Consider the following 56,528-nt stretch of genomic DNA (forward strand, 5'->3'; position numbering starts at 1 on the left):
TGGCGCATCAGCGCGGCTTCGATCCGGCTGCGCTCGGGCGGGAAGGCATCCAGCGCGCCCTGGGCCAGGCGGCGTACCTGGCCGAGGGCGTGGAAGGTGATCACGTAGGGAATGCCGAGCGCGAGCTTGAGCTGCTGGGCGACCATGCCGGACATGAAGAAGTTGGCGTGGACGATGTCGTAGGGCAGCGCCTGGCGCCGCGTGAAGCGGGTCACGAAGCGGGCGAAATGGGACATCCAGGGCAGCAGCTGCTCCTTCGGCACGTAGCGCGGCGGGCCGGCCGGCACGTGCACCACGCGCACGCCCTCGCACAGCGGCACGAGCTGCCTTTGCCCGGGCGCGTCGCGCCGCGTGAAGATGTCGATGCGGGCGCCGGCCAGGGCCAGTTCGCGCGCCAGGTTGGCGACATAGACATTCTGGCCGCCGCAATCGATGCTGCCCGGCGGCGCCAGCGGCGAGGCGTGCTCGCTGATGAAGGCCAGCCTGGCGGGCGGCGCGGTGGATGGGGTACGCGCGGGCTGTTCGTTCAGCCTCATGGTATTCGTCGTCACGCAGTGCTCCCGCGGGCGGCTGTGCCGGTGACATGGCGGAAGGCGGCGTCCCAGTCGGCGCTGAAGCGCTCGATCGAAAAGCGCTCCTGGGCGCGGCGCCGTGCGGCCTGGCCCAGGTCGCGCGCCAGCGAGGGGCTGCGCAGCAGGTCGCGCATGCAGTCGAACAGGCGCTCGACGCGGGTATCGATGAAGCCGTTGGCGCCGTCGTCGATGACGGTCGCCATCTCGGCCGTGGCGAGCGCGACCACGGGCATGCCGACCATCATCGCTTCGATGACGGCCAGGCCCAGGCTGGAATAGCGAATCGGGCTGAAGAGAAAACGGTAGCGCGCCGCGAAGGCCGGTAATTGCGCGTGCTGCACTTCGCCGAGTCCGCCCAGCTCTTCGGCTGCCATGCCGACCAGGTCGAGCGGCAGCTGGCTGCGCGCCTGCAGGAACAGGTCGGGTCCCATGCGCCGACCGCGGCGGGCGAGATGGTTGCTGACGACCAGCCCGCGCTCGAGGGCGCCGAGGTAGCGCACGGACTCGGGCACCAGCACGCCGTGCTCGATCACGCGGGTGGGCGTGCGCCGGTTGTCCCACATCAGCTCGTTGAAGGGCGTGACGTGCACCAGCAGCACGCCGGGATCGTCGACGGGGTGCGGGGTGTCGGTGGGGTGGGCGCGCGGCGGATCGTGTTCGAGGTAGATGCGCGGCAGCGCGCGCTGGGCCGCCGTCAGGAAGACGAACTGGTCTTCTTCCCACTGGTGGTCGTCCTGGAACAGGATGCAGTCGAACTCCTGCGCGTGCGCCGCCTCGACCGGCAGGTCATGCACGTTGTCGCCCCAGGGGAAGTGGCCGGCGCGTCCGCCATAGCCGGGTGGTCTCCCGGGTTTCGACAGCACGTAGAAATCGTGCGGCACCTGCGACAGGTAGTACAGGTAGCTGCCGTGCGTATGCCAGGTCAGGATCTTGAGTCGGCGCATGGGGACCTCAGGTGAAACGGACGCGGTAGCGGATGGCCCCGGCCAGGCGCCAGAACACGGCCAATGGCGGAATCAGGGCCGAGGTGAGGACGACGTCGGCGACGTGCGAAAAGCTGCGGGCGGTGCCGCGCAGGCGCCGCAAACACAGGCGCGCCGTGAGTCCCAGCCACAGGACTCCGGCAAGGAGCGCGACGGTGTCCGCCGCAGCCAGCAGGGCGCCGAGCGTGACGAGCAGGGCCGCCACCGAGAGGTAGTGGTCCAAGGGCGGCGCGGCCGCGATGCGTTCGCGGTACAGCTGCGGATGCTTCTTGTAGAGCAGGGCGTCGAAGGCGGCAGCGCGCGTGCGCAGCAGGCTGGCGCCCCAGGGGGCCGGACGCACCGGCTGCACCACCAGGGCCTCGGGCACACGGACGATGCGCGCGCCCGATGCCAGCAGGCGGAAGTGGAAGTCGGCATCACAGTGGCGGGCCTGCTCGAAGCGTTCGTCGAAGCCGTCGAGCGACTCCAGCAGCTTCCTGCGGCAGAAGCAGTTGGCGACGCAAAAGGCGTCGCTCGCGGCCTGGCGCGCGGCGCGCTGGGCTTCGGTCGGGCGTGCCGGCAGGGGCGCGTCGAGCCGCCCGCACAGGACGTCGACCTCGTCGCCGAAGGCGGCCAGCCCATGCGCCAGCCAGGCGGGCGAGGGCACGGTGTCCTCGTCGGTAAAGGCGATCAGTGGCGCCTGGGCGCTGCGCCAGCCGAGGTTGCGGGCGGCGGCCGGGCCATGCTCGTTGCTGTTCGGAAGGTAGACCAGGCGCGGGCCGCGCTCGAGGGTGCGGGCACGCCAGCCGGCGACCAGGTGCAGGGTATTGTGGCTGGGCTCGTCGTCGACGACGATGATCTCGAAGGAGGAACCGGGCAGGCTCTGGCGGGTAAGGGCGTCCAGGCAACGGTCGAGCAAGTCCATCCGCCCGCAGGTCGGCACCACGACCGAGACGGCGATCGCGCTGCTGGCTGTTCTTGGCGTGATTGCTGACATGCTCTCTCCCGTTTTGTTTAATGCGGCGTTTCCTTGTCCATCCGCTGTTGCAGCAGCCACAGCCGCGCGTACATGCCCCGGCGCCGCAGCAGCTCGGCGTGGCTGCCCTGCTCGACGATGCGGCCCCGGTCCATGACGACGATCAGGTGGGCATTGACGACCGTGGAAAGGCGGTGCGCGATGATGAGAGTGGTTCGATTGCGCGACAAACGGTCGAGTTCCTGCGTGATCGCGTGTTCTGAATCTGAATCAAGTGCCGATGTCGCTTCGTCGAAGATCAGGATCGGCGGATCCTTGAGGATGGCGCGGGCGATCGCGATACGCTGCTTTTCGCCGCCGGAAATGTTCACGCCGCGCTCGCCGACCGGGGTCTCGTACTTCAGCGGCAGCGCGGCGATCAGGTCGTGCAGCTGGGCGGCGCGGCAGGCGGCGACGACCTCGCCGTGGGTGCTGCCGAGCCGGCCATAGGCGATGTTGCTGCCGAGGGTGTCGTTGAACAGCGCCGTGTCCTGCGGCACGACGCCGATTGCCTGGCGCACGCTGGCGGCCGCTACCCGTGCGATGTCCTGGCCGTCGACGAGGATGCGTCCGCTGGCCGGGTCGTAGTAGCGCAGCAGCAAGCGCGCCAGGGTCGACTTGCCCGAGCCGCTGCGCCCGACCACGGCCACCGTGGTACCGGCGGCGATGCGCAGGTTGAGGTCGACGAGCACCGGCCGCCCCGGTTCGTAGTGGAAGTGGACGTGCTCGAACACGATGTCGCCGGCGCCGACACGCAACGCCGGCGCATCCGGCAGGTCGGCGATCTCGGGCTGTTCGCGCAGCAGCGCGAACAGGCGTTCGGCATTGACCCAGGCGTCGCGTGCCTCGCGATAGACGAAGCCGAGTGCGTTCAGCGGCAGGCAGACCTGCAGGGCGTAGGCGTTGATCAGCACCAGGTCGCCCACGCTCATGCGGCGCGCCAACACGGCCTGGCCCGCCAGCACCATGATGGCCGCCACGCCGAGCGCGATGAGGGCGCTCTGGCCAACGTGCAGGGTGAACAGGGCGCGCTGGTTGGCTACGCCGGCCGCGCGCCAGTCGCCCATGATGCCGGCAAAGCGCTGGCCCTCGAAGGCTTCGTTGGTGAAGTACTTGACGGTGTCGTAGTTGATCAGGCTGTCGGCCAGCTGGCCCTTGGCGCGCGAGTCGAGCTTGTTGACGCGCCGCTGGTAGATGACGCGGCGCGCCGTGAAGACCAGGGTGAAGCCGGCATACACGAGGAAGGTGAGGAGAATGATGCCGGCGAAGCCGGCCTCGTAGCGGCTGAGCATGATGGCCAGCACCAGGCCGATCTCGACCAGGGTGGGGACAATGGTGAACAGGCCGATCCCGAGCAGGAAGGCGATGCCGCTGGTGCCGCGGTCGATATCGGGCAGCAGGCTGCCGAGCTTGCGCCGGGCATGAAAGCGCGGACCCAGCGCATGCAGGTGGGCGAAGGTTTTTTGTGCATAGGCCGAGACCGCCGCCAGCGTGACGCGCACGAACAGCAGGTCGCGCCATTCGTTGAACAGGGTCGAGGAAAACCGTAGAACGGCATAGCCGACCAGTAAGTAGAGCGGCAGCTGCACAGGCAGCGTGCTGCCCGAAAAGGCGTCGATGATGCGCTTGAGCAGCAGGGGGGCGGCCACGGTGGCGAGCTTGGCGACCAGCAGCAGGATGACGGCCGCGACGACGCGTGCGCGATGGCGCGCGAGCACTTCCCACAACTCGGCCCCGATGCGGGTCTCGCTGGTCCTTTGGCTGCTCGTCGCGCTGGCGGCTTCCATGCTCCCGTCCTCGAATGCATTGGGAGTTGGACCAGCGCGCCGCACTTCCGGTTACATGCGATTGCTGTGATGGGTCAAATACAGTTCAGGTATTTCGGGGAACCCTTTACCTCCTCCGTTCTCCGGATCAGGCCGGAAAAATCCTCACAATATTGCTCAGTATGTGTAGGAATGATCCGATGGCCGAGTTCAGTTAAGTGACGAGGACAAGCCGGCGGCAGGACAAAAAAATGCCCGCTCGAGGCGGGCGTGGCCAGACCCGGCCGGCGCTCGCGCACCGCCGGGGCTGATTCAAGGTATCAAGCGTGACGGTTCAACCGCGCGAAAAACCGGTGTCGTCGTCCATCTTGCGGTCGCCCGCCAGTTTGTTCGCACCGGCCGGGCTCTTCGGATAGCCGCCGGCGGCATCGTTCGATTCGTGCACGCGGTCCGGGTCCTGCTGCATGCTGCCGCCCGGACGCCAGCCCGGATTCTCGCTGCGCGGGCCGGAATTGCCCGGGCTGCGCGGCAGGCCACCGGTGGTGTCGTTCGACTGGTGCGACTGGGAAGTGTCCTCGCGCGCTTCGTTACCCTGCGCGCCGGTCTGCGAGCCGGCGCGGTCGGTGCTTTGCTGCGCGCCCTGATTGTTGGCCTGCTGCGATGCGCCGCGGCTGCCTTCGCCGCCGCCGTACTGGCCGGATTCGCCCGATCGGCCGCCCTGGCTCGACTGCACGCCCTGGCTCGATTGCATTGACGCGCCCACGCCATGGTGGTGGCCGAGCGAACCGCCCTGCAGCTCGGGCTGGCGCGGATCCTGCGGATTCATGCGGCTGGCCGCCTGGGTGTTGCCGGCATGCGTGCCTTCATGGTGCAGCAGGGAGGTGCCTGAATCACGTGCGCGGCGTCCCACCGGCAGTTCCAGCTCGCCCCATGCGGAAGAGTGCTGTTCCATCTGGCGCTGGTGGCTGTCGGTCAGGCCCTGCTGCGGACCGCTGCCGCCGCTCTGCTGGGTCTGCATCGAGCCGCCTGGCAAGTCCCAGCGGCTGCTGTCCTCGGCAAACTGGCCGGGACCCATGCCGCTCTGCTGCGTGCCCATCTGGTCGACGCCCTGGCGGCCCTGCTGCTGCGAGGCGCCTTGCGGATAGGTGTGGTCGAGCGGAGCGTCGGGCGCCGTCTTGCCCTTGGCGTTCTTGTTCCACTTTTCGTTGCCGCCGTTGTTCGTCTGGTTGTTCATTTCGCTGCGTTGGTTCGCATCCATGGCGTTTCCTTTCAAAAACGGTTTTGCGGGCGGACGCCGTCGATCAAGACCCGCCGACGCCGCTTCATCCTGCCATCATGCGCGCCCCTTTGTCGTTCCAGTATAGGAAGATGCATCGGTAGTGTGTAGGACAAAAACTGATGGGAAAAGTGATCAAAAGAACCCTATTTCGTAAGGGCATTTTCTGTCGCCTGTAGTCCTACAAAGTCATCTGAAAATGTCCTATACCCTCATCTAATTCGCATGCCTACTATGAATTCGACCTTCGCTCATCGGCGTGTGACCGATGGGTGGGGCAGCCTGCCGCAGGACGCGGCGGTTTATTATGTGAACAGGGAGAACACATCATGGCTTCGAGCAACCAAGGTAACAAACAGGGCGGTAACCAATCCAACAGCCAGAGCGCCGGCGGCGGCACCCGCAACCGCGGCTTCGCCTCGATGGATCCGCAGCGCCAGCGCGAAATCGCCAGCCAGGGCGGCAAGGCTGCTCACCAGAAGGGTACCGCGCACGAATTCACGTCCGAAGAAGCACGCCGCGCCGGCAGCATGAGCCACGGCAACCGCCAGTCGGCCAGCGCCGGCTCGGGCAGCAGCTCGCGCAGCTCCTCGAAGAGCGGCGGCCGCAGCTCGAAAGAGTAACATTCCATCGCGCCGTGCCGGCCGCCAGCGGCCGCCAGCATGGAGCGGAGGACGAATCCATACGGGGAGCGCAAAGCTCCCCGTTTTCTTTCCGGAGCTACACTAAAGCCGGACGGGATGGGGTAGAATCGCTGCGCCTTTTTCAACTATCCTGAGGAATCCCGTCGTGAAAGAAGCGGTCATTCGTGAAGTCAAGAGCATGTCCATGTCGTGCGATCGCGTGGGCAATTCGCTGCTTGCCAAGTTCTCCACGCAAGGCGCGAGCGATCTCTGCCTGCACATTCCGGCGTCCATCGTCTTCTGGCTGCTCAAGCACATGCCGGTCAACCAGGATCCGCGCCTGCAGCCGCCACCGGCCGGACCCCAGATCACCCAGCAGGACTGGGACAATCCAGCCAACCCGCGCGCGCTGTCGCTGAACTGCCGCGAACTGCCGGGCAAGCTGCGCATGGCCTTCAATCTCGACCGCGAACCGCATCTGGTCCTCGTGCTCGACCGCAGCAACGTCGAGCTGCTGCGCCAGATCATGGCCGCCTATAGCGCCGACCTGATCGACCTCGACGCCTGAGCAGCGAGGGCGAGGAGGGGGTGGCTACCGTTTGGCAACCACCCTGCCGTTTGGCAGCCACCCTGCCGTGCAAACGAACGGCCGCGCAAGCAAATCCGGTATCATCTTCCACAGTTCCGACCAGGCCAACAAAGGATCAGCCATGCCTATCAAAATCAGCCAGCATTTCGATTCGGGCGCCATCGAGGTGGTGCAAGCGGACAGCGCAAAACAGATCGACCTGAACCTGCGTAGCGACAACAACGCGGACATCCACCAGTGGTTCCACTTCCGCCTGCAAGGCGCGCGCGGCCAGGCCTGCACGATCCGTTTCCTGAATGCCGGCCAGGCCACCTATCCGAAGGGCTTCGAGGATTACCAGGTGTGCGCGAGCTACGACACCGAGAACTGGTTCCGCGTGCCGACCAGCTTCGACGGCAAGGTGATGACGGTGAATCACACGCCGGAACTGGACAGCATCTATTACGCCTATTTCGAGCCTTACACCTGGGAGCGCCACCTGCGCCTGCTGGGCGAAGTGGCCGAGAACCCGATCGCGCGCGTGCATGACATCGGCACCACGGTCGATGGTCGCGACATGAACATGGTGGTGATCGGCAATCCTGCCGCAGAAAAGAAGATCTGGGTCATCGCGCGCCAGCACCCGGGCGAAACCATGGCCGAATGGTATGTCGAAGGCATGATGGATGCGTTGCTCGACGACGCCAATCCGATCGCGCGCAAGCTGCTGCAGCGCGCCGTGTTCTACATCGTGCCGAACATGAATCCGGACGGCTCGGTGCGCGGCAACCTGCGCACCAACGCGGCCGGCGCCAACCTGAACCGCGAGTGGATGACGCCGACGCTGGAGCGCAGCCCGGAAGTTCTGTGCGTGAAGAACAAGATCCACGAGACCGGCGTCGACATGTTCTTCGACATCCATGGCGACGAAGCCCTGCCGTACAACTTCGTGGCCGGCAACGAGATGCTGGCCGATTTCACGCCCGAGCGCGAAGCGCGCCAGAAAGCCTTCGTGGCGCAGTACATGGCCGCCAGCCCGGACTTCCAGAACGTCTACGGCTATGCCGCCAGCAAGTACAACGAGGAACTCCTGACCCTGGCGTCGAAATACGTCGGCCACACTTTCAAGTGCCTGTCGCTGACGCTGGAAATGCCGTTCAAGGACAACGCCAACCTGCCCAACAGCTACACCGGCTGGAACGGCGCGCGTAGTGCCGCCCTGGGTGCGGCGATCCTGCAGCCGATCCTGCAATCGCTGGACTGACCCTGTAGGCGTCGCGCATGGGCCTTGAGATCGAACGGAAGTTCCTGGTAGCCGGCGACGGCTGGCGCGCACTGGGCGAAGCAGTCCTGCTGCGCCAGGGTTACCTGAGCAGCGACCCGGCGCGCGTGGTGCGCGTGCGCATCGAAGGCGAGCGGGCCTTCCTGACGATCAAGGGCAAGAGCCAGGGTGCCACCCGCGGCGAATGGGAATACCCGATTCCCGTGCCTGAGGCGGCCGAGCTGCTGGACGGCTTGTGCCAGGCGCCGCTGATCGAAAAGATCCGCCGCCGCATCGCGCTGAAAGGCCACACCTGGGAAGTCGACGAGTTCCTGGGCGCGAATGCCGGGCTGGTCGTGGCCGAGATCGAGCTGGGCAGCGAGGACGAAGCCTTCGACAAGCCGGACTGGATCGGCCAGGAGGTCACGCACGACGCCCGCTATTTCAATTCGAACCTGATCCGCCATCCGTATTCCTCCTGGAAGGACCCGGCATGACCTTCATCACGCGGCGCACCGCGCTCGCGCTCGGCCTGGGCGCGCTGCTGGCCGGCACCGGCGTGCAGGCCGCCCAGCCGTCAAACTCCCCAGCTTCGATCTATTTCCCGCCTGCCGGCGAGTGGGCACGCAAGGCGCCCGCCGAGCTCGGCATGGACGCAGCACGCCTGGCCGCCGCCGTCCAGTACGCGCAAGGCCATGAAACCGAACGCGCCCTCGATTTCTCCGACCAGGAAGCGACCTTCGGCAGCCGCCTCGGCTCGCTGCCGACACGCCGCGCCCGCACCAACGGCCTCGTCATCTACAAGGGTTATGTCGTGGCCGAGTTCGGCGACACGGCCTTTGTCGACCCGACCTATTCGGTGGCGAAGAGCATGTTGTCGACGGTGGCCGGCGTGGCCGTGCGCGACGGCCGCATCGCCAGGCTCGACGAGCCAGTGGTAAAACGCGTCAGCGACGGCGGCTATGCCTCGGACCGCAATGCGCTCGTCACCTGGAAGCACCACCTGCAGCAGGAAAGCGAGTGGGAAGGCAGCCTGTGGGGCAAGAATGCGGATTTCGTCGGCAAGGAGCAGTTCGGTGCCGGCGAACGCAAGCCGCGCACGCTCGAGGCGCCGGGCAGCCATTACGAATACAACGACGTGCGCATCAACCGTTTTGCGCTCTCATTACTGCGTGTGTTCGGGAAACCGGTGCCCGAGGTGTTCCAGGAACAGGTGATGGACGTCATCGGCGCCTCGAACACCTGGAAGTGGGTGCCCTACACGAACAGCTATGTCGAGCTGAACGGCAAGCAGGTGGCGTCGGTCAGCGGCGGCACGCGCTGGGGCGGCGGCATGTGGATCAATTCCTGGGACATGGCGCGCTTCGGCTACCTGTGGCTGCGCGGCGGCGCCTGGAACGGACGCCAGATACTTCCCCCAAGCTACGTCAGGGACGCATTGACGCCGAGCGCCCACGGTCCGGACTACGGCTACCTGTGGTGGCTCAACACCAGGGGCAAGAACCTGCCGGGCTTGCCGGCCACGGCCTTTGCCGCCCTGGGCGCGGGCAGCAACACGATCCTGGTCTCGCCGGAGCACGATCTGGTGATCGTCTGGCGCTGGCACGGCGGTAATGTGGCCGAGTTCGGCAAGCGGGTGATCGCGGCGATCCGTTGACGGCTTACGTTAAATGGGCTCAAGCGTCGTACCGCGTGGGCTCGGGAGCCCGGTGAACCCGTGGGCCAGGCCATTGGCCTGGCCCACCCCTACATTAAGAAAAAATCTGCATAAAAACTGGCGCTGATTCAGCGCCATTTTTCATGAATCTACCGCAGACCGCTCAGTGGAAATGCTCGGTCCCCGCAGGCGTATCTTCCGGCATCTCCGCATGCACCAGTTCTCCGGTCGGATCGGCGAACAGGGGCGCGCCGCAGTCGTCGCAGTACTCGGCGACATACAGCTCGTTGATGCGCTTGATGTGGGTAATGCCCGCTTCGTTCAGGTGCGCGATGATCTCGTTGATCGGGGTCAGCGGCGCCGGCAACAGGCCGCCCGCGCCCGGGCCTTCCATCGGCGTGCCTTCCTCGTCTTCCTGGCCATACAGCGGCCAGACGATGCCGTACACGACTTCGGCGCTCTGGCGCAGGGTGAAGCCGACGCGGTATTCGTCGATCTGGCCGTCGGCCGCTTCCTCGCCGAAGCCGGCGATCACGGCGCGCAGGTCCGACGCTTCCAGGTCCAGGGTATTGGTCAGGTAGTGCACGGCGGCGCGGATCGAGATCGGGCGGATCGCCTTGTCGGCTTCGCGGCAGGCCACGTAATACGCTTCCGGCAGCAGCAGCTCGACGCCGCAGCCCGGCAGCATGCGCGCGACGTTGGCGGTCGCCTGTTCGTGCCAGGCCGCCAGGGCGTTCGCGCGTTCCTTGTCGAAGTCGAGCTGGTGCTGGGTTTCCTGCCAGCGGAACAGCGGCGCATTCGCCGGGGCGACCAGCGCCACCAGCAGGTAGCGGGTGTCGGCCAGGAAGGGCGCAGTTTCCGGCGCGCGCGCGGCCGGCTTGACGCCCGCGTCCTTGTGCGCGGCCTGGGCCAGCTTGTGCGTCAGCGCATAGGTTTCGGCATGGGTGCGCGGCAGCTGGTCGATCGCATACAGGGTCGGCGCCATCGCCATCTGCACGCCTTCGGCCAGCAGGTGGGCCGAGAAATGGGCCGACAGGGTGGTCAGCAATTCCGCCGGGATCGTGCCCGAGCCAATGGAGAAGCGCGTCCAGGCCAGGATGGGCGCCGCCACCAGCAGCGCCTGCCATGCCACGTCCTTGCCGTCCTGCTGCTCGACCATCGTCGACGATTCGCTGACGGCCTCGACGCCGTCCATCAGCACGTCGTAAGCGGCGAGGTCGTCCTTGAACAGGGCGTTGAGCGCGGCGTCGATGCTTTCCTGGTGGTTGGTCCTGAGCAGTTTCTGCAGCTGCACATCCAGTTGGCGTTCCCAGGTGCGTTCTTCCACGCGGCTGGCGGACTGCACGATGGCCTGGGCAATGCTGGAGAGACGCTGGCTTTCTGCGGAAAGTTTGTTGGATGAATCTTTGGAGGGACGACGCATAGCGCTGAAAGAGTCTCTTGTAAAAGGTGAGGTTCGAGGGGTCATGATAAACCCTTATCCCCGGTATTGTAGTTGATTCGGTCACATGCCATGAACACAACGGGGAGGGCGGGGCTCGGCGGCAGATGTTGTACGAAGTGCACATCCGCCTTGCCGCAGCACAGCGCGCTCCCGGTCCAGCCCATCAATACTTGCCAAATGCACCAATAGAAATCATAATGCGAATCGTTCTCATTTCTTCTCCCGTTCGCAGGCGATGCCGGCAGCCGGGCAGGCAACAACCCGACGATGACCATGACCAAGACGAGTCCAGCAGCAACGAGCGCTTCCCCCTTCATCCGCAGCCGCAAGCATGCGGCGCCAGGCCTGACCGGTTCTGCACTCGCCGTGCTGGCCACGCTGGCCGCGCCCCTGGCGCAGGCCGACGGCGGCAACAAGGACGTCGACCCGACGATCCCGAAGGTCGAAGTCACCGGCGCCGCGCGCCGCGACGTCCAGGCGCCGGTCGCCTCGAGCTCGGACAAGTTCACGGCGCCCCTGCTGGACACCCCGAAATCGGTCAGCGTCATCCCCCAGGAAATCATCTCGCAAACGGCGGCGGTGTCGCTGACCGACGCACTGCGCAGCGTGCCGGGCATCACCGTCGGCGCGGGCGAGGGCGGCAATCCGGTCGGCGACAACGTCTTTATCCGCGGCTACAACGCCCAGACCGACACCTATGTCGACGGCATACGCGATTCCGGCTCGCAGTCGCGCGAGATCTTCAACCTGGAACAGGTTGAAGTCGTGAAGGGGCCGAACTCGGCCTACGGCGGACGCTCCTCGGCCGGCGGCGGCATCAATCTGGTGAGCAAGTCGGCCCAGCAGGATAATTTCAATAACGCCTCGGTCGGCATCGGCACGGATAAATACCGCCGCGTCACCGGCGACCTCAACCGCACGCTGGGCAACAATGCCGCTTTCCGCCTGAACGTGATGGCGCACGAAGCGGACGTGGCCGGCCGTGACGTCGTCGGCGGCGACCGCTGGGGCATCGCGCCGACGGTCACCTTCGGCCTGAATGGTCCGACGAAAGCCATCCTCAGCTACTACCACATGCAATCGAGCGAGATTCCGGACACCGGCATCCCGTTCAACAACCCGTTCACGACCGGCGCCAACGTCGCGAAGAACGGCGACGGCACCCCGATCGACGTGCCGCGCGAGACCTTCTACGGCCTGGCCAACCGCGACTTCCGCGACACCAAAACCGACATCGGCACCATCGACCTGCGCCACGAATTCGGCGGCGGCCTGGTGCTGCGCAACGTCACCCGCTACGGCAAGTCGAAGAACGACTTCGTCTGGACCCAGCCCGACGATTCGAAGGGCAACGTGGTCTTGTACGGCACCGTCTGGCGCCGTGCCAACACCCGCGTGACCGACACGGAAACGATGGCCAACACCACCGCGCTGACCGGCAAGCTGAGCACCGGCGCGATCAAGCACAGCTTCAATGCCGGCGTCGAATTCAGCCGCGAGACGACCGAACGCGCTGCCTACCTGTTCACCCCAGGCACCAACAATCTGTTGACCGGCAACACGACCTGCGCCACCTCGGGCGCGGCCACCGGCTACAACTGCGCACCGCTGGTCAATCCGAATCCCTACGATCCTTGGGTCTATACCCGCAGCGTTTCGCCGGCATTGACCAAGGTGAAGACCAACACCCGCGCCGTGTATGCCTTCGACACCATCGAATTCAATCCGCAGTGGATGCTGAACATCGGCGCGCGCTGGGACGAGTTCAAGACCGCGCTTGATACCGCCGCCGGCCCGACGAGCGCCGCCACCCGTGCGCGCGTCGACACCAGCTTCGATACCTACCAGGCCGGCCTGGTGTACAAGCCAAGCGCCAACGGCAGCATCTACGTCTCGTATGCGACCTCGGCCACGCCGCCAGGCAACGACGGCGGCGACGGTCTGGACGGCCTGACGGTCGCAGTGCAGAACCTGCAGCCGCAGGAAAGCAAGAACTGGGAACTCGGCACCAAGTGGGAAGTGCTGAACAGCCGCCTGTCGCTGAACGCCGCCGTGTTCCAGAGCAAGATGAACAATGCCCGCGTCACCTCGCCGGACGGGACCAGCCAGAACGTCGGCCGCAAGGAACTGAAGGGCCTGGAGCTGGGCTTCTCGGGCAAGCTGACCAATGCCTGGCAAGTGTTCGGCGGCTACACCTGGCTTGACGGCATTGTCGCCGACAACGGCTACCTGAACGTCGGCACCACGGCCGCGCCGCGCTACGAGCCGTCTCCGTACAACGGCAATATCTTCCCGACCACGCCGAAGCACAGCGCCTCGCTCTGGACCTCGTATGCCTTCAACAAGGACTTCAGCGCCGGCATCGGCATGAACTACGTGGACAAGGTCTACGCCAACATCAACAACACGAAGTACGCGCCGAGCTACACCCGCTTCGATGCGATGGCCAGCTACAACCTGAACAAGAACATCGCGCTCCAGCTGAACATCCAGAACCTGGGCGACAAGCTCTACTTCGACCGCGTGTCCTCGCCGCACTATGCGGGCGTGGGTGCCGGCCGCTCGGCGAGCCTGACGGCGAACCTGAAGTTCTAAAAGACAGAACATGTTTTGCGCGGCCCTCCTTGCTTGAAGCGGGGAGGGTCGCGCTATTTTCGGAAAAGGAAATCAGCCCATGATGCTCCATATCCCAGGTGTACTCAGCCAGGAACAGGTCGCGCAGATGCGTAAGCGCCTGCAGGAAACCGACTGGATCGACGGCCGCGCCAGCGTCGGCCCGCAGGGCGCGCAGGTGAAACGCAACCGCCAGCTGGCAGAAGGCTCACCGCTCGCCGTCGAGCTCGGCCAGACGGTCAGCGCCGCGCTGATGGCTAATGCGCTGTTCTTCTCGTCGGTCCTGCCGCTGCGCATCCTGGCGCCTTACTTCAACAGCTACGGCGGCGGCGAGCACTACGGCCTGCACGTCGACGGCGCCATCCGCGCCCAGCGTCCCGGCCTGCCGGCGATCCGGGCCGACGTCTCGACCACCGTGTTCCTCAGTGAGCCGGACGAGTACGAGGGCGGGGAACTGGTCGTGGTCGACGCCTACGGCACCCATGAGGTCAAACTGCCAGCGGGCGACGCCATCGTCTATCCTGCGGGCAGCGTGCACCAGGTCTTGCCGGTCACGCAGGGCGAGCGCATCGCCTCCTTCCTCTGGACCCAGAGCATGGTGCGCGAGGACAGCAAGCGCGCGCTGCTGTTCGAGCTGGACACCAACATCCAGAAGCTGCGCGCCGCGCACGGCGAATCGGATGCCACGGTCGGGCTGACCGGGCATTATCACAACCTGCTCAGGATGTGGGCGGAGGTTTAACGCCGCTGCATCATCGCCCGCGCGTAGATGAAGCGCACGCCGTAATAGATCGCCGCGCCGGCTGCTGCGAAGACGGCTGCCGCCATCATCGGCAGCACTGCCCCGAAGGTCCAGGTCATGCCGATCACGAAGCCGAGCACGCAGGCGGCGCGGTGGATCGGATAGAACAGCGCGAGCAGGGCCAGTGCCTGTACCAAGGTATCGAGCGCGCCGTTCTGGCCCGCCGTGAACAGCAGCGACAGCACGGCGCCGAACACCACGGCACCCGTGAAGGCGGCGAAATCGCCATGCGCCGCATGCGGCCTGGCGGCGCGCCGGCGTTCGATGCGTCCCAGCAGGAACCAGGCCAGCAGCGGCAGGGTCAACAGGCCCCACCAGTTCGACAGCGCGGGCAGGCTGGGGTCGGCCAGCAGGTGATGCGCCGGCACGCCGCCGTGCAGGTGCTGCCAGCCAAGCAGCGCGGCCATGATGAGTGTGATCGCAAGGCAAGCTTTGGTACGCATGTGACCCCCGAGGAGTGTTGAGTTACCGATCTCCTCGATTATCAATACATTATTAAATTATTGGCAAGCGCTATCTGTTGCAGATGTGCGATTTTCGAGTCACCGTGTATTTGGCGGCGCTGGCCGATGCGATATTCTGCCTCCCGAACCTCGTTGCTTCGATAACCGATCCATGCGAAGATCACCCGGCTCAATCAATTGCTACCGGACAAGAAGCCGCTGCCCGCATGAAATACCTGGCCATGATCCTCATCGCCATTGCCGCCCTCGTCGCCGCAGGCGTCACCGGCCTCAGCTTTTATCTATGGCCGACGAGCCTGGGCGATCATCGCTTGAATGTCACGCCGGCCATGCTGGAGCGACTCGCCGACTTGAAGCGCGAGCGCAAGTTCGGGCCGGATGATGCGACGTTTTATCCCGGCGCGCGCAACGAGGCGGAACGTGCCGCCGCCCAGCTCGCCGCCGATAGCGCGATCCAGGCGCTGATCGACGACCTGCCGGCGCATCCGCGACGCGCGGTCGTACTGGGCCATATGAAGCGGACGCTGGCCGGGTTCACGACAATCGAGTCGGAAGAGCGGGACCGCATGCTGTTCTACCTGGGACGCGCGCTGGATATTTGCGGCATCGAAAGCTCGTCGGAATTGTTCAATGTCTGGCGCTATGGTTTTCCCTATGGCTGGTTCCTGCGCTGAGCGGGTTCAGCCAGATGCCGCCCGGGCAGACGCCGGTACCGCCTCCGCCAAGGCTCTGCGCAAGGCCGTCATATCGACCGGCTTCACGAAGTAGTGCTGGAAGCCCGCCGCCTTGGCCAGCACCTTGTCGTGTGCCTGCCCATAGCCCGTCAGCGCGATGAACAGGGCGTCCCTGGTTTCGGGAATGCCATGCAGCCGCCGCGACAGCTCGTAGCCGTCCATGTCGGGCAGGCCGATATCGAGAATCATGGCGTCGGGGTGCAGGCTTGCCGCTTCCTTGATTGCGCTGCTCGCGTTCTCGCGGATCGTCACTTGATGACCTTGTGCCTGGAGGAGGGCGGCCAGGGACTCAGCGGCGTCGACGTTGTCGTCGACGACCAGGATGCGCAAGGGGGATGGCTCGTCTTCCGTCGCAGCCGCCGCGAAGCCGTCGGCAGCTTTCCATTCCTTGTTCAGGAGCGGAAGCGACAGGGTAAAAGTGCTGCCCTTGCCGGGGCCCTCGCTGTTGGCCGTCACATTACCGCCGTGGAGGGTCATGATGCTCCTGACCAGCGCCAGGCCCAGCCCGAGGCCGCCCTGCGAGCGGTCCGGCGTGCGCTCCGCCTGGGTGAACAGGTCGAACACGTGCGGCAGCAGCTGCGCATCCATGCCGATGCCGTCGTCGGCGACGCTGACGTGGGCGCAGGACGCCTTCACTTCCATGGCGAGCACGATATGGCCGCCCAGCGGCGTGTATTTCGCCGCGTTGTTCAGGAGGTTGGTCAGCACCTGGACCAGACGCGTGCGGTCGCCCAGCACGGCGGCGTCGTCCTGCGCGAGGCGGACGCTCAGCCGATGCTGGCGCGAGTCGATCAGCGGCGTCGACTGCTCGATGGCGCCGTGGATGACGTCGCGGATGGAGAGCTCCGACTTCTCGATCGACACCAGCCCGCGCGTCACGCGCGACACGTCCAGCAGATCGTCGACCAGCTCGGTCATGTGCCGCACCTGGCGCGAGATGATCTCGCTGTATTTTCTGATCGTACTGTTATCGGGACTGGCGACCGTCAGCAGATTGGCCGCCGTGCTGATCGGCGCCAGGGGATTGCGCAGCTCATGGGCGAGCATGGCGAGGAATTCGTCCTTGCGCCGGTTGGCCGCTTCCAGGGCTTCTTCCGCTTCGCGCTGGATCGTGATGTCGGTGTTGGTGCCGAACCAACGCACGATCTGTCCGTGCTGGTCGCGGATCGGCACCGCGCGCGACAGGAACCAGCGGTATTCGCCCTCGGCGCTGCGTAGAGGGAACAGGTCTTCCCAGGGCGTCTGCTGTTCGACGATATGGGTGCGGAACTTGGCCTTGACCGCTTCCACGAAGTCGGGATGGTGCACCTTTTCCCAGCCCCATCCCTTCATGTCCTCGAGTGTAGTGCCGGTGTAGGCGAACCAGCGGTTGTTGTACCAGAAGATCGACCCGTCGCTGTCGGCCATCCAGGCCAGCTGCGGGATGTTTTCCGCCAGGGTCCGGAATTGCACTTCGCTTTCCTTGAGTGCCGACTGGGCCTTCCTGATCTCGCTGATGTCGAGGACGTAGGCGATGCCCTCGTCCCGGTCGCCCTGGTAATTGGCGGCGCCGACATAGACCGGCAGGCGGCTGCCGTCCTTCCGGAGGTATTCCTTCTCGAACGCTTCCATGTGTCCTGTCGCCTGAAGGACGGCCAGGCCCCGCCTGTCCGCGTCTTCCCATTCAGGAGGCGTCAGCTCGCGCCAGGACAGGCCGTCCCGTTCGAAGTCCTCGCGCGCGTAACCGAGCATCCTCAGGAAGGCATCGTTGACCTTGACGATGCTGCCGTCGTAGCGGTACTGCATGACCCCGATGACGTTCGAATCGGTAATCGCCTTGAACTGGAATTCGGTGCGCTGGCGCGCTTCCTCCGCCAGTTTCTGTTGCGTGATGTCGATGACGACACCCGGCATCCACGCAGGCTGGCCGCTCGCGTCGAGATCGATCTTACCGCGCGCATGGACGTGCCGGATGCCGCCGTCGCGCAGGCACAGGCGGAACTGGTATTGATAGGGCTTGCGGGCGGCGAGCGACTGCGCAATATTGGCTTTGACGGCCTCGCGATCGTCGGGGTGGATGGCGGCGAGGTAGGCCGCCAGCGGACCACCCCCGGCATCCTGCCTGGAGATCTCGAACAGCCGTGCGAAGTTGCAATCGGCATAGACGCGGTCGGCCTGGATGTCCCAGGTCCAGGTGCCGATTTCCGCGGCGCTCAGGGTGCCTTCCAGCCGCAGCTGCGCATCCTGCAGCTGCGCGCGCAGGACTTTCTGGCCGTGAATGTCGGTGCAGGTGCCGATCCAGCGTTCGATCCCGCCGGCCTGGTTCCGGATCGGCAGGGCACGTGCCAGCATCCAGTGATATTCCCCCGAGCGGTGCCGCAGGCGGTATTCGATTTCGTAGGGCTCGCCGGTGGCAAGGCTGTGCGCCCAGGCGATCCTGGTGCGCGGCAGGTCGTCGGGATGCAGGATCGATCCCCAGTTCTGGCCGATCGTGTCGCCGACCGCGATGCCGGCAAATTCGTAATGCTGGCGGTTGTAGTAGTCGTGGTAACCGTCGGGCAGGGCCGACCAGACCATTTGCGGCATGGCGTCCGCCATCAGCCGGAAGCGGGCCTCGCTTTCCTCGACGGCCTTCTGCTTCAGGATATGGTCGGTGACATCCTCGACGCTGTGGATGATGTAAGCGACTTCTCCAGACGGGCCGAAGACGGGGCTGTTGAGGGGTTTCCAGTAGCGCACCTCGAACTCGCCCTCGGCCGCGCCGCGCTTGGGGATATCGTATTTTTGCAAGGCCATCGCATCCGGACGCCCGAATTGCAGCACCCGCTGCAACGAGGCGCGCAGGTTCCTAACGCCGGTCGCGCCGGGATCGTTCGGATTGTCCGGAAAGACCTCGAACAGGTTCCGCCCCAGGATCTGCTCGCGCGTGGTCATGGTCGCGCGCAGGCGCGCCTCGTTGGCGGCCACCATGGTGAAGTCGGGCGTCAAGACCAGGTAGGGAACCGGCGTCGCATCGAACAGGCTCTGGAAATCGGGGTCGACCATCTTGCGCGTCCTTTTGCACGTACATGCGCCTGGCTTCATCTTTCCAGGTGGATCGATCATAAGGCGAAGCCGCAAACCGCGGCGCGCCAAAACAAAAGGCCGAAACCCTTGCGGGTTCCGGCCTTCTTGCTTGCAAGCAGCCCGCATGTCGCGGGCCACAGGGCAATTACGCAGCCAGCAGCTGGCGCAGCACGAACGGCAGGATGCCGCCATGCTTGTAGTAGTCGACTTCGATCGGGGTGTCGATACGCAGCAGGACTTGCACTTCCTGGGTGTCGCCGTTTTCGCGGTGGATCACCAGGGTAGCCAGCTGTTGCGGCTTGATCTCGCCTTCCAGGCCCTTCAGGTCGAAGGTTTCCTTGCCGGTGATGCCGAGCGACTCGACGCTGTCGGTGCCGATGAACTGCAGCGGCAGCACGCCCATGCCGACCAGGTTCGAGCGGTGGATACGCTCGTACGAACGCACGACGACCGCCTTCACGCCCAGCAGCTGGGTGCCCTTGGCTGCCCAGTCGCGCGAGGAGCCGGTGCCGTACTCTTCGCCGCCGAACACCATGGTCGGGGTGCCTTCGGCCACGTACTTCATGGCCGCGTCGTAGATCGACATCTGTTCGCCGGTCGGCTGGTGGATCGTGATGCCGCCTTCGACCGCCGAACCGTCCGCTTTTGGCGGGATCATCTTGTTCTTGATACGCACGTTGGCGAAGGTGCCGCGCATCATGATCTCGTGGTTGCCGCGGCGCGAGCCGTAGGAGTTGAAGTCGGCCTTGAGCACGCCGTGATCCTTCAGCCACTTGCCTGCTGGGCCGTCTTCCTTGATGGAGCCGGCTGGCGAGATGTGGTCGGTCGTGATCGAGTCGCCGAACACGCCCAGCGCACGGGCGCCGGTGATGCCGGTGGCGGCTGCTTTCGGGGTCATCTCGAAGTCGCTGAAGAACGGCGGCTCGGCGATGTAGGTCGACTCAGGCCAGTTGTAGACCTGGCCTTCGGTGGTGGAGACGCGCTCCCACAGCTGGCCCGGGTTGCCCTTGACGTCGGCGTAGTTCTTCTTGAACACGTCCGAATTCATCGCGAAGCGCATCAGCTCGCCCACTTCCTGGCTGGTCGGCCAGATGTCGCCCAGGTAGACGTCGACGCCTTGCGGGTCGCGGCCGACCGGCTCGCTCATCAGGTCCTTGGTCATGTTGCCGGCGATCGCGTAAGCGACGACCAGCGGTGGCGAGGCCAGGAAGTTCGAACGGATGTTCGGGTGGATACGTGCTTCGAAGTTACGGTTGCCCGACAGGACGGCCGAGGCGACGATGTCGTTCTGGACGATGGTCGCGTTCAGTTCCGGGGTCAGGTCGCCGGCGTTGCCGATGCAGGTGGTGCAGCCGTAGGCGGTCACGCCGAAGCCCAGCTTTTCCAGGTAAGGCAGCAGGCCGGCGGCGGTCAGGTACTCGGTGACGACGCGCGAGCCAGGGGCCAGCGAGGACTTGATGTGCGGAGCGACGGTCAGGCCGCGCTCGACGGCTTTCTTGGCCAGCAGGCCGGCAGCCAGCAGCACGCTCGGGTTCGAGGTGTTGGTGCAGGAGGTGATGGCGGCGATCAGGACGTCGCCGTTCTTCACGCGCACGCCGTTGGTCGTCTCATACACTTTCGACAGGTCTTCAGCGGCCTTGTTGAAGCCGTTTTCGGTGGTCGGCTTGCTGAACAGTTCGGTGAAGTTGTTCTTCACGTTGCCCAGTTCGATACGGTCTTGCGGACGCTTCGGACCGGCCAGCGACGGGGTCACGGTCGACAGGTCGAGCGAGACGACGCGGGTGTAGTCGATGTCGCCGGCTTGCGGAATGCCGAACATGCCCTGGGCCTTGTAGTAGTTCTCGAAGGCAGCCAGTTCTTCTTCGGTACGGCCGGTGCCGCGGAAGTAGTCGACGGTGGCTTCGTCGACAGGGAAGAAGCCCATGGTCGCGCCGTATTCAGGCGCCATGTTGGCGATGGTCGCGCGGTCGGTGGTCGACAGCGAGCGGGTGCCTTCGCCGAAGAACTCGACGAACTTGCCGACGACTTTTTCTTTACGCAGCAGTTCGGTGATGGTCAGCACCAGGTCGGTCGCGGTGCAGCCTTCGCGCAGCTTGCCGGTCAGGTGGACACCGATGACGTCCGGGGTCAGGAAGTAGACCGGCTGGCCCAGCATGCCGGCTTCGGCTTCGATGCCGCCTACGCCCCAGCCGACGACGCCGACGCCGTTGATCATGGTGGTGTGCGAGTCGGTACCGACCAGGGTGTCAGGGTAGTAGGTGTCGCCTTGCTTCATGACGCCGCGCGCCAGGTACTCGAGGTTGACCTGGTGGACGATGCCGAAGCCCGGAGGCACGACGCCGAAGGTGTCGAATGCCTGCATGCCCCACTTCATGAACTGGTAGCGCTCGTTGTTGCGCTGGAATTCCAGTTTCATGTTCAGGTCGAGCGCGCCCGGCTCGCGGAAGTGGTCGATGGTGACCGAGTGGTCGACGACCAGGTCGACCGGCACCAGCGGCTCGATCTTCTTCGGATCGGCGCCGTTCTTGGCGGCGACGTTGCGCATCGCGGCCAGGTCGGCCAGCAGCGGCACGCCGGTGAAGTCCTGCAGCACGACGCGGGCAACGACGAAAGGAATCTCGTCGGTGCGCTCGGCGGTCGCGCCCCAGTTGGCTACCTGGCGGACGTGTTCTTCGGTGACCTTCTTGCCGTCGCAGTTACGCAGCACGGATTCGAGGACGATACGGATCGACACCGGCAGGCGCGACAGGTTCACGCCCAGGCTTTCGCCCAGCGCCGGCAGCGAGTAGAACTGGCCGGTCTGGCCGGCTGCCAGCGGGAAGTCCTTCAGCGTGTTCAGGGTGTTGCGAGACATAAGCTCTCCTTCAGTGGGGTCTCTTGATATTGCTTCAATACGGGCGACGCGATGCGTCAGCTTTTCTTTTGCTCGGGCGCGGCAGCCACCATCGGCTTGCTCTGCTCGGCGTTCTTGCATTCATTGGCCAGCTGGCGGTTCAGGCGCGAGTCGAGCAGGATGCCCTTCGACGGGATGCCGATCCAGACCAGGCGGAAATTGGTGTTCTCGAAACGCAGGGCGCCGGTGGTGGTGCCGACGCGCTCCATGCGGTGCAGGCGCTTCTTCCAGCGCAGGGCGATGTGCGAATCGTCGCCTTCGTTGGTGTAGATCGTGACCTTGTTGTTCAGCTCGCAGGAATACTCGGTGACCTTGGTGTCGGTGATGTCCGGTTCGGCTTCGTCTTTCGGCGCCCAGCTGTCGGCGGCGGCCGCGCCGGCGGCACCGGCGCCGGCAGCAGCGGCTGCCTTCTTGGATTTCGACGATTTCTTCGCCTTCAGGACATCTTCGGCCTTCGGGTGGTTTTTCTCTGGAGCAGCCGATGCAGGAGCAGCGCACAGGGTAAAAGCCGCGAACGCGAAAGCGCCGGCGGCGAACAGGTGTTTGGGGGAGGTGGCCATTAGTGGAGTTCCGTTTGGTTGACGATTGCCGCCGCGGAATCAGGCAGCGCCAGGCCGGCCAGCTTCGCGCGCTGCAAAACGGTCCAATAATATCGGTAGCTGGCGCGGTCGTGCAAGCGCCCATGCTGAGCGATCGGACCCCAGTTCGCCGCCATCGCCTCCTGCAGGATGTTGGTGGCTTCGTTCACTTCCGACAGACGGGGCGTAAACGCCTTGACGATCGGCTTGACCTGGTCGGGATGGATGCTCCACATGCGCGTGAAACCGAATTCGGCGCCAGCGCGTTGTGCATCGTTAGCCACAACTGCACTGTCCTTGATCTCGGTCGTCACATTATGCGAGGCCACCTTGCCATGCGCATGACATGCCGCAACCATCTCCAGCTTGGCGCGGACAACCAATGGGTGCGTAAACTGTCCCGGCGTGCGCATCGCGGCTGCCGGAATCGCACCATAGTGCGAAGAAACGAAATCCATGATGCCGAAGGACAGGCACTCGACCTGGGGCAGGGCGGCGATGTCGTAGGCTTCGTGCAAGGCGCCGTGGGTTTCGATCAGCACGTGCACGGGCAATGCCGCGCGGCCGTTCGGCACGGCGACACGGTTGATGATCTCCAGGGCGCGCCGGACGTCGTCCAGGCCGTTCGGTTTGGGCAGGACCACATAGGCCAGCTTGGCGGCCGCGGCGCCGACGATGGTCACCACGTCCTGCACGAAGTGCGGACTGTCGATGTCGTGCAGGCGCACGCCGATGCGGTCGAAGCGGTTGTCCTCGCTGTTGACGAGGGAGGCGACCAGCTGGGCGTGCGCGGCTTCATTGCCGGCGGCGGCGCCGTCCTCGCAGTCGAAGGTGATGTCGAAGACGGGACCAAGCTCTTGTTGCAGGGCCATCGACTTGCGCATCAGCTTCTCCGAGCCGCAATAGTGATCGCAGGCGGGGAGGAGGAGCGGCTGGCGTTTGCCCTGGAATAAAACCTCGGAAGGATGCATGGCTGATTCAGTTGGTGCAGAAAAAGCTTCTAAAAAAAAGCTCCCGCCGTGCAGCCCGGTCGACTGTGTCGACCAGGCTGTACGGCGGACTAACGAACAGGCGGCTGGGCCGGATCCATTCGCCGAATGCGGCTTAGGCCAGCAGGTGGGCCACGCCTTCACGCTCTTCGGTCAGTTCCTTCAGCGTGAGGTTGATGCGCTCTTGCGAGAACTGGTCGATATCCAGGCCTTGCACGATCTTGTACTCGCCGTTTTCGACGGTGACAGGGAAGCCGAACATGGTGCCTTCAGGGATGCCGTAGGAACCGTCCGATGGGATGCCCATCGTGGTCCACTTGCCGGCGGTGCCCAGGTGCCAGTCGTGCATGTGGTCGATCGCCGCGTTGGCTGCCGAAGCGGCCGACGAAGCACCGCGTGCGTCGATGATGGCGGCGCCGCGCTTGCCGACGGTCGGCAGGAAGGTGTCGCGGTTCCAGGCGTCGTCGTTGATCAGGTCCTTGACCGACTGGCCGTCGACGGTCGCGAAGCGGTAGTCGGCGTACATGGTCGGCGAGTGGTTGCCCCAGACGGCCATCTTCTCGATCGAACCGACTGGTTTACCCAGCTTGGTCGCGACTTGCGACAGGGCGCGGTTGTGGTCCAGGCGCAGCATGGCGGTGAAGTTCTTGGCTGGCAGGCTCGGTGCCGACTTCATGGCGATGTAGGCGTTGGTGTTGGCAGGGTTGCCGACGACCAGCACTTTGACGTTGCGCGAAGCGACGGCGTCCAGCGCCTTGCCCTGCACGGTGAAGATCTGTGCGTTGGCTTCCAGCAGGTCCTTGCGCTCCATGCCTGGGCCGCGCGGGCGTGCGCCGACGAGGAGAGCGAAGTCGGCATCCTTGAAGGCTTCCATCGGGTCCGAGTGGGCGGTCATGCCGGCCAGCAGCGGGAATGCGCAGTCGTCGATTTCCATCATGACGCCCTTGAGCGCCTTCTGTGCTTTTTCGTTGTCGATCTCGAGCAGCTGCAGGATGACCGGCTGGTCCTTGCCCAGCATGTCGCCGTTAGCGATGCGGAACAGCAGCGAGTAGCCGATCTGGCCGGCGGCGCCGGTAACGGCAACACGCAGTGGGGTTTTAGCCATGATGAATCTCCAAAAGTGGGAATGAAAACGGTCGAAGCCGAGGATACGCCTGTTTAGGAAAACTGCAATGATACCAAAACGGACATGAATCCTTGTGGGCGCACAGTGCAGGACAGACGCCGGATCGACCGCGAGTGTATTCCTCGATGCACCTCCCGTCAATCGCTATCATATGTCTTATATAAGACACATATGTTGCCGCGTGTACACTGGACGGCAGGGGGCTTTTTGTGGTGAAATCGTGGTCTATGAATTCCGTCCCGACCAACCCCTCCGGCGAGGGCCCAGGCAACTCAGCCTCCCCATCGTTCCGGCCGCTGTATCAGCAGATCAAGGCGCTGATCACGCAGAGCCTGCAATCCGGAGAGTGGAAGCCAAGCGAGCTGATGCCGAGCGAAGTCGAACTCGCCGCCCGTTTCAAGGTCAGCCAGGGCACCGTCCGCAAAGCCATCGACGAGCTGGCGGCGGAGAACCTGGTCGTGCGCCGCCAGGGGAAGGGGACCTTTGTCGCCACCCACCACGAAGAGCGCGCGCACTTCCGTTTCCTGAAACTGATGCCCGACGAGGGCGTTCCCCACCATCCCGAGAACCGCATCCTCGAAGTGCGGCGCATCCGTGCGCCGGCCGAGGTCGCGCGCCTGCTCGAGCTGAAGTCGGGCGACGCCGTCGTCTACATCAAGCGCCTGATGTGCTTCGACGGCGCGCCCACCATCCTCGAGGAGCTGTGGCTGCCGGGGCAGGTGTTCAAGGGGCTGACGGCCGAACGCCTGGTCGAGTACAAGGGTCCAATGTATGGCCTGTTCGAGTCCGAGTTCGGCACGCGCATGATTCGCGCGACCGAGAAGATCCGCGCGGTCGCGGCCGATGCGGCAGCCGCCGAGTACCTGGCGGTGCCCGCGGGGACCCCGCTGCTGGTGGCGGACCGGGTGTCGTTTACCTATGGCGACCGGCCGGTGGAACTGCGCCGCGGCTTGTATTTGACCGCACAGCATCACTATCAGAACGAGTTGTCGTAACGCGCCATGAAGCGCATGGGGCGGACGCCTGCACGTTTGTAGGTATGCGTATAAAATATGTTGTTAGCAAGAAAGCGCCGAACAAAACCCCGTTCAGTGCTCGACTTGCCGATATTCCGGAATCGCATCTTGGTGTGGCTCAAAAAATCGGCGAAAATTAAGGGTTAATCACATTTTGTCAGTTAAGGGAGGTGTTGTATGTCCGAAGCCGTGAGAGAGGCCACAAAAAAAGGACGGCCGGAGTTCCGTAACATCCACATTACGGATATCACTACGAAGTACAAGATGCCGCCATCGGCAATCGTTTCGATCCTGCACCGCGTCAGCGGTTTCGGCATCTTCCTGATGCTGCCTTTCCTGCTCTACCTGCTGCAAGAAAGCCTGCGCTCGGAGATCTCGTACTACCACTTCGGCGGCATCGTCGACAACGTCTTCACCAAGATCATCCTGCTGGGCCTGATCTGGGCATACGCGCACCACTTCACCGCCGGCGTGCGCCACCTGTTCATGGACAACCACATGGCCCTGGACAAGGACGCAGCCCAGAAGACCGCTCGCTGGGTGCTGGTCATCAGCCTCGTCCTGACTGCGCTGTGCGGTCTGAAACTGTTCGGAGTATTCTAATCATGGCAAGCAAGAACAATATCGGCCAGCGCCGTCTCGTCGTCGGCGCCCACTACGGCGTCAAGGATTGGCTGGCGCAGCGCGTCACCGCCATCGTCATGGTGATCTACACCCTGATCCTGCTGGGCACCTTCCTGACCGCACAGAATTTCACCTACGAAGGCTGGGCAGCGCTGTTCTCGCGCCAGTGGTTCAAGCTCTTCTCCCTGGTCACCTTCCTCGGCCTGTACTACCACGTGTGGGTCGGCATGCGTGACATCTGGATGGACTATGTCAAAAACGCCGGCATCAAGCTGGCCTTGCAGTTTGCTACGGTGCTCTGGCTGCTCGCCTGCGCCGCCTGGACTGTGCAAATTCTCTGGAGTGTTTAATCGTGGCAGCAATTAATACTGCAATTCCAACCCGCCAGTTCGACGTCGTCATCGTCGGCGCCGGCGGTTCCGGCCTGCGCGCCGCACTGCAACTGACCGAAGCCGGCCTGAACGTCGCCGTGCTGTCGAAGGTCTTCCCGACCCGTTCGCACACCGTGGCGGCGCAGGGCGGCATCGGCGCCTCGCTCGGCAACATGAGCGAAGACGACTGGTACTGGCACATGTTCGACACCGTCAAGGGTTCGGACTACCTGGGCGACCAGGATGCGATCGAATTCATGTGCCGCGAAGCACCGAAGGTCGTCTACGAGCTCGAACACTTCGGCATGCCCTTCGACCGCAACACCGACGGCACCATCTACCAGCGTCCGTTCGGCGGCCACACCGCCAACTTCGGCGAAAAGCCGGTGCAGCGCGCCTGCGCCGCGGCCGACCGTACCGGTCACGCCCTGCTGCACACCCTGTACCAGCGTAACGTCCGTTCGCGTACCCACTTCTTCGTCGAATGGCAAGCCCTCGACCTGGTGCGTAACAGCGACGGTGACGTGCTCGGCGTGGTGGCCCTGGAAATGGAAACCGGCGACGTCATGATGCTGCAAGCGAAGACCACCATCTTCGCCACCGGCGGTGCCGGCCGCATCTTCGCCGCCTCGACCAACGCCTTCATCAACACCGGCGACGGCCTGGGCATGGCGGCACGCGCCGGCCTGCCGCTGCAGGATATGGAGTTCTGGCAGTTCCATCCGACCGGCGTGGCCGGCGCGGGCGTCCTGATCACGGAAGGCGTGCGCGGCGAGGGCGGTATCCTGATCAACTCGAACGGCGAACGCTTCATGGAGCGCTATGCGCCGACCCTGAAGGACCTGGCGCCACGCGACTTCGTCTCGCGCTCGATGGACCAGGAAATCAAGGAAGGCCGCGGCGTCGGTCCTAATAAAGACCACGTGCTGCTGGACCTGCGCCACATCGGCGCCGACACAATCAAGAAGCGCCTGCCGTCGATCCTGGAAATCGGCCACAAGTTCGCCAACGTCGACGCGACCAAGGAACCGATTCCTGTCGTCCCGACCATCCACTACCAGATGGGCGGCATCCCGACCAACATCCATGGCCAGGTCGTCGCACCTGACGGTACCGGCGGCCAGAAGATCGTCAACGGCCTGTACGCGATCGGCGAATGCGCCTGCGTCTCGGTCCACGGCGCGAACCGCCTGGGCACCAACTCGCTGCTCGACCTGGTGGTCTTCGGCCGCGCGGCCGGCAACCACATCGTCGGCCAGAACCTGAAGGCGCAGGGCAATCGCGCCCTGCCGAAGGACTTCGCGGACTACGCGCTGGGCCGTCTGAACAGCCTCGAGAACTCGACCGGCGGCGAAAAGGTGCAGGACGTCGCCAACGCGATCCGCTCGACGATGCAGAAGCACTGCGGCGTGTTCCGTACCCAGGCCCTGATGGACGAAGGCGTCCAGGAGATCATGAAGCTCGACGAGCGCCGCAAGCACGTGTCGTTCAAGGACAAGTCGAAGGTCTTCAATACCGCCCGTATCGAAGCCATCGAACTGGACAACCTGATCGAAGTGGCCAAGGCCACCATCGTGTCGGCAGCGGCCCGCAAGGAATCGCGCGGCGCTCACGCCCACAGCGACTTCGAGCAGCGCGACGACGAAAACTGGATGAAGCACACGCTGTTCTTCTCGGAAGGCAACCGTCTCGACTACAAGCCGGTCGTGACCAAGCCGCTGACGGTCGATACCTTCAAACCGAAGCCACGTACCTTCTAATCCACGACAACATATTGATGGGGGCAGGGCACAGGTCCTGTCCCGACTGAATAGGCAAAAAAATGGCACGCACAGTCCACCTGAAGATCTACCGCTACGATCCGGACAAGGATACGAAGCCTTACATGCAAGACGTCACCGTCGAACTGAAAGACACCGACAAGATGCTGCTCGACGCACTGCAGCGCATCAAGGCCGACGTCGACGATTCGCTGGCCCTGCGCCGCTCCTGCCGCGAAGGCGTCTGCGGTTCGGACGCGATGAACATCAACGGCAAGAACGGTCTTGCCTGCACCACCAACCTGAACGAACTGACCCAGCCGATCGTGCTGCGTCCGCTGCCGGGCCTGCCGGTCGTGCGCGACCTGATCGTCGACATGACCCAGTTCTTCAAGCAGTACCACTCGGTCAAGCCGTTCCTGATCAACGACTCGATCAAGCCGGAAAAGGAACGCCTGCAGTCGCCGGAAGAGCGCGAAGAGCTCGACGGCCTGTACGAGTGCATCCTGTGCGCCTGCTGCTCGACCTCGTGCCCGTCGTTCTGGTGGAATCCGGACAAGTTCGTCGGCCCGGCCGGCCTGCTGCAGGCCTACCGCTTCATCGCCGACTCGCGCGACGAAGCCACCAACGAGCGCCTGGACAACCTGGAAGACCCGTACCGCCTGTTCCGCTGCCACTCGATCATGAACTGCACGGACGTCTGCCCGAAGGGCCTGAATCCGAACAAGGCGATCGGCAAGATCAAGGAACTGCTGGTCCGCCGCGCGATTTAAATTGGCCGTTTGCGGCCGGCGCCGTCATGCCGGCCGTGAACGCGTGGAGTCGGGGACTCCACCCTACAGTCGCCGAATCGCCAAGGACGTAGGGTGGAGTCCTGACTCCACGCGGTACACCGCATGAAAGCAGCAAAACCGGCGCAATTTCGGATATCCTTCCCCGGATTGCGCCCAAAGTATTGTCATAAATACAGTAGAAGTACGGTACTGCCGAATCCCGGCAGCCGGAGTATAGTGTTGACCCAAGAACGGACTCTAGTGTGACAGCAACGCATCAATCCGACCCCGCCAATCGTGCCCGCCTGCGCTGGCGTGCACGCCGTGGACTGCTCGAAAACGACCTGATCCTCACGCGCTTCCTCGATGCGCATGAGGCGGAGCTGAGCGATGAAGACGTCGATGCGCTGACCCGCCTGCTGGACCTGGCGGACAACCCGCTGATGGACCTGCTGCTCGGACGCGCCGAGCCCGAAGGCGAAGTCGACCTGCCGCACGTCCGCGCCTTGCTGGCGCGCCTGCGTCAAGCGTGAGCGCCGTCAAGACGTCAACGTTTTCGTTTTATATTTTGTAGATCCACTCCCAAGAAGGAAGTGCCATGAATACCTCTGATACCAAAGCCACTCTGTCGTTCTCCGACGGCAGCCCATCGGTTGACATGCCGATTTACAAGGGCACGATCGGCCCGGACGTCATCGACATCCGCAAGCTGTACGGCCAGACCGGCAAGTTCACCTACGATCCGGGCTTCATGTCGACTGCCTCGTGCAACTCGAGCATCACCTACATCGACGGCGACAAGGGCGAGCTGCTGTACCGCGGCTACCCGATCGAGCAGCTGGCCGAGAACTGCGACTTCCTGGAAACCTGCTACCTGCTGCTGAACGGCGAACTGCCGAACGCGGAGCAGAAGACCGAGTTCGAGAACACCGTGACCCGTCACACGATGATCCACGAGCAGATGAACTTCTTCTTCCGTGGTTTCCGCCGCGATGCGCACCCGATGTCGGTTCTGGTCGGCACCGTCGGCGCGCTGGCTTCGTTCTACCACGACTCGCTCGACATCAACGACGCCAAGCAGCGTGAAATCTCGGCCATCCGCCTGATCGCCAAGCTGCCGACCCTGGTCGCGATGGCATACAAGTACTCGATCGGCCAGCCGTTCATGTACCCACGCAACGACCTCTCGTACAGCGCCAACTTCATGCACATGATGTTCGCCAACCCGTGCGAAGAGTACAAGGTCAACGACGTGCTGGTGCGCGCCCTGGACCGCATCCTGATCCTGCACGCCGACCACGAGCAGAACGCTTCGACCTCGACCGTCCGCCTGGCCGGTTCGTCGGGCGCGAATCCGTTCGCCTGTATCGCTGCCGGTATCGCCTGCCTGTGGGGCCCTGCCCACGGCGGCGCCAACGAAGCCGCACTGACCATGCTGAAGGAAATCGGCTCGGTCGAGAACATCCCTGCCTTCATCGAGAAGGTCAAGGACAAGAACTCGGGCGTGAAGCTGATGGGCTTCGGACACCGCGTCTACAAGAACTTCGACCCACGTGCAAAACTGATGCGCGAAACCTGCCACGAAGTGCTGAACGAACTGGGCCTGCAGGAAGACCCGCTGTTCAAGCTGGCCATGGAACTGGAAAAGATCGCTTTGAACGACGAATACTTCGTGTCGCGCAAGCTGTACCCGAACGTCGATTTCTACTCGGGCATCGTGCAGTCGGCCCTGGGCATCCCGGTCTCGCTGTTCACCGGCATCTTCGCGATGGCGCGTACCATCGGCTGGATCGCCCAGTGGAACGAGATGATCGCGGATCCGGAGCAGAAGATCGGCCGTCCACGTCAGCTGTTCGTGGGTTCGCCGGTGCGTGATGTGCCGTCGATCGACAAGCGTTAATTCGGTTTAGATCGTTTCGAGGAAGCGGGCTGCGGCCCGCTTTTTTCGTTTACGCGGCTCACACATTGACGGATCGGGTAGGGGGGCTATACTGGTCCGTGTGGCTTTGCGGTGTGCATGCGGTATAAACGCGTGGACTCGGGAGTCCACCCTACGTTACGCAGCATTTAGCGACTATCGATCAATGAACCCACTTGGCTATTGTGAACAGCTCTTTGGTTCGTCCCTGAACGAGGGAGGTCGTTTCGCGTCCATGCAGTTCATTGGCACGCCCGCGGCGTGCGCGCGAGATCTCGCCTGGCTCTATCGGGCTCGGTGAGGAAGCATCCGGCCGGCATCCGCCTTCCGTCCTCCCGAGCCTCCTCCACTGTTTCGACCTTCTCCGCAGACTGCGGAGCATTTCCCTTTTCGACTATGGAGTACCAACATGAGACCACCGATTATCGTTTCCTCGCTCGACATGGAGCGCCTTGAGCAGCTGCTCGATTCCTTGCCTGCCGCGCAGGCCGGTACGCGCGAGGCCCTGCTGGACGAACTGGCCAGGGCCGAGCTGGTCGAGCCGGAGGACATGCCGGATGACGTCGTCACCATGAATTCGCGGGTGCGCTTCGTGCTCGACCACGGGCAGGAAGAGTTCGACATGTCGCTGGCCTATCCGAAGGATGTGAACGGATCGGCCGACAAGCTCTCGATCCTGAGCCCGGTCGGCAATGCGCTGCTCGGCCTCAAAGCAGGCGACAGCATCGACTGGACGCGTCCGGACGGCGGCCGCTTCGAGGTGACGGTGCGCGAGATCGTCTACCAGCCCGAACGCGCAGGCGAGCTGCATCGCTAAACCCTTACTGACACTTGCCACGCAAGATGGCGGCCGCCCAGAACGGCGCCGCCGCCAGTCCTTTCGCTTCGAAGTGCCAATTCCTGGTGTCGATCTCGGCGGGCTGGAACTTCAGCGCGTCCTGGCCGAAGCAGGACGGCTTCTTCGACTCGGCGACATCATGCGCGAAGCTGCGGAAGCTGCCGCCGCTGAGGACGGTACCGGACGGAGCAGGAACCGCTTCGGGCGCGTCCTGCGCCAGGGTCTCGCGCACTGCCGATGCGATGGCTTCGTTCGTCAAGCGGGCGCGCAAGGGAGATGCCGGTTTGGCGGACGGTTCCGCACCGGCACCGACCATGGTCAACAGCAGGCTGGCCAGCAGAGCGGTCGTCATCGCCGTCCTCAGCGGCAGACGCCGCGCACCTTGGCCACGGCGATGAAGGGCAGGGCGAGGACGCCGCCCAGGAAGAAGGTCGGCTGGTTTTTCAGGCCTTCGGCATGCAGGCAATCGGGCAGGCGGGCGCCCGCAAAGTCTTTCGAGAATTTTTCATACGCGGTGCCGCTGAGGGCGCCGGTCTCGCTGCGGCCGGGCGCCGCTTCGTTCTCCGGCGGGAGCTCGGCGATGGCGGCGCGGATCGCTTCCTTGTCCAGGCGTGTGCGTAAAGGGAGGTTTTTGCCGTCAGCCGGAGGCGTCGTGGGCGCAGCGTGGGCGAGGAGGGGCAGGCAGAGCACACAGAACAGGAGCGAACGCATACACGGCTGGGAAAAAGGTGTTGTTGCCAAATGTACACCGGAAAGCAGAAAGTTTGGCATTTTATACACTTGGTTACATACGGCTGTGTAGAATGTGATTTTTCAGTCAACAGCCGGCGCCGCCATGAAACGTTTGTTGCTCGTTTTCTCCCTGCTGCTGTGCAGCTTCGCGGCACATGCCGATGCCTCGCTGAAGAAGCAGGTAAATGCCTTTGTCGACCGTTGGCACGACGACGCGGCCCATGCCCGTCCGGCCTACTTCGACAAGATCGCCAAGGACGGTATCTATATCGGCACCGACAAGACGGAGCGCTGGCGCCGCGACGAGTTCAAGGCCTGGGCCAAGCCCTATTTCCAGCGCAAGTCGGCCTGGGCCTTCAAGGCGCAGCGCCGCAACGTGTATGCCTCGGAAGACGGGTCGGTGTTCTGGTTCGACGAACTGCTCGACACCCAGATGGGCGTCTGCCAGGCCAGCGGCGTCCTGCGCCGCAAGGGCGACAGTTTCGAGATCGTGCACTACCAGCTGTCGATGGCGGTGCCGAACGAGGTGGGCGGGCAGGTAACGCGACTGATCAAGGATTTTGAAGAGAAAGACGGATGGAAGGGCGGTCCCAAGTAACACGCTGTGATATGGTGTTGCCCCTATTAAGTCTTCTCTTGGCAACGTGAGCAACATCTACATCGGCCGCTTCGCCCCATCGCCCACCGGCCCGCTGCACGCCGGCTCGCTGGTTGCGGCCGTCGCCAGCTACCTCGATGCCCGCGCCCACCACGGCGAGTGGCTGATCCGCATCGAGGACATCGACGAAGGCCGCAGCGTGCCTGGTGCCGACATGGCGATCCTGGCGCTGCTCGACTCGCTCGGCATGCGTTCGGACCGCGAAGTCGTCTGGCAGAGCCGGCGCAAGGATGTATACGCCGCTGCCGCCGAGCGGCTCGGCGCGCACGCCTACCCCTGCGGCTGCAACCGCCGCGAAATCCTCGACTCGCGCCTCGGCGTCGCGCCCGACGGCGCTGCCATCTATCCCGGCACCTGCCGCCACGGCCTGGCCTCCGGGCGCAGCATGCGCAGCCTGCGCCTGCGCGTGCCGGACGCGCCCGACGATGCCATTACTTTTATCGACCGCTTCGCCGGCCCGACGACCCAGCACCTGGCCAGCGAATCCGGCGACTTCGTCCTGAAGCGCGCCGACGGTTACTGGGCCTATCAGCTGGCGGTGGTGGTCGACGATGCCGACCAGGGCGTCACCGACATCGTGCGCGGCTTTGATCTGATCGACTCGACCGCGCGCCAGATCTACCTGCAGCGCTTGTTGGGTGTGCCGACGCCGCGCTACCTGCACGTGCCGGTGGTGCGCAACGCCAGCGGCGAGAAGCTGTCCAAGCAGACCGGCGCATTGGCCGTGCTGCCGGGCGACGAAGCGGCGGCCATCGATGCCCTGATGGACGCCGCACGCTTCCTCGGGTTGCTGTTCGAGCGGCCGGCAGCGCTTGCCGGCTTCTGGGAGCGCGCCATTCCCGCCTGGTCGGCGCTGCTGGCCAAACGGGAAGTGCGCGCCGCCGTTTAAGCACGCCGCCGGCGTTTGAGCATCCCCAGCCCCGCCAGTCCCATCCCCAGCATGCCCCAGGTCGCCGGTTCCGGAATCGGCGCCGCCACCATGAAGCCGCGGATTTCGCCTGCCGGGAACTGGCTCGTGTGGATGTTCAGATAGGCCTCGTTGGCATTGATGGCATCGATCAGCGCCGTGCTGGCCGAGGCCGGCGTGCCGCCGAAAGCCGCCAGGAAGGCCGGGTCGTAGACCGCCGCATCGGTCAGGTCGAAGGCGTGCGTGTAGGTGCCGGCCGTGACCCCGAGCGGAAAGTCGACGAAGGGGATCGCGATCTGCGCCGTGCCGGTGAAGGCGGCCGTGGTGCAGCAGTGGATGTGCGCCATGGTGGTGCCCGCCAGCAGGTCACGGAAGGGCACTTCGGCACGCAGCACGCTGCCGTCGATTTCAAAGGCGGCTACGCTCGAGCCCGGCGAACCGTTCGGCGGGCTCTCGCCCGGGCCGCTGGCGACGGCCCGGATCGTGGTCTGGGCCAGGGCGCCGGACGCGCACAGCGTCGCGGCGGCCAAGGCCAGGATGGACAAGCTCTGTTTCATGGCAGACCTCCTGATCAGGAAAGAATCCAGGCGCCACGACGTGGCGCTGCCAAAAAAATTAGCACTTACGCGGCAGGCGTCGCACACAATACGGATGGGCAGGAGCCGCTGAGCAATAAACTCAGAGCGAGTGAACGACAGGGTAGATATGATACGAATTTCGATGGCTACTCATCAAAACTGAATCATATTTGAGGGTGGCTTACTTTTTCGTCTGGATCGTGATCTCGCCATCGGCTTCGAGAAAGGCGCACTGCATGTCCTCACGTTTGCAGTCGGCCGAGCGCAGCGCCTGGTCCAGGTCTTCCTCGGTGATGCGGCAGTGTCGCACGACCTTGTCGAAGAACTGGCCGTCGCGTCCGATCAGCACAGCCGTGCCGTCGAGCATCACCGAGGCGCGCTTGCTGTAGGCCGAGAGCATGGCCACGCCGGTGTTCAGGGCGATCAGGGTGGCGGCAATGATCAGGCCGCCGCTGAGCGAATCGTCGCCACCGGAGAGGGAATTCGAGACCGCTTCCGACAGCAGCATCACCACCAGCAGGTCGAAAGGCGTGAACTGGCCGACCGTGCGCCGTCCGGAAAGGCGCACCATCGCCAGCAGCGCCAGGTAGACGACTGCCCCGCGCACAATGAATTCCCACCACGCCAGATCCATATCGAACATGCCTGCCCCGATCTCTTGAAAGCTGATGAGCGGATTCTAATCATTTTGCTAACAGAGGGCCGTTCGCTATGCCGCTCTTTCTAACAAACACAGGCATATTCGCGACCGGTGTATGCTCGCCCCGATACCTTGAAAAGGAGAGCGCATGGCTAGGCATCCTGGCATCTTTCCCACCTTCTTCCTGTCCGGCTTCGAATGCTCGAACTTCGTCTGGAAGGACAAGGTGCGGCGCAACCTGGTCGCGGAAACCGGGCACGACCGCCACGTGGCCGAGGACTACCGGATCCTGAACAGCCTCGGCATCGCGGTCGCGCGCGAAGGCATCCCCTGGCCGCTCGCGGACCGGGAAGGGCAATACGACTTCTCGATGCTCGACCCCTATATCGAGGCCATGAACGCCTCGAAGGTCAGCCCGATCTGGGACCTCTGCCACTATGGCTACCCGGACGACCTCGATCCCTACTCGGACGCCTTCGTCGCACGCTTCGCCGCCTATTGCCGCGCCGCCGCCGAATACGTGATCCCCAAGCTGCGCGACCCCCACTTCTTCACGCCCATCAACGAGATCACCTTCTTTTCCTTCTGCGCCGGCGAATGGGCCTGGGCCGCACCCTACCGCTGCAGCAAGGAAGACCGCCTGCGCCTGCGGCTGTCGCTGTGCCGCGCCGCGATCGCGGGCGTAAAGGCGATCCGCGAAGTCGATCCCGAGGCGCGCATGGTGCACATCGATCCGCTGGTGCGGGTGGTGGCGCCGCGCGACCGTCCCGACCAGGTCGAAGCCGCGCGCCACGAGACCGAAGTCGACACCTTTCTCGCCTGGGACATCATCAGCGGACGCGAATATCCGGAATTGGGCGGCTCGCCCGAGATCCTCGACATCGTCGGCGCCAACAACTACGCCTTCGGCCAGATGGAATACCGCGAGCACGGCCCGCACGCGGCGCTGCCGCCCGGCGACGACCGCATCGCGCCCCTGTGCGACATGCTGCGCACGGTGTGGGAACGCTACCGCCGCCCGATGATCATCGGCGAGACCAGCGGTTTCGGCCATGGCCGCGCCGAATGGCTGCGCGACGTGATGGGCGAGTCGCTGGCGGCGGTGCGGCTCGGCATGGACCTGCAGGGCATCTGCCTGTTCCCCGCGGTCGACATGCCGGACTGGCATACGGGCGAATGGCTGCACAACGGCATCTGCGACCTGGTCGAGGCCGACGGCGACCTGCGGCGGGTGCCGGACCAGGGCTATGTCGACGAGCTGCGGCGCTGGCAGAAGGAGCTGAACCGGGTCACCAGCCTGGACGAAGACCCCTACAGCGACCCGGTGGAATTGCAGGACGTCGTCGATGCGGCGCACCGGCTGAATATGCAACCGGATAAAGATTGGAAATGAGGGACTGGCACCAAGGGCTCAGTCGTCCTTCCTGTAGCTGCGCAGCTGGAACACCATGCGGCCGTCGACCCGTTCGCACAGGCCGCGCATGGTTTCGCCCGGCCCGATAATCCAGGTCAGCTTGCTGCCATTGGCCTTGGTCGCGCAGGCGGCGTGGGCCGCATCCGGGATGTCCGGCAGCGCCGGCGGAGGCGGCGGGGCGGGGATGGCGGGCGGTGCAGGTGGGGCTGGCGGCGCGGGCGGGGCGGGCATGGCCATGTCGCCGGGCGCCATCGGTGGCGCAGGCGGAGCAGGAGGCGCAGGCGGGGCGGGCGCCGCAGGTGGGGCAGGAGGGGCCGGCTGGATGCAGGCGCCGCTCTTCGCTGGCTTGCAGTCGATGCGGACGGCGGCCTGGCTGCTGCCGGCGGCCAGCAGCAGGGCAATCAGTATGAAGGGACGTGGGACCATGTTGTTCTCCTTGCGTTGCGGCGCACGACGGTGGCGCCATAAAGCCATCATGCGCCGCAAATATGGAGACAAAATGGAGTTCAGAGATCGAAGCGGTATCCGAGCCCATAGATCGATCGGATCGGCTCGAATCCCGGCGCGGCGGCATCGAGCTTGCGGCGCAGGTTCTTGATGTGGCTGTCGATGGCGCGGTCGGTGACATCCAGGCTGTCCTGGCCCGCCAGTTCGAGCAGGCGGGCGCGCGAAAACACCTGGCCCGGGCGTGCGGCGAGCGCCGCCAGCAGGTCGAATTCGGTGCGCGTCAGGTCGAGTACCCGTCCATGCACGCTGGCGCGGCGCGCCGCCGTGTCGAGTGACAGCGGCGTGGCGGGCGCACCGCTGCGGCGCAGGATGGCCTTGATGCGCGCCACCAGTTCGCGCGGGCTGAAGGGCTTGCAGAGGTAGTCGTCGGCGCCCAGCTCCAGGCCCAGCAGGCGGTCGATTTCCTCGACTTTGGCCGTCACCATCACGATCGGCACTTCGGAAAAAGCGCGCACTTCCCGGCACAGCGCCAGGCCGTCCAGGCCGGGCAGCATCAGGTCGAGCACGACCAGGGCCGGCAGCCTGGTGCGGATCGCGGCCAGTGCCTCCGCGCCGTCGTGGAAGACCGCCGGAATGAAACCGGCGGCGCGCACGTAGTCGGCGACCAGCTGCGCCAGCTCCGGTTCGTCCTCAACGATATAAATAGTATTCAAGCGCGTATTCATCTTGCGAGTTCCATCGTCAGCGTGACGCGCAGGCCGCCCAGCGGCGAGTGCGCAAAACGCAGTTGTCCGTCCTGCGCCTCGGCCAGGCGCAGGCATAGCGCCAGTCCCAGTCCGGCGCCGCCTCCGGCCCGGCTGCGCGAGGCATCGACGCGGTAGAAGCGTTCGCCGAGACGCGCCAGCGCCGCGTCGGGCACGCCCGGTGCGCTGTTGTCGATCGTGAGTGCCAGCGCAGCGCCATCGACCTGCGCCGACAAGGCCACCCGGCCGGGCGCGCTCGTATAGCGCAGGCAGTTCTCGAACAGGTTGCGCAGCACCTGGCGCATGCGGTCGGGGTCGGCCAGCACCGTGCTGCGCGGCGGTGCGTCTGCGCATTCCAGCACCAGGCCAGCCGCCTGAAAACGTTCGGCGAAGGCCTGCGCTTCTTCGCGCGCCAGCTGCCACAGCGCCAACGGCTCGCGCCGGCAGTCGAGGGCGCCCACATCGGCGCGCGCCAGCGCATACAGTTCGTCGATCAGCTTCGACAGCGCCAGCACCTGGCGCAGCATGGCCGCCACGTGCTCAGGATCGGCGCTGCGCACGCCATCCTGCAGCGCTTCCAGCTGGGCGCGCAGCACGGCCAGCGGCGTGCGCAGCTCGTGCGAGGTGTCGGCCACCCACTGGCGGCGCGCCTGCTCGGCGCCTTCAAGCCGGGCAGCCAGCATGTTGAAGTGGCCCGCCAGTTCGCCCAGTTCGTCGCTACGTTCGTCTGGCAGGCGCGTCTCGAAGCGTCCCTCGGCGAGCGCGCGGGCACCGTTCGCCAGGCGTCCGATCGGGCGCCGGAAGTGGCTAGCCAGCAGGCTGGCGGCGAGGGCACTCAGGATCACGCCGGCGGCCGCGATCGGCCACAGGCTCGCTTTCAGCTGATCGAGGAAGGCATAGGCCAGCGCGTCGGTCGGGCGCGTGGTGCGCGCCACCGCCAGGAAGCCGACCGTGCGGCCGTCAAGCAGGATCGGGCGCCGTGCCGGCGGCAGGCTGCCTGGCGGGCGGCCGGCGAGCAGCTTGCCGTTTGCGTCGAGCAGGGTGATGCGTGATTGCAGGGGGGACCCGTCGTCCGCATCAGGTGCCTCCTGCAGCGCAGGCGGGGGCAGTGGCGGCAACGGCGCCGCCGGTGGGGCAGGAGGAGCCGGTGGCGCGGGCGCAGCAACAGGGCTGACGGGCGCAGCAGGAGCGGCCGGAGCAGCCGGAGCGACAAGCTCGGCTGCGGGCGGCGCCGGCGGCACGGCAAGCACGCGCGCTGCGCGCTCGTCCTGCAGCCGCGCCAGTTCGCGGGCGATCCAGTCGCGCTGCCCGCTGGCCGGCACGAAGCGCCAGTCGCCATGCTGCGCGTAGCGGCGCGCCAGTTCGTTCGACAGCTCTTCCAGGCGGTCCAGTTCGATCTGGACGGCGTAGTCGCCGAAGCTTTCCAGCACGTTCTGGCGCAGCAGATAGACCGCGCTTGCCGTTACCGCGAGGATGGACAGCAGGACCGAGGCAAACAGGCGCAGGCCGATCGAAATTTTCAAGAGATGCCGGGCAGGGTTGGGGGCTGCCCATTCTAGACCAGGTGGTGCCGCAGGTCATCAACGCGGGGCGAGAAGTGGTGATGCTGAGTGCGCTAATGCAAAAACGCTGAGTTCCAATTGATGTGTATCAAACGCTAACTCAGCAAATCATTGAGATTGGATAACTCCTGCTGACTAATCAGATCAAGGAGAAATCATGAACGTTCGAATGTACCTTGCCGCCGCCGTCGCGGCACTCGCCTGCTGCCCCATGACGGGAGCGCAGGCGCAGGACTTGACCGGATCGACGGTCAAGCTGGCGGCCTATTGCTGCACCATGCCGACCGAGGAGGACCGGGCCACGGCCTTGCTCACTGCAGTGGTCGGACCGGGGGTCGAGTTCCCGGAAGGCAGTCTCGTGTCCCGGATCCCGGGTCTCGATCCGGTTCCGGTGACGATCGACGTCGGCGCCTCGACGATCGACATCGATTATGCGTCGGGAGGCGTCACGGCGCCTGGAGGCTTCAACGGCTTCGTGTTTTCCTTCACGGGCGCCCCTGCCATCGCCGGTGTGTCGGTCGATCCCTCGAGTACCTATACGCCGGTGGTGAGCTTCGAAGGGAACAGCATCTTCGTCAACGAAGCCGGCCTGACCCTGACCGCGGACTCGCGCGCGCTCATCAACGTCACGCCGGTTCCCGAGCCGGAAATCTACGCGATGATGCTGGGCGGCCTGGGCCTGGTGTCGGCGCTGGCCTCGCGGCGCCGGCACAAATAGACGCAAAAAAAACGCCCTGCGCCGCGAGGCGCGAGGGCGTCGAATCCCCGAGAGGAGAGGGGGGGTGAACTTAGAAGCGCAGGTTCGCCGTCAGGCTGGCAGCGCGCGGCGTGCCTGGCGTGTAGCGATAGCCGCTCTTGTTGATGCTGGCGACGTAGCGCTCGTCGCCCAGGTTGTACACGTTCAGGCGGATGTCCAGGTTGCGGTTGACCGCGTACGAGGCCATGGCGTCAACCACCCAGTAGGAATCGGCATAGGCCGGGGTGCCGACGGCGCCGTCGGTACCGCGCAGCAGGCGGCCCGCATAGCGCGCGCCGCCGCCGACTTTCAGGCCGAAGGGCAGGTCGTACGAGGTCCACAGCGTGAAGGCGCTCTTCGGCGTGTAGGTCAGGGCGTTCTCGCCGCCGGCCGTAATGACCTTGCCTGCTTCGACGCTGGTGTCCATGTACAGGTAGCCGGCGCTGACCAGCCAGTTGCGCGCCACTTCGCCGACCACGCCCAGTTCCACGCCCTGGACGCGTTTCTTGCCCGTCTGGTAGTACTTGAGGTCGACCGGGTCCTGCTCGACCTCGTTCTTCACCTCGGTGCGGAACAGGGCGGCCGTCAGCGAGAGCTTTTCCCTGAACAGGTCGACCTTGCCGCCAATCTCGGTGGTGACGGTTTCCTGCGGATCGTAGATCGGGTTCTGCGCGCTGTTCAGGTTACCCGAGACCGTGAAGCTGGCGCCCGGCGGCTGCTTCGAGCTGGCGGCCATCGCGTACACGCTGCTGTTGGCGGTCGGCTTGTACAGCACCGAGAGCTTGCCGTTGACCAGGGTCTCGCCGACCTTGAAGTGGGTCGGCGTGAGGGCCGTGGTGGCGTTGTTGACGATGGTCGCCGCCACCGCCGTGTAGTCGCCGCTGTAGCGGTCCGCACGCAGGCCGCCGCTGAGGATCCACTTGTCGCCGATCTTGATCGTATCGAAGGCGTACAGGCTTTGCGTATCGACCGTGGCGTCGTTGTAGGCGCCGCTGCGCGTTGGCGCAAAGCCGACCAGGGCGGCACCTGGGTCCGGGTGGTACAGGCTGGTGCGGCCGGCCACGCTGACGGTGCCCAGGCTCGCCGGGATGTAGGAGTAGCTGACCTGGCTCTCGCTGGTGAACTCGAGGCCGGTCACCAGCGTGTGCTGCAGCGCGCCGGTGCCGAACTGCGAGGTCAGGGCGGTCTGGTTCGTGATGATCTTGTTCGACTGGTCCTTGATGGTGCGGGTGTTGCGCACCAGGGTCCAGGCTTCCGGCGTGCCGAGCGTGTCCGGCGTGGTGCCGATGTTGGCGCTGGTGCCCATGAAGGCGGTCAGCAGGTAGTCCTGGTTCGTGCGGCCGTAGCGCGCGATGTTATGTAGCTTGAAGCCGGGCGCGAAGTCGTGCTCGATGCGCACGGTGGCCATGTCGGCGGTGATCCTGTCGTAGTCGCTGTTCGAGCCGTAGAAGTTCTGCGGATCGACCATCGGTGCGTCGCTGATCTGCGGGCGGGTGCGGTCCGGGCTGGTGTAGCCGGGCAGGCCGATGGTCGGCACGCCGCCGTCGGGAATGTTGTCCTGCTTGACGTGCAAATAGTCCAATACCATGCGCGTCGGGCCGTTCAGGCCGAAGCCCAGGCTCGGGGCGATGGCCCAGCGCTTGTCCTTGACGACGTCGCGCGCCGCATTGCCGGAATCCTGCGCCATCGCGTTCAGGCGCAGGGCGATGCCGCGCTTGTCGTTCAGGACGGTGTTCACATCCGCGGTAAGCCGCTTCTGCTGCGCGCTGCCGATCGTGGCGGAACCGGAGACGGCGTCTTCCAGCATGGCCTTTTTCGTGACCAGGTTGACCGAGCCGGTCGGCGCGCCGCGGCCGTTGTCGGTGCCGGCCGGTCCCTTCACGACGTCGATCTGCTCGAGGTTGAAGACGTCGCGCGAGATCGAACCGACGTCGCGCACGCCGTCCACGAAAATGCTGCCCGAGGTATCGAAGCCGCGCATGAAGATCGCGTCGCCGGTATTCGTGTTGCCGTTCTCGCCGAGGAAGAAGGCGCCGACGCCGGGCGTGTTGCGCAGCGCCTCAGTCAGGGTGAGGGCGCCTTGCTGCTCGATCAGTTCCTTCTTGATGACCTGCACCGACTGCGCCGTGTCGACCAGCTTCTCGGTGTACTTCGGCGAGGAAGCGCGTTCGGCCTTGAAGTCGTTTTCCTGCCGGCCCTTGACCTCGACCTTCGAGACCGGGGCGCTGGCGGCGTCGTCGAAGGCTGGCGGGGCGTCGCTGGCACCGGCGGCCAGTGGCAGCAGCATGGTCGCCAGGGCGGCGCTCATGTGCTGGTGAAAACGGCTGGGGGCGTGCTTGCGGCTTTTGATCGAATGCATGGTCTTCCTGTTTTTCTCTCGTTGGAGGACGCCCGCTCGGGGCGGGCGCTTCTTGTTGAACTGACCAGCATTCTAGAGAGCGTTTCCCGATTTGTAAATGAGAATTGTTATCATTCGCGTTTTTGTTTGGGTAGGGTGGGCATGCCCACGCGTGACGCCTGCATCGTGTTGGCGGGGTTTTTCTTTAAACGAAGCCAACACAGTGCCAAGTTCACGCGTGGGCATGCCCACCCTACGGTGCACTAAAGCCACTGGCATAAAAAAGCCACCGCGTGGTGGCTTAGTAGACGTCGCGCCGGTATCGGCCTTGCGCCGCAAGTTCGTCCAGCGCCTCGGTTCCCAAGGCGTTCACGAGCGCCTCGTGCACCCCAGTCGCCATGCCCTGCAAACTGCCGCAAACGTAGATGGCGGCCCCACGCCCGATCCAGGCACGCAGTTCCTCGGCCTGCTCGGCCAGCACGTGCTGCACATAGCGCGGCTCGGCGCCGTCGCGCGAGAAGGCGGTATCGAGGCGGGACAAACGGCCGGCCTCGACCCAGCGCTCCAGCTCCTCGCGACAGAGGAAATCGACTTGCGCATTGCGCTCGCCGAACACCAGCCAGTTCTCGACTACACCGGCATCGATCCGCGCTTTCAGGTGGGCGCGCAGGCCGGCCAGGCCGGTGCCGTTGCCGATCAAGATCAGCGGACGCGTGGCGTTGCCGCCGAGGCGGAAGCGTGCGTGTTCGCGGATGCGCAGGGCGATGGAATCCAGGCCGGTCGCTTCCTGGCATAGCCAGCCCGAGGCGGCGCCGAGCGTGCCGTCCGCATGCGCTTGTTGCCGCACCAGCAGTTCGATGCGGCCTTCCCCGGGCACCGAGGCGATCGAGTATTCGCGCGGCTGCTCAGGGTCGCGCGGGGCGCTGACCTGCACCAGGTCGCCCGCTTCCCAGGCGGGCAGCGCGCCCTCGGCCGGGATCAGGGCGATCCGGTACAGCGGCGCGCCGGCGCTTCCTGCGTTCAGGAGCGTGCGCTCGAGGATGCGCCACTGGCCGTAGGCCGGCGCTTCCCAATCGGGCAGGTCGCTGGTGCCGGCCAGGTGGCTGAGCTGGTGCTGCCAGGCGCCGATGGCCTCCGGATCGCCCTTGTCGACGTCGATGCGCGCGAACAGGGGCGTGGCGCCGCGCGCGGCGAGCCAGGCGTCGAGCGCGCGGCCGAAGCCGCAGTAGTTGGCGTAGCTGCTGTCGCCCAGGGCCAGCACGCCGTAGTGCAATTGCGCGAGATCGAGGCCGGCGCCCATGGTCACGCCGGCGAAGCGCGCCGCGGTGTCGGGCGAATCGCCTTCGCCGTAGGTACTGGCGATGAAGAGGGCGCGCGTGGCGCTGCCGAGGGTAGCGGCGTCGAGATCGGAGATGCAGAGGGCGCGTGCCGACAGGCCGCCGGTGGCGAGCGTGCTCGCAGTCTGGCGCGCCAGATATTCGGCGTTTCCCGTCTGACTGGCGTAGACGACGAGCCAGTCGGCCTCGCCCGTGGCGGCTTCGCGCCGGGGTTTGCGCAGCATAGCCGCACACAGCCCGCCCCAGGCGGCGATCAGGGCGATGGCGCTGCCCCAGCGCGCGGGATCGATGGTGAGCATCATTGCAGCATGGCCTGGTAAGCAGTGGTGGTGTGTTCTGCGAGACCGCCGGCCGTGCGCAGTAGCAGGCGCGCGGCCAGCTGGCGTTCCTCGGCAAGGGCCAGGCCGGCCTCAGACCCCAGCACGGTGATTGTGGTGGAGAGCGCGTCGGCCGCCATGCAGTGCGGATGCAGCACAGTGCAGGAGGCGATGTCGTTCCCGATCGGGTAGCCCGTGCGCGGGTCCAGCGTATGCGATATGCGCGCGCCGCCGTGTTCGAAGTAACGGCGGTAGTCGCCCGAGGTGGCAATCGCAAGACCGTGCAGGGCAGCGACGGTGGCCGGGCTGTCGAGGCCGGGCACGCCTTCCAGCGTCACCCACCAGGGCTGGCCGTCCGGCTTCATGCCGGCGCCGCGCAGCTCGCCGCCGATCTCGACCAGGTAGTGGCGCACGCCATGCCGTTCCAGGCACCAGGCCAGGCGGTCGACGGCATAGCCTTTCGCCACCGAAGAGAAATCGAGCAGGGCGCCGCCCGGCTGCAGCAGGCGCCTGCCTTCGCGGTCGAAAAGGGGATCGAGTGCCGCGCGCGCGGCCAGCGTGGCCTGCACGCGCTCCGGCGCCGGCGCATAAAAGCCCGGCTGGTTGTAGCGCCGTTCGGGACCGAAGCCCCACAGGTTGACCAGGGCGCCGGCGAAGGGATCGTAGGCGCCGCCGCTGCTCGCCGCCACCTCCAGCGCATAGTCGAGCACCTCGAGGAAACGCGGCGGCAGCGGATGCCAGCTGCCGGCGGGCGCCCGGTTGTAGCGGCCGAGGACGGAATCCGGTTCCCAGTGGCTCATCTCGCGGACGATATTGTCCAGTTCAAGCTGCATCTGCTGCTGGAGAATGCTGCGCACGCCGGGCGGCTGCAGGAAGTGCGCAGACCAGCTCGTTCCCATCGTCGCCCCGGCCGCGTCGACGAGGACGCTGCCGGGCGGCGGTGCTGCGGGATCGATGGCGAGGGGAACGAGAACCTGGCGCAAAGGAGGATTTACTCCGGCAGGGCTTCGAGCGTGGCCGTATAGGCGTAGCGTTTGGTTTCGGCGGGGCCGTTGTCCGGACCCGGACCCTTGCCCGGATTCGGCGGGTAGGCCGCGTTCATCCAGTACATGTTCGCTGCCGGCACTTTAAAGCTGGCTTCGCCTTTCGCGTCGGTGCTCAGGCGGATCTCGTTGGCGACGCCGCGGTAGCGCACGCCGCCCGGAACCAGGCTGAAAGGCAGGTTCGGCAGCGGCTTGCCGTCGAGGAGGAAGCGCACGCGCATTGTTTCGTTGGCGCGCAGGTCGTTCGGATGGGTCAGCGGCACCATCTCGAGGCCGACGTTGGTCGGCTTGAGTGCGCCCTCGCTGGTCTTGTTGGCGGAAACGAAGGTCTCGATGCGCTGGTGGGTGAGCGTCTTGCGCACTTCAGTCGCGCCGGCCGGCACCTGCTTGGCGAAGTCGGCTTCGCTGCCGCGGAAGCGTTTGATTTCGTTGCCGACCTTGTAGCTGCCCATCACGTTGTTGCTGACCAGGGCGATGCGGTAGGTGCCGTCCTGCGGCAGCGGCAGGTCGATCGAGGAGCGCATCTTGCCCATTACCGCAGCCGGGGCCGGCGCGGTGCTGCCGTCCGGCGCGGTGACCGTCACGCCTTCCATGCGCAGCGGCATGTGGTCGACGTCGAACAGGCCTTCCGAGACGGCGCCGTCGATCGTGACCCAGCCCTTGCCTTCGACGATGGTCGAGGTCGGCAGCATCCACGGACGGTGGGCGCTGGCGGCGCCGGCCGTCGCAGCCAGGATCAGGGCCAGGACGCCATGCTTAACGAACGAATTGTGCATGATGTTCTTTCTTATTGGATGTTGAGGGAGACTGCGCCGAGTTCTTCCTTGCCGTTGGCCGTTGCCGCGACCTTGCCCTTGGCAGGCAGGGTGAAGGGCACGCGCACCAGTTCGCGTCCGCCCGCTTCGCGCGCCGCTTCCACCACCAGCTTGTAGTCGCCGGCCGGCAGCTTGTCGATGCCGGTGCGCGCAGGGCCGAAGCTCATCGTGTGGGTGCCGGCGGCGCGGGTCGCACCCGAGACGCCGTCGATCGGCAATTGGGCTTCGCGGCCGGCTTTTCTCCACCAGGTGCGCATGTCCTTCACCCACTTCTCGCCGGCGTTGTCCTTCTTCTTGACGTCGTAGAGCACAGCCAGGGTCGAGGCGACGGCGCCGTCGGCCTTCTCGATCCACATCGCCACGTAGGGCTTGTGGTACTCGGCCACGTTCAGCTGCGGCAGTTCGAACTTCACCGACAGGTCGGCGGCCACGGCGCCGCCCGAGATCAGCGGCAGAGTCAGGGCGAGCGAGGGAGACAGTTTCATGCAATGCCTTCTATATAGTAGAGATGAGCGAATCAATGGACGAAGAGGAGGGCCAGCACGGCCGGCAGCACGATGCCGAAGCCGATCACGGGCCAGGTCGAGGGCCGGTTGGCGGCGTGGATCTTCATGATCAGGAAACCGGTGATGCAGAAGACGAGGCAGGCGATGGCGAAGATGTCGATGAACCAGCTCCACACGGGACCGGTATTGCGGCCCTTGTGCATGTCGTTGAGCCAGGAGATGGCGCCGCGGCTGGTGACTTCGTATTCGGCCTCGCCGTCGAGGTTCACGCGCAGCCAGGCGTCGCCGCCGGGACGGGGCAGGGCGATGTAGGCGTCTTCCTCGCTCCATTCGACGCTGCGGCCGCGCAGGTCGACCGGGAATGCGCCATTTGCCCATTCGGCCAGCGCGGCCGGGACCGGCGCCTCGCCGTCGACGTGCTGTTCGGCATAGCTGCGCAGCGCCGGCAGCAGGGCGGCCGGCACGGAGGCCTTGATCCGGGTGACTTCGGGTTTCGATTCGATCTGCGCCGCGTGGTTCAGGGTGAAGCCGGTGATGCTAAAAAGCAACATTGCGGTCAGGCAGATCGCCGAGCTGATCCAGTGCCACTGATGCAGCGTCTTGAGCCACATCGAACGCCGTGCGCCGGGCAACGCAGTCGGGGCGGCTTCAATCGAACGCGGCGGGTTCTGGACAGACATGCAAGCTTCCTGTTGAGTACACAACGCAAATGATAACTATTATCATTTAGACGGTCAACAAAATTCAGTCCGGCCCTTATGCATTGCATATGTTGCGTTACAATAGCTCCCGCTGTTGCGGAGCGTCAGAAAAATGCTCAGCAATATCATGGGACCGAAGAAACTTCAGTCCCATCTGTCCTTCCCCCCACAACTTGATGTAGTAAGTGCGATCCGCTAACCGGTCAGGCCGTGTCGCGGAAGGTTAGATTAACCCGCCAAACTCGCGAAGCGCGAAGAAAAGGTGAGCAAGAATGAAGCAACAACAATCTGCGAACTCGTACCTGTTCGGCGGTAATGCGCCGTACGTGGAAGAGTTGTACGAAGCCTACCTGAACAATCCTGGTTCGGTGCCGGACAACTGGCGTGCGTATTTCGACAGCATGCAGAACGTCCCGGCGGTCGACGGCAGCGCCCGTCCCGACGTGATCCACTCCTCCGTCATCGCCTCGTTCGCCGAGCGCGCCAAGCAGGGCCCGATCCGCACCGTCAGCGCCAGCGCCGGCGAAGCCGATCCGGAAATGGCACGCAAGCGCGTCGCCGCGACCCAGCTGGTCGCTTCCTACCGCAACCTCGGCTTGCGCTGGGCCAACCTGGACCCGCTGCAGCGCCAGGAACGTCCCCCCATTCCTGAACTCGACCCGTCCTTCTACGGCTTCACCGACGCCGACCTGGACACCAAGTTCAACATCAGCAACACCTATTTCGGCGGCGAGAGCGCATCCCTGCGCGACCTGCTGCAAATGCTGCGTGACACCTACTGCCGCTCGATCGGTGCGGAGTTCATGTACGTCAGCGACCCGACCGAAAAGCGCTGGATCCAGGAGCGCCTCGAGTCGATCCGTTCGACCCCGACCTTCTCGGCAGAGAAGAAGCGCCACATCCTCGAGCGCCTGACGGCCGCCGAAGGCCTGGAACGCTACCTCCACACCAAGTACGTCGGCGCCAAGCGCTTCTCGCTGGAAGGCGGCGAATCCTTCATCGCCTCGATGGACGAAACCATCCAGCGCGCCGGTGAAAAGGGCATCCAGGAAATCGTCATCGGCATGGCCCACCGCGGCCGCCTGAACGTCCTGGTCAACACCCTGGGCAAGGCCCCATCGGAACTGTTCGAGGAATTCGAAGGCAAGCACGCCGACGACCTGCCGTCGGGCGACGTGAAATACCACCAGGGCTTCTCGAGCGACGTCTCGACCCCGGGCGGCCCGGTCCACCTGTCGCTGGCCTTCAACCCGTCGCACCTGGAAATCGTGAACCCGGTCGTCGAAGGTTCGGTCAAGGCGCGCATGGAACGCCGCGGCGACCGCAAGGGCAAGCAAGTGCTGCCGATCCTGGTGCACGGCGACGCCGCGTTCGCCGGCCAGGGCGTGGTCATGGAAACCCTGAACCTGGCGCAGACCCGCGGCTACGGCACGGGCGGCACGGTTCACATCGTCATCAACAACCAGATCGGCTTCACCACCTCCGACCCGCGCGACGCCCGTTCGACGCTGTACTGCTCGGACGTGGTCAAGATGATCGAAGCGCCGGTGCTGCACGTCAATGCGGACGATCCTGAAGCCGTCGTGCTGGCCACGCAGATCGCGATGGACTACCGCGTCGAGTTCGGCAAGGACATCGTCGTCGACATCATCTGCTACCGCAAACTGGGCCACAACGAGCAGGACACGCCTGCGCTGACCCAGCCGCTGATGTACAAGAAGATCGCCAAGCACCCGGGCACCCGCAAGCTGTACGCGGAAAAGCTGGCCACGCAAGGCACGATCGCGGCGGACGAGGGCGACAAGCTGGTCGCCGCCTATCGCGATGCGATGGACGCCGGCAAGCACACCATCGACCCTGTGCTCACCAACTTCAAGAACCAGTTCGCCGTCGACTGGGCGCCGTTCCTGAACAAGAAGTGGACCGACGCCGCCGACACCGCCGTGCCGATGGCCGAACTGAAGCGCCTGGCCGAACGCATCACCAAGGTGCCTGAAGGCTTCAAGCCGCACTCGCTGGTCGAAAAAGTGCTGGCCGACCGCGCCAACATGGGCAAGGGCGAGATGAACCTCGACTGGGGCATGGGCGAACACCTGGCCTACGCTTCGCTGCTGTCCTCGGGCTATGCGATCCGCCTGTCGGGCCAGGACGCCGGCCGCGGCACCTTCGTGCACCGCCACGCCGTGCTGCACGACCAGAACCGCGAGCGCTGGGACCAGGGCATCTACCTGCCGTTGGCCAACGTGTCGGAAAACCAGGCACAGTTCACGGTCATCGACTCGGTACTGTCGGAAGAAGCGGTGCTCGGTTTCGAGTACGGTTACTCGACCGCCGAACCGAACACGCTCACCATCTGGGAAGCCCAGTTCGGCGACTTCGTCAACGGCGCCCAGGTCGTGATCGACCAGTTCATCGCTTCGGGCGAAGTGAAGTGGGGCCGCGCCTCGGGCCTGGTGATGATGCTCCCGCACGGCTACGAAGGCCAGGGTCCGGAGCACTCGTCGGCACGTATCGAGCGCTTCCTGCAGCTGTGCGCGGACAACAACATGCAAGTGGTCCAGCCGACCACCGCCGCGCAGATCTTCCACCTGCTGCGCCGCCAGATGGTGCGCCAGTTCCGCAAGCCGCTGGTGATCTTCACGCCGAAGTCGCTGCTGCGTAACAAGGATGCCGGTTCGCCGCTGACCGACCTGGCCAAGGGCGGTTTCCAAACCGTCATCGGCGAGACCGACGACAAGATCGACGCGGCCAAGGTCAAGCGCGTGATCGTCTGCTCGGGCAAGGTCTACTACGACCTGGTCGGCGCCCGCAAGACGCGCGGCGTGAGCGACGTGGCGATCATCCGCATGGAACAGATGTACCCGTTCCCGCACAAGTCGTTCGCCGCCGAACTGAAGAAGTTCAGCAACGCGACCGAAGTGGTGTGGGCACAGGACGAGCCGCAAAACCAGGGCCCGTGGTTCCAGATCCAGCACAACATTTTCGAAAACATGGACGAAGGTCAGCGCCTGGCATACGCCGGTCGTCCGGCCTCGGCGGCTCCGGCCGTCGGCTACTCGGACAAGCACGTGGCGCAGCAGAAGGAACTGCTCGACACGGCGTTCTCGAAGCTCAAGGGTTTCATCCTGACCAAATAATCGTCCGCGCCCGACCAGCCCATGAGGCCGGCCGGGCGTTTTTCGAAGATCACAGAATAATTTAACGGAGTTTTACATGGCACAAATCGAAGTCAAGGTCCCGCAACTGTCGGAATCCGTCGCCGAAGCGACCCTGCTGTCCTGGCACAAGAAGGTCGGCGAGCCGGTCGAGCGCGACGAGAACATGATCGACATCGAAACCGACAAGGTCGTCCTTGAACTGCCGGCCCCGGGCGCAGGCGTGATCGTGCAGCTGCTGAAGGCCGACGGCGCGACCGTCGTCGCCGGCGAAATCATCGCCATCATCGACACCGAAGCCTCGGCCCAGACCAGCCCGCTGGAAGTGAAGGCCGTGCCGTCGGCAGCCCCGAATGCGCCGATCGCCGCCGCTCCTGCCGCAGCGCCAGCCGCCACCGGCGGCTCGCACTCGGGCGTGGCCATGCCGGCCGCCGCCAAGATCCTGGCCGACGCCAACATGAGCGCCGCCGGCATCGACGGCTCGGGCCGTGACGGCCGCGTGACCAAGGGCGACGCCCTGGCCGCTGTCGCCAACAAGCCTGCGCAGGCGCCGGCTGCCGCTCCAGCGGCTGCCAAGCCAGCGCTGCAACAGGTCGCCGCACCGGTCGCGCAACTGGGCGACCGTCCGGAAGAGCGCGTGCCGATGAGCCGCCTGCGCGCCCGTATCGCCGAGCGCCTGCTGCAATCGCAGTCGACCAACGCCATCCTGACGACCTTCAACGAAGTCAACATGGCACCGGTCATGGACCTGCGCGCCAAGTACAAGGACAAGTTCGAGAAAGAGCATGGTGTCAAGCTGGGCTTCATGTCCTTCTTCGTCAAGGCCGCTGTCGCCGCACTGAAGAAGTACCCGATCCTGAACGCCTCGGTCGACGGTAACGACATCGTCTACCACGGCTACTTCGACATCGGTATCGCCGTCGGTTCGCCGCGCGGCCTGGTGGTGCCGATCCTGCGCAACGCCGACCAGATGTCGATCGCCGAGATCGAGAAGAAGATCGGCGAATTCGGCGCCAAGGCGAAGGAAGGCAAGCTGACCCTGGAAGACCTGTCGGGCGGTACCTTCTCGATCTCGAATGGCGGCACCTTCGGCTCGATGCTGTCGACCCCGATCATCAACCCGCCGCAGTCGGCCATCCTGGGCGTGCACGCAACGAAAGACCGCGCTGTCGTCGAAAACGGCCAGATCGTCATCCGTCCGATGAACTACCTGGCGATGTCGTACGACCACCGCATCATCGACGGCCGCGAAGCCGTGCTGGGCCTGGTGGCGATGAAGGACGCGCTGGAAGATCCGGCCCGCCTGCTGCTGGACCTGTAATTCCATGAAGTAGAGCGGACACGGCGCATGGTATGCGCCTGTTCGCTCCAACCTGAGGGGAACACCATGATCTCCGATGAAATCCGGCGTTTGCACGAACTGCACCAGGCCGGCGCACTGACCGACGCCGAGTTCGAACAGGCGAAAGCGAAGGTGCTCGCCGGCGAGCGCGTCAACCTGAGCAAGAACGGCGGCTCGGCCGGCTACAACACCGGCGCCAGCGGCTTCGAGACGCAATTGCGCGCACTGCGGCGCTCGCGCCGCGACCGCTGGCTGGGCGGCGTATGTGGCGGCCTGAACGGCGTCATGGGCATCGAGACCTGGGTCTGGCGCCTGGTCTTCCTGCTGTTCACCCTCATCACCTCCGGATTCGGCGCACTGGTCTACCTGCTGATGTGGATCTTTGTCCCAGAAGAATAAATAAGGAAGCTATTCATGAGTAACGAGAAACAATTCGACGTCGTCGTCATCGGCGGCGGTCCTGGCGGCTATATCGCGGCGATCCGCGCAGCCCAGCTCGGCTTCAAGACGGCCTGTATCGACGAGTGGAGCAACGCTGCTGGCAAGCCTGCCCCGGGCGGCACCTGCACCAACGTCGGCTGCATCCCGTCGAAAGCGCTGCTGCAATCGTCGGAGCACTTCGAGCATGCCGGCCACGCCTTCGCCGAGCACGGCATCAACGTCGCCGGCCTGGAACTGAACCTGCCGCAGATGCTCAAGCGTAAGGACACCATCGTCAAGCAGAACAACGACGGCATCCTGTTCCTGTTCAAGAAGAACAAGGTCTCCTTCTTCCACGGCCGCGGTTCCTTCGCCGGCAAGGCCGAAGGCGGCTACACCATCAATGTCAGCGGCCCGACCACCGAGACCCTGACCGCCAAGAACGTCGTCGTCGCGACCGGCTCGAACGCACGCCAGCTGCCGGGCGCTGAATTCGACGAGAAGCTGATCCTGTCGAACACCGGCGCACTGGCGATCGACGCCGTGCCGTCGAAGCTGGGCGTGATCGGCGCCGGCGTCATCGGCCTGGAAATGGGTTCGGTGTGGCGCCGCGTCGGTGCCGACGTCACCGTGCTGGAAGGCCTGCCGACCTTCCTGGGCGCCGTCGACGAGCAGATCGCCAAGGAAGCCCATAAACTGTTCACCAAGCAGGGACTGAAGATCAGCCTGGGCTGCAAGATCGGCGCGATCACCAAGGGCGAGAACAACGTCACCGTGCAGTACGCCGATTCGACCGGCGCCGAGCAGACCGCGACGTTTGACCGCCTGATCATCTCGATCGGCCGCGTGCCGAACACGATCGGCCTGAACGGCGAATCCGTCGGCCTGCAGCTGGACGAGCGCGGCTTCGTGGTCGTCGACGACGAATGCCGCACCAGCCTGCCGGGCGTGTGGGCAGTCGGCGACGTCGTGCGCGGCCCGATGCTGGCGCACAAGGCCGAGGAAGAGGGCGTTGCGGTCGCCGAGCGTATCGCCGGCCAGCACGGCCACGTCAACTTCAACACGATTCCTTGGGTGATCTACACCTCGCCGGAAATCGCGTGGGTCGGCAAGACCGAGCAGCAGCTGAAGTCCGAAGGCGTGGCCTACAAGGCCGGCACCTTCCCGTTCATGGCCAACGGCCGTGCACGCGCGCTGGGCGACACCTCGGGCATGGTGAAATTCCTGGCCGACGCCACCACCGACGAAATCCTGGGCGTACACATCGTGGGTCCGGTTGCTTCGGAACTGATCTCGGAAGCCGTCGTCGCGATGGAATTCAAGGCCTCGTCGGAAGACATCGCCCGCATCTGCCACGCGCACCCGTCGCTGTCGGAAGCCGTGAAGGAAGCGGCGCTGGCGGTGGACAAGCGTTCGCTGAACTTCTAAAGCAATACCGTAGGGTGGGCGGGTTTCCCGCCCACGCGTTCAAATCACGTCTCCTGGCCCGCTCCGTGGCTTGCATGGGTGCGTTGAACGCGTGGGCGGGGGACCCGCCCACCCTACGTTTTACGATCGCATCAAATGAACGTCCAAGAGTACTACCAGCACGCCCTCACCGAGCGCGGCTTCACCTCCGATCCGGCCCAGCAGGCCGCGGTCGACCGCCTCCAGCAGGCGTACGACGACTGGGTCCATTACAAGGCCCAGCGGTCGTCCGCTTTCAAGCGTCTCATCAACCGTCCCGAGGTGCCGAAGGGCGTCTACATGTGGGGAGGCGTCGGGCGCGGCAAGTCCTTCCTGATGGACTCCTTCTATTCCGTGGTCCCGGTGGTGCGCAAGACGCGCCTGCACTTCCACGAATTCATGCGCGCCGTGCATGGCCAGCTGGATGAACTGAAAGGCGTCGCCGATCCGCTCGACGAAGTGGCGAAACGCATCGCCAAGAAGTATCGCCTGATCTGCTTCGACGAATTCCACGTCTCCGACATCGCCGACGCGATGATCCTGTATAACCTGCTGAGCGCGTTGTTCAACAATGGCGTCAGCTTCGTGATGACCTCGAACTACGAGCCCTCGACGCTGTACCCGGACGGCCTGCACCGCGACCGCATGCTGCCGACCATCGCGCTGCTCAAGGAAAAGCTCGACGTCCTGAATGTCGACGCCGGCAACGACTACCGCAAGCGCGCGCTGGAACAGGTGGAAGCGTATTACACGCCCTTGAACGCTGCTACCGACCACCTGCTCCGCGAAGCCTATGCCAAGGTTGCCGACACGGCCGACGAGAGCCCGATCGTGCACATCGAGAAGCGCGAGATCCGCGCGCTGCGCCATGCCGGCGGCGTGATCTGGTTCGATTTCGCGACGCTGTGCGGCGGGCCGCGCTCGCAGAACGACTACCTGGAATTGGCGACCCGTTTCCACACCGTGATCCTGTCCGGCATCCCGGCCATGTCGGCGGGGCAGTCCTCGGAGGCGCGCCGCTTCACCTGGCTGATCGACGTGTTCTATGACCACAAGGTCAAGCTGATCATGTCGGCCGCGGTCGAACCCGAGGAGCTCTACACGCAAGGTATGCTGGCGAACGAATTCCACCGCACAGTCTCGCGTATCATTGAGATGCAGTCGCGCGAGTACATGCTCGCCGAACGGCGCGGCGCGGCCGACGCCATCGCCTGAGCCCTGCGCCGCTGCGCCAGACAACAAGGAAGAAGATGACACCAGCACACTCCATCCTGCGCCGTGCCGGCGCCGTTCTCGCCGCCGGCCTGCTCGCCGCCTGCGCAAGCCAGCAGCAAGCCCAGGTCAGCACCGCCGTCGCCCCGACCACCTCGGTGGCGCAGGCCGACGAACGCCTCGCCGCGGTAGCGGCCGAGCGCGCCGCGATCGAAGCGCGTTACGCCGCGCGCGAAGCGGCCTGCTACGACAAGTTCTTCGTCAACAGCTGCCTCGACGAAGCCAAGGAACGCCGCCGCGTGGCGCTGGCCGCCCAGCGCGCGATCGAGGTCGAAGCCGAATACTTCAAGCGCAAGCACACGGTCGAGGAGCGCGACAAGGCCATCGCCGAAGCCGAAGCGAAGTACCAGGCCGAGGAAGCCGCGACGAACGCCCAGCCGGCCCCGGCGCCGAAAGCGATCGCGCCGGTGCCGCCGCCGCGCCGCTCCAGCGTGCCGGACCGCATCGCGAAGCGCAACGCGCGCGCCGCCCAGGAAGCGGCGGCGGAACCGGCGAATGCCGCGGCCCGCGCCGCAAATGTCGCCGCCTTCGAGGAACGGCGCCGCAAGTCCGAAGAGCGCCAGCGCGAAGTCGCCCAGCGCAAGGCCGACCGCGCCGCCAAGCGCGCCGCGCAGCAGGCCGAGAAAGAGAAAGCCGCAGCGGCCGAGAAAGCAGCTATTCCGGCCCGTTGATTTGTAGGGGGGGCGAGGCCAATGGCCTCGACTACGGGTTCATTGGGCATTCATGCCCACGCGGTCGTACCGTCGCGAACCCGACCGCAACCGGAAGGCGGCGGCCGGCGCCCTAACTCTACGCCGGCGCTGTCCCAAACACGCCTGTGCCCTCCGGCAGCGCCTTCACCAGCTTCACAATCACCATCGAGCAATTCCCCCCTTTACCCTGGGAGCGCTCCGCCGCCTTGTTGATCAGCATCTCCGACGCCTGCCTTGGCGTCGAGCGCGCCAATGCCGCCCCCAGTTCCGCATCGGTAAAGAAATGCCAGAGACCGTCCGAGCAGAGCAGGAACTGGTCGCCCGGCGCCATCCCCATCTGCCACCCCACGGTCACGTAGGGTTCCTTGCGGCTATTGCCCAGCACATTGAGCAGCAACTTCGAGCGGCGGTGGTTGCGCGCGGCCTCCAGCGGCAACTTGTCGGTGGACACCAGGTGCTCGATGTAGGCGTTGTCGTTGGTGCGCAGCACCGGCTCGCCGTTCTCGAAGCGGTACAGGCGCGAGTCGCCCACGTGGGCCCAGACCGCCTCGCCGTGCGGGGAGAGCAGCAGGCCGACGAAACTGGCGTGCGCTTCCTCGCCGCTGGTGACGGCGTTCATCTTGATGACGAGATGGGTCTCGTGCACGATGTCGCGCAGCAGCTGGCCCAGGCGCTCCGGATTGGGCGTGTCGCCCGGCTTGAAGCTGTCGAATACCTGCTTGGCGGTGTGCAATACCTGTTCGGCGCCGGCCGGGCTGTTGATGCCGTCCGACAGTAGCGCCAGCACATGGCCGGGCGCGCGGGCGCCCGTCAATACGGCGACGCGGTCGTTCTGGCGCGGGCGGTTGCCGATGTGTTGCGCGGTACCCGCCTCGATCTTGAAGAGATTCATAAACTTTGATGCTTTCCGTGGCTCAGGAGCCAATCTTTGTTGGCGGCAACGTCGCTCTGGATTAAACTATGCACCGAGATGCCTCCGTGTTGCAAGCCGTAAGGAACACGCCGGCACCGCGCTCCCCGCGGTCCGCCACCGCCCCGC

At 65.0% G+C, this 56,528-nt stretch carries 52 protein-coding genes (1 of these 52 only partly in view); 26 read left to right on the top strand and 26 right to left on the bottom strand.

Going from position 1 to position 56,528, the window contains the following annotated elements:
* The 5 genes from C2862_RS09310 to C2862_RS09330 all read right to left on the bottom strand — a co-directional run.
* Nucleotides 1–551: the beginning of a glycosyltransferase gene (locus C2862_RS09310; protein WP_229467358.1), read on the bottom strand. The gene continues 781 nt to the left of window position 1, outside the view; the window shows 551 of its 1,332 coding nt (coding positions 1–551); its start codon is at nt 549–551; the stop codon falls past the left edge of the window.
* Nucleotides 548–1,516 (bottom strand): glycosyltransferase family 4 protein, encoded by a 969-nt coding sequence (locus tag C2862_RS09315; protein WP_136219846.1) that lies wholly within the window; start codon nt 1,514–1,516, stop codon nt 548–550. The genes C2862_RS09310 and C2862_RS09315 overlap by 4 nt, the downstream gene beginning before the upstream one ends.
* Nucleotides 1,517–1,523: 7 nt before the next feature.
* Nucleotides 1,524–2,531: a glycosyltransferase family 2 protein gene (locus C2862_RS09320; protein ID WP_136219847.1), complete on the bottom strand. Its 1,008-nt coding sequence runs from the start codon at nt 2,529–2,531 to the stop codon at nt 1,524–1,526.
* Between the two features lie 17 nt (nt 2,532–2,548).
* Nucleotides 2,549–4,336 (bottom strand): ABC transporter ATP-binding protein/permease, encoded by a 1,788-nt coding sequence (locus C2862_RS09325; RefSeq protein WP_136219848.1) that lies wholly within the window; start codon nt 4,334–4,336, stop codon nt 2,549–2,551.
* Between the two features lie 313 nt (nt 4,337–4,649).
* Nucleotides 4,650–5,573, bottom strand: coding sequence for a hypothetical protein (locus C2862_RS09330; RefSeq protein WP_136219849.1), 924 nt, complete (start codon nt 5,571–5,573; stop codon nt 4,650–4,652).
* 347 nt (nt 5,574–5,920) lie between these two features.
* On the opposite strand from C2862_RS09330, the gene C2862_RS09335 reads away from it, so the two are divergent.
* The 5 genes from C2862_RS09335 (at nt 5,921) to C2862_RS09355 (ending at nt 9,700) form a co-directional block, all read left to right on the top strand.
* Entirely contained in the window at nt 5,921–6,214 is a 294-nt protein-coding gene (locus C2862_RS09335; RefSeq protein ID WP_136219850.1) for a KGG domain-containing protein, read from the top strand.
* Between the two features lie 205 nt (nt 6,215–6,419).
* On the top strand, nt 6,420–6,782 hold the full coding sequence (locus C2862_RS09340) for a hypothetical protein (RefSeq protein WP_136219851.1): 363 nt from the start codon (nt 6,420–6,422) through the stop codon (nt 6,780–6,782).
* Between the two features lie 142 nt (nt 6,783–6,924).
* On the top strand, nt 6,925–8,046 hold the full coding sequence (locus C2862_RS09345) for a M14-type cytosolic carboxypeptidase (RefSeq protein ID WP_136219852.1): 1,122 nt from the start codon (nt 6,925–6,927) through the stop codon (nt 8,044–8,046).
* Between the two features lie 17 nt (nt 8,047–8,063).
* Complete coding sequence (locus C2862_RS09350; RefSeq protein ID WP_136219853.1) at nt 8,064–8,540, top strand: CYTH domain-containing protein; 477 nt, start codon at nt 8,064–8,066, stop codon at nt 8,538–8,540.
* Nucleotides 8,537–9,700, top strand: coding sequence for a serine hydrolase (locus C2862_RS09355; RefSeq protein ID WP_136219854.1), 1,164 nt, complete (start codon nt 8,537–8,539; stop codon nt 9,698–9,700). The genes C2862_RS09350 and C2862_RS09355 overlap by 4 nt, the downstream gene beginning before the upstream one ends.
* 163 nt (nt 9,701–9,863) lie before the next feature.
* On the opposite strand, the gene C2862_RS09360 is transcribed toward C2862_RS09355, so the two are convergent.
* Complete coding sequence (locus tag C2862_RS09360; RefSeq protein ID WP_136219855.1) at nt 9,864–11,123, bottom strand: DUF2863 family protein; 1,260 nt, start codon at nt 11,121–11,123, stop codon at nt 9,864–9,866.
* A 294-nt stretch (nt 11,124–11,417) separates the two neighbouring features.
* On the opposite strand from C2862_RS09360, the gene C2862_RS09365 reads away from it, so the two are divergent.
* A complete protein-coding gene (locus C2862_RS09365) occupies nt 11,418–13,739 on the top strand; it encodes a TonB-dependent siderophore receptor (protein ID WP_136219856.1) in 2,322 nt (773 codons plus the stop codon).
* Between the two features lie 79 nt (nt 13,740–13,818).
* On the top strand, nt 13,819–14,499 hold the full coding sequence (locus C2862_RS09370) for a Fe2+-dependent dioxygenase (RefSeq protein ID WP_136219857.1): 681 nt from the start codon (nt 13,819–13,821) through the stop codon (nt 14,497–14,499).
* Here the strand turns inward: C2862_RS09370 and C2862_RS09375 are convergent.
* Entirely contained in the window at nt 14,496–15,002 is a 507-nt protein-coding gene (locus C2862_RS09375; protein ID WP_136219858.1) for a hypothetical protein, read from the bottom strand. The genes C2862_RS09370 and C2862_RS09375 overlap by 4 nt on opposite strands.
* Nucleotides 15,003–15,229: 227 nt before the next feature.
* On the opposite strand from C2862_RS09375, the gene C2862_RS09380 reads away from it, so the two are divergent.
* A complete protein-coding gene (locus tag C2862_RS09380) occupies nt 15,230–15,697 on the top strand; it encodes a DUF4844 domain-containing protein (RefSeq protein ID WP_136219859.1) in 468 nt (155 codons plus the stop codon).
* A gap of 6 nt (nt 15,698–15,703) precedes the next feature.
* Here C2862_RS09380 and C2862_RS09385 read toward each other — a convergent pair whose 3' ends face one another.
* From C2862_RS09385 to C2862_RS09405, 5 genes are all read right to left on the bottom strand, one after another.
* On the bottom strand, nt 15,704–18,781 hold the full coding sequence (locus tag C2862_RS09385; protein ID WP_168710033.1) for a PAS domain S-box protein: 3,078 nt from the start codon (nt 18,779–18,781) through the stop codon (nt 15,704–15,706).
* A 166-nt stretch (nt 18,782–18,947) separates the two neighbouring features.
* A complete protein-coding gene (gene acnA, locus C2862_RS09390; protein ID WP_136219861.1) occupies nt 18,948–21,656 on the bottom strand; it encodes an aconitate hydratase AcnA in 2,709 nt (902 codons plus the stop codon).
* 56 nt (nt 21,657–21,712) lie between these two features.
* The gene (locus tag C2862_RS09395) at nt 21,713–22,255 is read right to left on the bottom strand and encodes a hypothetical protein (RefSeq protein ID WP_136219862.1); all 543 of its coding nucleotides are present in this window, start codon (nt 22,253–22,255) and stop codon (nt 21,713–21,715) included.
* The gene (locus C2862_RS09400) at nt 22,255–23,244 is read right to left on the bottom strand and encodes a CoA ester lyase (RefSeq protein WP_136219863.1); all 990 of its coding nucleotides are present in this window, start codon (nt 23,242–23,244) and stop codon (nt 22,255–22,257) included. The genes C2862_RS09395 and C2862_RS09400 overlap by 1 nt, the downstream gene beginning before the upstream one ends.
* A 133-nt stretch (nt 23,245–23,377) precedes the next feature.
* A complete protein-coding gene (locus C2862_RS09405) occupies nt 23,378–24,367 on the bottom strand; it encodes a malate dehydrogenase (RefSeq protein WP_136219864.1) in 990 nt (329 codons plus the stop codon).
* A gap of 248 nt (nt 24,368–24,615) precedes the next feature.
* Between C2862_RS09405 and C2862_RS09410 the strand changes: the two genes are divergently transcribed.
* The 8 genes from C2862_RS09410 to rnk all read left to right on the top strand — a co-directional run bounded on the left by C2862_RS09410 (nt 24,616) and on the right by rnk (nt 31,667).
* Entirely contained in the window at nt 24,616–25,383 is a 768-nt protein-coding gene (locus C2862_RS09410) for a GntR family transcriptional regulator (protein ID WP_136219865.1), read from the top strand.
* Between the two features lie 198 nt (nt 25,384–25,581).
* Nucleotides 25,582–26,007: a succinate dehydrogenase, cytochrome b556 subunit gene (gene sdhC, locus C2862_RS09415; RefSeq protein ID WP_210735935.1), complete on the top strand. Its 426-nt coding sequence runs from the start codon at nt 25,582–25,584 to the stop codon at nt 26,005–26,007.
* Nucleotides 26,008–26,009: 2 nt separating this feature from the next.
* On the top strand, nt 26,010–26,378 hold the full coding sequence (sdhD, locus tag C2862_RS09420; protein ID WP_136219866.1) for a succinate dehydrogenase, hydrophobic membrane anchor protein: 369 nt from the start codon (nt 26,010–26,012) through the stop codon (nt 26,376–26,378).
* Nucleotides 26,379–26,380: 2 nt separating this feature from the next.
* A complete protein-coding gene (gene sdhA / locus C2862_RS09425) occupies nt 26,381–28,159 on the top strand; it encodes a succinate dehydrogenase flavoprotein subunit (RefSeq protein WP_136219867.1) in 1,779 nt (592 codons plus the stop codon).
* 62 nt (nt 28,160–28,221) lie between these two features.
* Entirely contained in the window at nt 28,222–28,932 is a 711-nt protein-coding gene (locus C2862_RS09430) for a succinate dehydrogenase iron-sulfur subunit (protein WP_136219868.1), read from the top strand.
* Between the two features lie 263 nt (nt 28,933–29,195).
* On the top strand, nt 29,196–29,465 hold the full coding sequence (locus tag C2862_RS09435) for a succinate dehydrogenase assembly factor 2 (RefSeq protein ID WP_136219869.1): 270 nt from the start codon (nt 29,196–29,198) through the stop codon (nt 29,463–29,465).
* Nucleotides 29,466–29,530: 65 nt separating this feature from the next.
* A complete protein-coding gene (gene gltA / locus C2862_RS09440; protein WP_136219870.1) occupies nt 29,531–30,832 on the top strand; it encodes a citrate synthase in 1,302 nt (433 codons plus the stop codon).
* A 427-nt stretch (nt 30,833–31,259) separates the two neighbouring features.
* Nucleotides 31,260–31,667, top strand: a complete 408-nt coding sequence (rnk, locus tag C2862_RS09445) for a nucleoside diphosphate kinase regulator (RefSeq protein ID WP_136219871.1) — start codon at nt 31,260–31,262, stop codon at nt 31,665–31,667.
* A gap of 4 nt (nt 31,668–31,671) precedes the next feature.
* Here rnk and C2862_RS09450 read toward each other — a convergent pair whose 3' ends face one another.
* Nucleotides 31,672–32,040, bottom strand: a complete 369-nt coding sequence (locus C2862_RS09450; RefSeq protein WP_136219872.1) for a hypothetical protein — start codon at nt 32,038–32,040, stop codon at nt 31,672–31,674.
* Between the two features lie 8 nt (nt 32,041–32,048).
* Nucleotides 32,049–32,399, bottom strand: a complete 351-nt coding sequence (locus C2862_RS09455; RefSeq protein ID WP_136219873.1) for a hypothetical protein — start codon at nt 32,397–32,399, stop codon at nt 32,049–32,051.
* 124 nt (nt 32,400–32,523) lie between these two features.
* Here C2862_RS09455 and C2862_RS09460 point away from each other — a divergent pair, with 124 nt between their 5' ends.
* Nucleotides 32,524–33,018 carry a nuclear transport factor 2 family protein gene (locus C2862_RS09460; protein ID WP_136219874.1) on the top strand — a complete coding sequence of 165 codons (495 nt, stop codon included), beginning with the start codon at nt 32,524–32,526 and terminating at the stop codon, nt 33,016–33,018.
* Between the two features lie 46 nt (nt 33,019–33,064).
* Nucleotides 33,065–33,967: a tRNA glutamyl-Q(34) synthetase GluQRS gene (gluQRS, locus tag C2862_RS09465; RefSeq protein WP_136219875.1), complete on the top strand. Its 903-nt coding sequence runs from the start codon at nt 33,065–33,067 to the stop codon at nt 33,965–33,967.
* Here gluQRS and C2862_RS09470 read toward each other — a convergent pair.
* Nucleotides 33,964–34,542 (bottom strand): CHRD domain-containing protein, encoded by a 579-nt coding sequence (locus C2862_RS09470; RefSeq protein WP_136219876.1) that lies wholly within the window; start codon nt 34,540–34,542, stop codon nt 33,964–33,966. The two genes, gluQRS and C2862_RS09470, sit on opposite strands and share 4 nt — an antisense overlap.
* A 202-nt stretch (nt 34,543–34,744) precedes the next feature.
* Nucleotides 34,745–35,206 (bottom strand): DUF421 domain-containing protein, encoded by a 462-nt coding sequence (locus tag C2862_RS09475; protein WP_136219877.1) that lies wholly within the window; start codon nt 35,204–35,206, stop codon nt 34,745–34,747.
* Between the two features lie 145 nt (nt 35,207–35,351).
* Here C2862_RS09475 and C2862_RS09480 point away from each other — a divergent pair, with 145 nt between their 5' ends.
* A complete protein-coding gene (locus C2862_RS09480) occupies nt 35,352–36,596 on the top strand; it encodes a b-glycosidase (RefSeq protein ID WP_168710034.1) in 1,245 nt (414 codons plus the stop codon).
* An 18-nt stretch (nt 36,597–36,614) separates the two neighbouring features.
* Here C2862_RS09480 and C2862_RS25495 read toward each other — a convergent pair whose 3' ends face one another.
* The 3 genes from C2862_RS25495 to C2862_RS09495 form a co-directional block, all read right to left on the bottom strand.
* On the bottom strand, nt 36,615–37,043 hold the full coding sequence (locus tag C2862_RS25495) for a hypothetical protein (protein WP_210735937.1): 429 nt from the start codon (nt 37,041–37,043) through the stop codon (nt 36,615–36,617).
* Between the two features lie 80 nt (nt 37,044–37,123).
* Entirely contained in the window at nt 37,124–37,789 is a 666-nt protein-coding gene (locus C2862_RS09490; RefSeq protein ID WP_136219879.1) for a response regulator, read from the bottom strand.
* On the bottom strand, nt 37,786–39,330 hold the full coding sequence (locus C2862_RS09495; protein WP_168710035.1) for an ATP-binding protein: 1,545 nt from the start codon (nt 39,328–39,330) through the stop codon (nt 37,786–37,788). The genes C2862_RS09490 and C2862_RS09495 overlap by 4 nt, the downstream gene beginning before the upstream one ends.
* Nucleotides 39,331–39,526: 196 nt before the next feature.
* On the opposite strand from C2862_RS09495, the gene C2862_RS09505 reads away from it, so the two are divergent.
* Nucleotides 39,527–40,087: a PEP-CTERM sorting domain-containing protein gene (locus tag C2862_RS09505; protein ID WP_136219882.1), complete on the top strand. Its 561-nt coding sequence runs from the start codon at nt 39,527–39,529 to the stop codon at nt 40,085–40,087.
* A gap of 70 nt (nt 40,088–40,157) precedes the next feature.
* On the opposite strand, the gene C2862_RS09510 is transcribed toward C2862_RS09505, so the two are convergent.
* The 6 genes from C2862_RS09510 to C2862_RS09535 form a co-directional block, all read right to left on the bottom strand.
* On the bottom strand, nt 40,158–42,464 hold the full coding sequence (locus C2862_RS09510; protein ID WP_136219883.1) for a catecholate siderophore receptor Fiu: 2,307 nt from the start codon (nt 42,462–42,464) through the stop codon (nt 40,158–40,160).
* Nucleotides 42,465–42,744: 280 nt separating this feature from the next.
* Nucleotides 42,745–44,082, bottom strand: coding sequence for a sulfite reductase subunit alpha (locus C2862_RS09515; protein ID WP_136219884.1), 1,338 nt, complete (start codon nt 44,080–44,082; stop codon nt 42,745–42,747).
* A complete protein-coding gene (locus C2862_RS09520; protein ID WP_229467359.1) occupies nt 44,079–45,080 on the bottom strand; it encodes an FAD:protein FMN transferase in 1,002 nt (333 codons plus the stop codon). The genes C2862_RS09515 and C2862_RS09520 overlap by 4 nt, the downstream gene beginning before the upstream one ends.
* 8 nt (nt 45,081–45,088) lie before the next feature.
* Nucleotides 45,089–45,916, bottom strand: a complete 828-nt coding sequence (locus tag C2862_RS09525) for a DUF4198 domain-containing protein (protein ID WP_136219885.1) — start codon at nt 45,914–45,916, stop codon at nt 45,089–45,091.
* Between the two features lie 11 nt (nt 45,917–45,927).
* Nucleotides 45,928–46,440 (bottom strand): DUF2271 domain-containing protein, encoded by a 513-nt coding sequence (locus C2862_RS09530; RefSeq protein ID WP_136219886.1) that lies wholly within the window; start codon nt 46,438–46,440, stop codon nt 45,928–45,930.
* A gap of 32 nt (nt 46,441–46,472) precedes the next feature.
* Nucleotides 46,473–47,141 (bottom strand): PepSY-associated TM helix domain-containing protein, encoded by a 669-nt coding sequence (locus tag C2862_RS09535; protein WP_136219887.1) that lies wholly within the window; start codon nt 47,139–47,141, stop codon nt 46,473–46,475.
* A gap of 293 nt (nt 47,142–47,434) precedes the next feature.
* Between C2862_RS09535 and C2862_RS09540 the strand changes: the two genes are divergently transcribed.
* From C2862_RS09540 to C2862_RS09565, 6 genes are all read left to right on the top strand, one after another.
* Nucleotides 47,435–50,299 (top strand): 2-oxoglutarate dehydrogenase E1 component, encoded by a 2,865-nt coding sequence (locus tag C2862_RS09540; RefSeq protein ID WP_136219888.1) that lies wholly within the window; start codon nt 47,435–47,437, stop codon nt 50,297–50,299.
* 76 nt (nt 50,300–50,375) lie between these two features.
* Nucleotides 50,376–51,638: a 2-oxoglutarate dehydrogenase complex dihydrolipoyllysine-residue succinyltransferase gene (gene odhB / locus C2862_RS09545; RefSeq protein WP_136219889.1), complete on the top strand. Its 1,263-nt coding sequence runs from the start codon at nt 50,376–50,378 to the stop codon at nt 51,636–51,638.
* Nucleotides 51,639–51,704: 66 nt separating this feature from the next.
* The gene (locus C2862_RS09550) at nt 51,705–52,058 is read left to right on the top strand and encodes a PspC domain-containing protein (RefSeq protein WP_136219890.1); all 354 of its coding nucleotides are present in this window, start codon (nt 51,705–51,707) and stop codon (nt 52,056–52,058) included.
* A gap of 15 nt (nt 52,059–52,073) precedes the next feature.
* Nucleotides 52,074–53,507: a dihydrolipoyl dehydrogenase gene (gene lpdA / locus C2862_RS09555; protein ID WP_136219891.1), complete on the top strand. Its 1,434-nt coding sequence runs from the start codon at nt 52,074–52,076 to the stop codon at nt 53,505–53,507.
* A 135-nt stretch (nt 53,508–53,642) separates the two neighbouring features.
* Complete coding sequence (gene zapE / locus C2862_RS09560; protein ID WP_136219892.1) at nt 53,643–54,740, top strand: cell division protein ZapE; 1,098 nt, start codon at nt 53,643–53,645, stop codon at nt 54,738–54,740.
* Nucleotides 54,741–54,775: 35 nt separating this feature from the next.
* Nucleotides 54,776–55,468 carry a hypothetical protein gene (locus tag C2862_RS09565; RefSeq protein WP_136219893.1) on the top strand — a complete coding sequence of 231 codons (693 nt, stop codon included), beginning with the start codon at nt 54,776–54,778 and terminating at the stop codon, nt 55,466–55,468.
* Between the two features lie 118 nt (nt 55,469–55,586).
* On the opposite strand, the gene C2862_RS09570 is transcribed toward C2862_RS09565, so the two are convergent.
* Nucleotides 55,587–56,381, bottom strand: coding sequence for a PP2C family serine/threonine-protein phosphatase (locus C2862_RS09570; protein WP_136219894.1), 795 nt, complete (start codon nt 56,379–56,381; stop codon nt 55,587–55,589).
* Nucleotides 56,382–56,528: the final 147 nt, after the last annotated feature.

The organism is Massilia sp. Mn16-1_5, assembly GCF_004798585.1.
GTDB lineage: Bacteria > Pseudomonadota > Gammaproteobacteria > Burkholderiales > Burkholderiaceae_D > Telluria.

Bases quoted from the DNA above. Each gene is read 5' to 3' on its own strand.
- C2862_RS09315 (WP_136219846.1), bottom strand. From the start codon at position 1,516: ATGCGCCGACTCAAGATCCTGACCTGGCATACGCACGGCAGCTACCTG.
- C2862_RS09320 (WP_136219847.1), bottom strand. From the start codon at position 2,531: ATGTCAGCAATCACGCCAAGAACAGCCAGCAGCGCGATCGCCGTCTCG.
- C2862_RS09325 (WP_136219848.1), bottom strand. From the start codon at position 4,336: ATGGAAGCCGCCAGCGCGACGAGCAGCCAAAGGACCAGCGAGACCCGC.
- C2862_RS09330 (WP_136219849.1), bottom strand. From the start codon at position 5,573: ATGGATGCGAACCAACGCAGCGAAATGAACAACCAGACGAACAACGGC.
- C2862_RS09335 (WP_136219850.1), top strand. From the start codon at position 5,921: ATGGCTTCGAGCAACCAAGGTAACAAACAGGGCGGTAACCAATCCAAC.
- C2862_RS09340 (WP_136219851.1), top strand. From the start codon at position 6,420: ATGTCGTGCGATCGCGTGGGCAATTCGCTGCTTGCCAAGTTCTCCACG.
- C2862_RS09345 (WP_136219852.1), top strand. From the start codon at position 6,925: ATGCCTATCAAAATCAGCCAGCATTTCGATTCGGGCGCCATCGAGGTG.
- C2862_RS09350 (WP_136219853.1), top strand. From the start codon at position 8,064: ATGGGCCTTGAGATCGAACGGAAGTTCCTGGTAGCCGGCGACGGCTGG.
- C2862_RS09355 (WP_136219854.1), top strand. From the start codon at position 8,537: ATGACCTTCATCACGCGGCGCACCGCGCTCGCGCTCGGCCTGGGCGCG.
- C2862_RS09360 (WP_136219855.1), bottom strand. From the start codon at position 11,123: ATGCGTCGTCCCTCCAAAGATTCATCCAACAAACTTTCCGCAGAAAGC.
- C2862_RS09365 (WP_136219856.1), top strand. From the start codon at position 11,418: ATGACCAAGACGAGTCCAGCAGCAACGAGCGCTTCCCCCTTCATCCGC.
- C2862_RS09370 (WP_136219857.1), top strand. From the start codon at position 13,819: ATGATGCTCCATATCCCAGGTGTACTCAGCCAGGAACAGGTCGCGCAG.
- C2862_RS09375 (WP_136219858.1), bottom strand. From the start codon at position 15,002: ATGCGTACCAAAGCTTGCCTTGCGATCACACTCATCATGGCCGCGCTG.
- C2862_RS09380 (WP_136219859.1), top strand. From the start codon at position 15,230: ATGAAATACCTGGCCATGATCCTCATCGCCATTGCCGCCCTCGTCGCC.
- C2862_RS09385 (WP_168710033.1), bottom strand. From the start codon at position 18,781: ATGGTCGACCCCGATTTCCAGAGCCTGTTCGATGCGACGCCGGTTCCC.
- acnA (WP_136219861.1), bottom strand. From the start codon at position 21,656: ATGTCTCGCAACACCCTGAACACGCTGAAGGACTTCCCGCTGGCAGCC.
- C2862_RS09395 (WP_136219862.1), bottom strand. From the start codon at position 22,255: ATGGCCACCTCCCCCAAACACCTGTTCGCCGCCGGCGCTTTCGCGTTC.
- C2862_RS09400 (WP_136219863.1), bottom strand. From the start codon at position 23,244: ATGCATCCTTCCGAGGTTTTATTCCAGGGCAAACGCCAGCCGCTCCTC.
- C2862_RS09405 (WP_136219864.1), bottom strand. From the start codon at position 24,367: ATGGCTAAAACCCCACTGCGTGTTGCCGTTACCGGCGCCGCCGGCCAG.
- C2862_RS09410 (WP_136219865.1), top strand. From the start codon at position 24,616: ATGAATTCCGTCCCGACCAACCCCTCCGGCGAGGGCCCAGGCAACTCA.
- sdhC (WP_210735935.1), top strand. From the start codon at position 25,582: ATGTCCGAAGCCGTGAGAGAGGCCACAAAAAAAGGACGGCCGGAGTTC.
- sdhD (WP_136219866.1), top strand. From the start codon at position 26,010: ATGGCAAGCAAGAACAATATCGGCCAGCGCCGTCTCGTCGTCGGCGCC.
- C2862_RS09430 (WP_136219868.1), top strand. From the start codon at position 28,222: ATGGCACGCACAGTCCACCTGAAGATCTACCGCTACGATCCGGACAAG.
- gltA (WP_136219870.1), top strand. From the start codon at position 29,531: ATGAATACCTCTGATACCAAAGCCACTCTGTCGTTCTCCGACGGCAGC.
- rnk (WP_136219871.1), top strand. From the start codon at position 31,260: ATGAGACCACCGATTATCGTTTCCTCGCTCGACATGGAGCGCCTTGAG.
- C2862_RS09450 (WP_136219872.1), bottom strand. From the start codon at position 32,040: ATGACGACCGCTCTGCTGGCCAGCCTGCTGTTGACCATGGTCGGTGCC.
- C2862_RS09455 (WP_136219873.1), bottom strand. From the start codon at position 32,399: ATGCGTTCGCTCCTGTTCTGTGTGCTCTGCCTGCCCCTCCTCGCCCAC.
- C2862_RS09460 (WP_136219874.1), top strand. From the start codon at position 32,524: ATGAAACGTTTGTTGCTCGTTTTCTCCCTGCTGCTGTGCAGCTTCGCG.
- C2862_RS09470 (WP_136219876.1), bottom strand. From the start codon at position 34,542: ATGAAACAGAGCTTGTCCATCCTGGCCTTGGCCGCCGCGACGCTGTGC.
- C2862_RS09475 (WP_136219877.1), bottom strand. From the start codon at position 35,206: ATGTTCGATATGGATCTGGCGTGGTGGGAATTCATTGTGCGCGGGGCA.
- C2862_RS09480 (WP_168710034.1), top strand. From the start codon at position 35,352: ATGGCTAGGCATCCTGGCATCTTTCCCACCTTCTTCCTGTCCGGCTTC.
- C2862_RS25495 (WP_210735937.1), bottom strand. From the start codon at position 37,043: ATGGTCCCACGTCCCTTCATACTGATTGCCCTGCTGCTGGCCGCCGGC.
- C2862_RS09490 (WP_136219879.1), bottom strand. From the start codon at position 37,789: ATGAATACGCGCTTGAATACTATTTATATCGTTGAGGACGAACCGGAG.
- C2862_RS09505 (WP_136219882.1), top strand. From the start codon at position 39,527: ATGAACGTTCGAATGTACCTTGCCGCCGCCGTCGCGGCACTCGCCTGC.
- C2862_RS09510 (WP_136219883.1), bottom strand. From the start codon at position 42,464: ATGCATTCGATCAAAAGCCGCAAGCACGCCCCCAGCCGTTTTCACCAG.
- C2862_RS09515 (WP_136219884.1), bottom strand. From the start codon at position 44,082: ATGATGCTCACCATCGATCCCGCGCGCTGGGGCAGCGCCATCGCCCTG.
- C2862_RS09525 (WP_136219885.1), bottom strand. From the start codon at position 45,916: ATGCACAATTCGTTCGTTAAGCATGGCGTCCTGGCCCTGATCCTGGCT.
- C2862_RS09530 (WP_136219886.1), bottom strand. From the start codon at position 46,440: ATGAAACTGTCTCCCTCGCTCGCCCTGACTCTGCCGCTGATCTCGGGC.
- C2862_RS09535 (WP_136219887.1), bottom strand. From the start codon at position 47,141: ATGTCTGTCCAGAACCCGCCGCGTTCGATTGAAGCCGCCCCGACTGCG.
- C2862_RS09540 (WP_136219888.1), top strand. From the start codon at position 47,435: ATGAAGCAACAACAATCTGCGAACTCGTACCTGTTCGGCGGTAATGCG.
- odhB (WP_136219889.1), top strand. From the start codon at position 50,376: ATGGCACAAATCGAAGTCAAGGTCCCGCAACTGTCGGAATCCGTCGCC.
- C2862_RS09550 (WP_136219890.1), top strand. From the start codon at position 51,705: ATGATCTCCGATGAAATCCGGCGTTTGCACGAACTGCACCAGGCCGGC.
- lpdA (WP_136219891.1), top strand. From the start codon at position 52,074: ATGAGTAACGAGAAACAATTCGACGTCGTCGTCATCGGCGGCGGTCCT.
- zapE (WP_136219892.1), top strand. From the start codon at position 53,643: ATGAACGTCCAAGAGTACTACCAGCACGCCCTCACCGAGCGCGGCTTC.
- C2862_RS09565 (WP_136219893.1), top strand. From the start codon at position 54,776: ATGACACCAGCACACTCCATCCTGCGCCGTGCCGGCGCCGTTCTCGCC.
- C2862_RS09570 (WP_136219894.1), bottom strand. From the start codon at position 56,381: ATGAATCTCTTCAAGATCGAGGCGGGTACCGCGCAACACATCGGCAAC.